At 64.9% G+C, this 55,576-nt stretch carries 57 protein-coding genes (2 of these 57 running past the window's edge); 26 read left to right on the plus strand and 31 right to left on the minus strand.

The annotated features are described in order from the left end of the window. The 3 genes in view from A3M7_RS0112265 to cysG are tightly spaced (at most 28 nt apart) and all read right to left on the minus strand, a layout consistent with a single transcriptional unit that may run on beyond the window. On the minus strand, window positions 1-103 hold the 5' portion of the coding sequence (locus tag A3M7_RS0112265) for a nitrite/sulfite reductase (RefSeq protein ID WP_027544219.1). Its footprint begins 1,553 nt before the window's first position; the window shows 103 of its 1,656 coding nt (coding positions 1-103); the start codon lies at window positions 101-103; its stop codon lies off the left edge, out of view. A 28-nt stretch (window positions 104-131) separates the two neighbouring features. After that, entirely contained in the window at window positions 132-440 is a 309-nt protein-coding gene (locus tag A3M7_RS0112270) for a DUF2849 domain-containing protein (RefSeq protein WP_027544220.1), read from the minus strand. Next, on the minus strand, window positions 437-1,861 hold the full coding sequence (gene cysG / locus A3M7_RS0112275) for a siroheme synthase CysG (RefSeq protein WP_027544221.1): 1,425 nt from the start codon (window positions 1,859-1,861) through the stop codon (window positions 437-439). Before cysG ends, A3M7_RS0112270 begins: the two co-directional genes overlap by 4 nt. A gap of 245 nt (window positions 1,862-2,106) precedes the next feature. Here cysG and cysD point away from each other — a divergent pair, with 245 nt between their 5' ends. From cysD to A3M7_RS0112295, 4 genes are all read left to right on the plus strand, one after another. After that, window positions 2,107-2,901 (plus strand): sulfate adenylyltransferase subunit CysD, encoded by a 795-nt coding sequence (gene cysD / locus A3M7_RS0112280; RefSeq protein WP_027544222.1) that lies wholly within the window; start codon window positions 2,107-2,109, stop codon window positions 2,899-2,901. 20 nt (window positions 2,902-2,921) lie between these two features. Further along, window positions 2,922-4,838: an adenylyl-sulfate kinase gene (gene cysC / locus A3M7_RS0112285; RefSeq protein ID WP_027544223.1), complete on the plus strand. Its 1,917-nt coding sequence runs from the start codon at window positions 2,922-2,924 to the stop codon at window positions 4,836-4,838. Window positions 4,839-5,234: 396 nt separating this feature from the next. Continuing rightward, on the plus strand, window positions 5,235-7,400 hold the full coding sequence (locus A3M7_RS0112290) for a malate synthase G (RefSeq protein WP_027544224.1): 2,166 nt from the start codon (window positions 5,235-5,237) through the stop codon (window positions 7,398-7,400). Window positions 7,401-7,530: 130 nt separating this feature from the next. Then, complete coding sequence (locus tag A3M7_RS0112295) at window positions 7,531-7,731, plus strand: CsbD family protein (protein ID WP_027544225.1); 201 nt, start codon at window positions 7,531-7,533, stop codon at window positions 7,729-7,731. A gap of 129 nt (window positions 7,732-7,860) precedes the next feature. Here A3M7_RS0112295 and A3M7_RS46410 read toward each other — a convergent pair whose 3' ends face one another. After that, the gene (locus A3M7_RS46410; RefSeq protein ID WP_042335954.1) at window positions 7,861-8,016 is read right to left on the minus strand and encodes a Thivi_2564 family membrane protein; all 156 of its coding nucleotides are present in this window, start codon (window positions 8,014-8,016) and stop codon (window positions 7,861-7,863) included. 272 nt (window positions 8,017-8,288) lie between these two features. Here A3M7_RS46410 and A3M7_RS0112305 point away from each other — a divergent pair, with 272 nt between their 5' ends. Continuing rightward, window positions 8,289-10,382: a methyl-accepting chemotaxis protein gene (locus tag A3M7_RS0112305; RefSeq protein WP_027544226.1), complete on the plus strand. Its 2,094-nt coding sequence runs from the start codon at window positions 8,289-8,291 to the stop codon at window positions 10,380-10,382. Window positions 10,383-10,590: 208 nt separating this feature from the next. On the opposite strand, the gene A3M7_RS0112310 is transcribed toward A3M7_RS0112305, so the two are convergent. Both A3M7_RS0112310 and A3M7_RS0112315 read right to left on the minus strand, forming a co-directional pair. Then, a complete protein-coding gene (locus A3M7_RS0112310; RefSeq protein ID WP_027544227.1) occupies window positions 10,591-11,244 on the minus strand; it encodes a DUF2865 domain-containing protein in 654 nt (217 codons plus the stop codon). A 17-nt stretch (window positions 11,245-11,261) separates the two neighbouring features. Further along, window positions 11,262-12,047, minus strand: a complete 786-nt coding sequence (locus tag A3M7_RS0112315) for a L,D-transpeptidase (RefSeq protein ID WP_027544228.1) — start codon at window positions 12,045-12,047, stop codon at window positions 11,262-11,264. A gap of 207 nt (window positions 12,048-12,254) precedes the next feature. Here A3M7_RS0112315 and A3M7_RS0112320 point away from each other — a divergent pair, with 207 nt between their 5' ends. From A3M7_RS0112320 to A3M7_RS0112345, 6 genes are all read left to right on the plus strand, one after another. After that, a complete protein-coding gene (locus A3M7_RS0112320) occupies window positions 12,255-13,367 on the plus strand; it encodes an AI-2E family transporter (RefSeq protein ID WP_027544229.1) in 1,113 nt (370 codons plus the stop codon). 77 nt (window positions 13,368-13,444) lie between these two features. Further along, window positions 13,445-13,816, plus strand: a complete 372-nt coding sequence (locus tag A3M7_RS0112325; protein ID WP_027544230.1) for a YqjD family protein — start codon at window positions 13,445-13,447, stop codon at window positions 13,814-13,816. Between the two features lie 77 nt (window positions 13,817-13,893). Further along, entirely contained in the window at window positions 13,894-14,349 is a 456-nt protein-coding gene (locus tag A3M7_RS0112330; protein ID WP_027544231.1) for a hypothetical protein, read from the plus strand. 324 nt (window positions 14,350-14,673) lie between these two features. After that, window positions 14,674-15,816 carry an OpgC domain-containing protein gene (locus A3M7_RS0112335; RefSeq protein WP_027544232.1) on the plus strand — a complete coding sequence of 381 codons (1,143 nt, stop codon included), beginning with the start codon at window positions 14,674-14,676 and terminating at the stop codon, window positions 15,814-15,816. Between the two features lie 84 nt (window positions 15,817-15,900). Next, a complete protein-coding gene (locus A3M7_RS0112340; protein WP_049823339.1) occupies window positions 15,901-16,509 on the plus strand; it encodes a TetR/AcrR family transcriptional regulator in 609 nt (202 codons plus the stop codon). A 109-nt stretch (window positions 16,510-16,618) separates the two neighbouring features. Further along, window positions 16,619-16,978: a RidA family protein gene (locus A3M7_RS0112345; RefSeq protein ID WP_049823340.1), complete on the plus strand. Its 360-nt coding sequence runs from the start codon at window positions 16,619-16,621 to the stop codon at window positions 16,976-16,978. A gap of 12 nt (window positions 16,979-16,990) precedes the next feature. On the opposite strand, the gene A3M7_RS0112350 is transcribed toward A3M7_RS0112345, so the two are convergent. The 16 genes from A3M7_RS0112350 to urtA form a co-directional block, all read right to left on the minus strand. Further along, window positions 16,991-18,649, minus strand: a complete 1,659-nt coding sequence (locus A3M7_RS0112350) for an HWE histidine kinase domain-containing protein (protein WP_027544235.1) — start codon at window positions 18,647-18,649, stop codon at window positions 16,991-16,993. Window positions 18,650-18,950: 301 nt separating this feature from the next. Next, window positions 18,951-19,574 (minus strand): urease accessory protein UreG, encoded by a 624-nt coding sequence (ureG, locus tag A3M7_RS0112355; protein ID WP_027544236.1) that lies wholly within the window; start codon window positions 19,572-19,574, stop codon window positions 18,951-18,953. 161 nt (window positions 19,575-19,735) lie between these two features. Beyond that, window positions 19,736-20,464, minus strand: a complete 729-nt coding sequence (locus tag A3M7_RS0112360; RefSeq protein ID WP_084302074.1) for an urease accessory protein UreF — start codon at window positions 20,462-20,464, stop codon at window positions 19,736-19,738. After that, on the minus strand, window positions 20,445-21,110 hold the full coding sequence (locus A3M7_RS0112365) for an urease accessory protein UreE (RefSeq protein WP_027544238.1): 666 nt from the start codon (window positions 21,108-21,110) through the stop codon (window positions 20,445-20,447). Before A3M7_RS0112365 ends, A3M7_RS0112360 begins: the two co-directional genes overlap by 20 nt. Before the next feature lie 14 nt (window positions 21,111-21,124). Continuing rightward, on the minus strand, window positions 21,125-21,424 hold the full coding sequence (locus A3M7_RS0112370) for a putative quinol monooxygenase (protein WP_027544239.1): 300 nt from the start codon (window positions 21,422-21,424) through the stop codon (window positions 21,125-21,127). A 121-nt stretch (window positions 21,425-21,545) separates the two neighbouring features. Then, complete coding sequence (gene ureC, locus A3M7_RS0112375; RefSeq protein WP_027544240.1) at window positions 21,546-23,261, minus strand: urease subunit alpha; 1,716 nt, start codon at window positions 23,259-23,261, stop codon at window positions 21,546-21,548. A gap of 37 nt (window positions 23,262-23,298) precedes the next feature. Next, window positions 23,299-23,838 carry an HD domain-containing protein gene (locus A3M7_RS0112380; RefSeq protein WP_027544241.1) on the minus strand — a complete coding sequence of 180 codons (540 nt, stop codon included), beginning with the start codon at window positions 23,836-23,838 and terminating at the stop codon, window positions 23,299-23,301. Window positions 23,839-23,840: 2 nt separating this feature from the next. Further along, window positions 23,841-24,356: an endonuclease domain-containing protein gene (locus A3M7_RS0112385; RefSeq protein ID WP_371090181.1), complete on the minus strand. Its 516-nt coding sequence runs from the start codon at window positions 24,354-24,356 to the stop codon at window positions 23,841-23,843. A gap of 39 nt (window positions 24,357-24,395) precedes the next feature. Further along, window positions 24,396-24,707 carry an urease subunit beta gene (locus A3M7_RS0112390; RefSeq protein WP_027544243.1) on the minus strand — a complete coding sequence of 104 codons (312 nt, stop codon included), beginning with the start codon at window positions 24,705-24,707 and terminating at the stop codon, window positions 24,396-24,398. Between the two features lie 112 nt (window positions 24,708-24,819). Next, complete coding sequence (locus A3M7_RS0112395; protein ID WP_007605424.1) at window positions 24,820-25,122, minus strand: urease subunit gamma; 303 nt, start codon at window positions 25,120-25,122, stop codon at window positions 24,820-24,822. 40 nt (window positions 25,123-25,162) lie between these two features. Then, window positions 25,163-25,993, minus strand: coding sequence for an urease accessory protein UreD (locus A3M7_RS0112400; RefSeq protein ID WP_027544244.1), 831 nt, complete (start codon window positions 25,991-25,993; stop codon window positions 25,163-25,165). 32 nt (window positions 25,994-26,025) lie between these two features. After that, window positions 26,026-26,721 (minus strand): urea ABC transporter ATP-binding subunit UrtE, encoded by a 696-nt coding sequence (urtE, locus tag A3M7_RS0112405; RefSeq protein ID WP_025576656.1) that lies wholly within the window; start codon window positions 26,719-26,721, stop codon window positions 26,026-26,028. 3 nt (window positions 26,722-26,724) lie between these two features. Next, a complete protein-coding gene (gene urtD, locus A3M7_RS0112410) occupies window positions 26,725-27,486 on the minus strand; it encodes an urea ABC transporter ATP-binding protein UrtD (protein WP_027544245.1) in 762 nt (253 codons plus the stop codon). Further along, window positions 27,483-28,661 (minus strand): urea ABC transporter permease subunit UrtC, encoded by a 1,179-nt coding sequence (gene urtC / locus A3M7_RS0112415; RefSeq protein WP_027544246.1) that lies wholly within the window; start codon window positions 28,659-28,661, stop codon window positions 27,483-27,485. Before urtC ends, urtD begins: the two co-directional genes overlap by 4 nt. Continuing rightward, complete coding sequence (gene urtB, locus A3M7_RS0112420) at window positions 28,658-30,265, minus strand: urea ABC transporter permease subunit UrtB (protein ID WP_027544247.1); 1,608 nt, start codon at window positions 30,263-30,265, stop codon at window positions 28,658-28,660. Before urtB ends, urtC begins: the two co-directional genes overlap by 4 nt. An 84-nt stretch (window positions 30,266-30,349) precedes the next feature. Continuing rightward, window positions 30,350-31,672, minus strand: a complete 1,323-nt coding sequence (urtA, locus tag A3M7_RS0112425; protein ID WP_027544248.1) for an urea ABC transporter substrate-binding protein — start codon at window positions 31,670-31,672, stop codon at window positions 30,350-30,352. Window positions 31,673-32,153: 481 nt separating this feature from the next. Between urtA and A3M7_RS0112430 the strand changes: the two genes are divergently transcribed. From A3M7_RS0112430 to A3M7_RS0112440, 3 genes are all read left to right on the plus strand, one after another. Beyond that, window positions 32,154-33,734 (plus strand): DEAD/DEAH box helicase, encoded by a 1,581-nt coding sequence (locus A3M7_RS0112430; RefSeq protein WP_049823341.1) that lies wholly within the window; start codon window positions 32,154-32,156, stop codon window positions 33,732-33,734. A 23-nt stretch (window positions 33,735-33,757) separates the two neighbouring features. Beyond that, window positions 33,758-34,048 carry a translation initiation factor IF-1 gene (gene infA / locus A3M7_RS0112435; RefSeq protein WP_027544250.1) on the plus strand — a complete coding sequence of 97 codons (291 nt, stop codon included), beginning with the start codon at window positions 33,758-33,760 and terminating at the stop codon, window positions 34,046-34,048. Between the two features lie 277 nt (window positions 34,049-34,325). Then, window positions 34,326-34,538 (plus strand): cold-shock protein, encoded by a 213-nt coding sequence (locus A3M7_RS0112440; protein ID WP_011084262.1) that lies wholly within the window; start codon window positions 34,326-34,328, stop codon window positions 34,536-34,538. Window positions 34,539-34,726: 188 nt separating this feature from the next. On the opposite strand, the gene A3M7_RS0112445 is transcribed toward A3M7_RS0112440, so the two are convergent. Continuing rightward, complete coding sequence (locus tag A3M7_RS0112445; protein ID WP_027544251.1) at window positions 34,727-35,218, minus strand: pilus assembly protein N-terminal domain-containing protein; 492 nt, start codon at window positions 35,216-35,218, stop codon at window positions 34,727-34,729. A 156-nt stretch (window positions 35,219-35,374) separates the two neighbouring features. Continuing rightward, complete coding sequence (locus A3M7_RS0112450) at window positions 35,375-36,202, minus strand: sterol desaturase family protein (protein WP_027544252.1); 828 nt, start codon at window positions 36,200-36,202, stop codon at window positions 35,375-35,377. A 268-nt stretch (window positions 36,203-36,470) separates the two neighbouring features. Here A3M7_RS0112450 and A3M7_RS0112455 point away from each other — a divergent pair, with 268 nt between their 5' ends. From A3M7_RS0112455 to A3M7_RS0112500, 10 genes are all read left to right on the plus strand, one after another. Next, entirely contained in the window at window positions 36,471-36,635 is a 165-nt protein-coding gene (locus A3M7_RS0112455; protein WP_027544253.1) for a Flp family type IVb pilin, read from the plus strand. Between the two features lie 76 nt (window positions 36,636-36,711). Next, complete coding sequence (locus A3M7_RS49610) at window positions 36,712-36,852, plus strand: hypothetical protein (protein WP_198033737.1); 141 nt, start codon at window positions 36,712-36,714, stop codon at window positions 36,850-36,852. Between the two features lie 117 nt (window positions 36,853-36,969). Then, window positions 36,970-37,494, plus strand: coding sequence for a prepilin peptidase (locus A3M7_RS0112465; protein ID WP_027544254.1), 525 nt, complete (start codon window positions 36,970-36,972; stop codon window positions 37,492-37,494). A 128-nt stretch (window positions 37,495-37,622) separates the two neighbouring features. Then, window positions 37,623-38,423 (plus strand): Flp pilus assembly protein CpaB, encoded by an 801-nt coding sequence (gene cpaB, locus A3M7_RS0112470; protein WP_027544255.1) that lies wholly within the window; start codon window positions 37,623-37,625, stop codon window positions 38,421-38,423. Between the two features lie 11 nt (window positions 38,424-38,434). Continuing rightward, entirely contained in the window at window positions 38,435-39,910 is a 1,476-nt protein-coding gene (locus A3M7_RS0112475; protein WP_027544256.1) for a type II and III secretion system protein family protein, read from the plus strand. Window positions 39,911-39,929: 19 nt separating this feature from the next. Then, window positions 39,930-40,664 (plus strand): CpaD family pilus assembly protein, encoded by a 735-nt coding sequence (locus A3M7_RS0112480; RefSeq protein ID WP_027544257.1) that lies wholly within the window; start codon window positions 39,930-39,932, stop codon window positions 40,662-40,664. Beyond that, window positions 40,661-41,929: an AAA family ATPase gene (locus A3M7_RS0112485; protein ID WP_027544258.1), complete on the plus strand. Its 1,269-nt coding sequence runs from the start codon at window positions 40,661-40,663 to the stop codon at window positions 41,927-41,929. The genes A3M7_RS0112480 and A3M7_RS0112485 overlap by 4 nt, the downstream gene beginning before the upstream one ends. Before the next feature lie 21 nt (window positions 41,930-41,950). After that, the gene (locus A3M7_RS0112490; RefSeq protein ID WP_027544259.1) at window positions 41,951-43,414 is read left to right on the plus strand and encodes a CpaF family protein; all 1,464 of its coding nucleotides are present in this window, start codon (window positions 41,951-41,953) and stop codon (window positions 43,412-43,414) included. Window positions 43,415-43,430: 16 nt separating this feature from the next. Beyond that, window positions 43,431-44,408, plus strand: coding sequence for a type II secretion system F family protein (locus A3M7_RS0112495; RefSeq protein WP_027544260.1), 978 nt, complete (start codon window positions 43,431-43,433; stop codon window positions 44,406-44,408). A gap of 9 nt (window positions 44,409-44,417) precedes the next feature. Further along, window positions 44,418-45,392 (plus strand): type II secretion system F family protein, encoded by a 975-nt coding sequence (locus tag A3M7_RS0112500; protein ID WP_027544261.1) that lies wholly within the window; start codon window positions 44,418-44,420, stop codon window positions 45,390-45,392. 61 nt (window positions 45,393-45,453) lie between these two features. Here A3M7_RS0112500 and A3M7_RS0112505 read toward each other — a convergent pair whose 3' ends face one another. The 3 genes from A3M7_RS0112505 to A3M7_RS0112515 all read right to left on the minus strand — a co-directional run bounded on the left by A3M7_RS0112505 (window position 45,454) and on the right by A3M7_RS0112515 (window position 48,353). Next, on the minus strand, window positions 45,454-46,266 hold the full coding sequence (locus A3M7_RS0112505) for a tetratricopeptide repeat protein (protein ID WP_027544262.1): 813 nt from the start codon (window positions 46,264-46,266) through the stop codon (window positions 45,454-45,456). Between the two features lie 90 nt (window positions 46,267-46,356). Then, window positions 46,357-47,853: a metallophosphoesterase gene (locus A3M7_RS0112510; protein ID WP_027544263.1), complete on the minus strand. Its 1,497-nt coding sequence runs from the start codon at window positions 47,851-47,853 to the stop codon at window positions 46,357-46,359. A gap of 296 nt (window positions 47,854-48,149) precedes the next feature. Continuing rightward, window positions 48,150-48,353, minus strand: coding sequence for a hypothetical protein (locus A3M7_RS0112515; protein ID WP_027544264.1), 204 nt, complete (start codon window positions 48,351-48,353; stop codon window positions 48,150-48,152). A gap of 204 nt (window positions 48,354-48,557) precedes the next feature. Here A3M7_RS0112515 and A3M7_RS0112520 point away from each other — a divergent pair, with 204 nt between their 5' ends. Both A3M7_RS0112520 and A3M7_RS0112525 read left to right on the plus strand, forming a co-directional pair. Continuing rightward, a complete protein-coding gene (locus A3M7_RS0112520) occupies window positions 48,558-49,931 on the plus strand; it encodes a M17 family metallopeptidase (protein ID WP_027544265.1) in 1,374 nt (457 codons plus the stop codon). After that, window positions 49,924-50,778 carry a C40 family peptidase gene (locus A3M7_RS0112525; protein WP_027544266.1) on the plus strand — a complete coding sequence of 285 codons (855 nt, stop codon included), beginning with the start codon at window positions 49,924-49,926 and terminating at the stop codon, window positions 50,776-50,778. Before A3M7_RS0112520 ends, A3M7_RS0112525 begins: the two co-directional genes overlap by 8 nt. Window positions 50,779-50,833: 55 nt before the next feature. On the opposite strand, the gene A3M7_RS0112530 is transcribed toward A3M7_RS0112525, so the two are convergent. The 4 genes in view from A3M7_RS0112530 to A3M7_RS0112545 are tightly spaced (at most 4 nt apart) and all read right to left on the minus strand, a layout consistent with a single transcriptional unit that may run on beyond the window. Next, window positions 50,834-52,471: an ABC transporter ATP-binding protein gene (locus A3M7_RS0112530; RefSeq protein WP_027544267.1), complete on the minus strand. Its 1,638-nt coding sequence runs from the start codon at window positions 52,469-52,471 to the stop codon at window positions 50,834-50,836. Window positions 52,472-52,475: 4 nt separating this feature from the next. Continuing rightward, window positions 52,476-53,654, minus strand: coding sequence for an ABC transporter permease (locus A3M7_RS0112535; protein ID WP_027544268.1), 1,179 nt, complete (start codon window positions 53,652-53,654; stop codon window positions 52,476-52,478). Beyond that, a complete protein-coding gene (locus A3M7_RS0112540) occupies window positions 53,654-54,763 on the minus strand; it encodes a microcin C ABC transporter permease YejB (protein ID WP_027544269.1) in 1,110 nt (369 codons plus the stop codon). The genes A3M7_RS0112535 and A3M7_RS0112540 overlap by 1 nt, the downstream gene beginning before the upstream one ends. A 2-nt stretch (window positions 54,764-54,765) precedes the next feature. Then, window positions 54,766-55,576, minus strand: the final stretch of a protein-coding gene (locus A3M7_RS0112545) for an extracellular solute-binding protein (RefSeq protein ID WP_027544270.1). The gene runs 1,076 nt beyond the window's last position; only the last 811 of its 1,887 coding nucleotides appear in the window; its start codon lies beyond the right edge, outside the window — the gene reads right to left on this strand; its stop codon occupies window positions 54,766-54,768.

The following is a 55,576-nucleotide window of genomic DNA, read 5'->3' on the forward strand; positions in this document are numbered from 1 at the left end:
CGTCCTCGGTGAGCTCGCCGGAGAGGCGCCGCTTCACCTGGTCGCGGAATTCCGAGACGCGCTCGTTGACCAGCGTGCGGTCGATTTCGTCGTAAGCGTACATGAAGAATGCCCTACAGCTCAGCCAACGTTCAGACGGGCAAGCCGATCGTCACGCCATCGCGGCGAATCTGCTCACGCAGATTACCCGGCAGGATCTTGCCGGCCTCGTCGACTTGCACCGGCGCGATATAGGGGCCGATCGCGCCGACGTCATCGGCCACGGCCTCGGCGAGCAACGCTTTCGCTTCGTCCGAGTTTCGCACGATCGCGGCATCCGTCAGTTCCACGGACCAGCCCTTGGCAGCCGTGCGATAGACGACGACGCCGTCCCAGGTCCGGTTGGCGGTCACGACGGAGGGACCCGTAATTTTCAGTTTTTGTTGCAGAGGAGAGGTCATTCGGCAGCATCCAATAGGTCGGAGATGATTTGCTTGGGTGTTTGGCGGCGAAGCGAGCCGGCATGCCGGACCACGTCACCGATGATGAGGATGGCGGGACCGCCATGGGTCCGCCGCACGAGCTCGGGCAGGTCGCGCAGCGTGCCGATCGCGCCTTGCGCATCCGGCCGCGTGACGCGGGCGAACACACCGACCGGCGTTTCCGGCGAGCGGCCGGCGGCGAACAGGCCGGCGCGGACGGCGGGCGCCGCGGTCATGCCCATGTAGACGACGACGGTCATTTTGGTGTCGGTCAGCGTCGACCAGTCCACGGCTTCCGCATCGCGCGCCTTGTGCGCGGTGAGGAAGGTGATGCGGGTCGCTTCATGACGATAGGTGAGCGGCACCTCGAAATCGGAGGCACCGCCGAGCCCGGCGGTGATGCCGGGAATGATCGAATAGGCAACGCCCGCCGTGCGCAGCGCTTCGACTTCTTCGCCGCCACGGCCGAACACGAAGGGATCGCCGCCCTTCAGCCGCACCACGCGCTGGCCGGATTGCGCGGCCTCGATCATGCGCTTGTTGATGGCGTCCTGGCCGATACCGGGCTTGCCGACGCGGCGGCCGACCGCGACGCGCGTGGTGTCGCGGCGGATGCGGTCGAGAATTTCAGGCGAGACCAGCTCATCATGGAAGACGATGTCGGCGTCCTGGAGCGCACGCAGCGCCTTGATGGTGAGAAGGTCGGGATCGCCGGGACCGGCGCCGACCAGCGCAACCGAGCCTTCCGGCTTGTCGGCACGCGCGAATTCGGAGGGATTTGAGATAGCCTTGAGCGCCGCATCCGCCTCGCCCTTGCGGCCGGCGAGCACGGAGGCGCCGATCGGGCCGTCGATGACGCGCTCCCAGAAGCGACGGCGCAGCGGAAACTCGGCAATGCGCTCGTTGATGGATTTGCGGAAACCGCCGATGAACTCGGCGAGTTCGCCGATGCGCGCCGGCAGCAGCGCCTCGATCTTCTCGCGTACGCGCCGCGCCACCACCGGGGACGTGCCGCCAGTGCCGACCGCGACCACGACATCGCCGCGATCGACAATGGCCGGGAAGATGAAGCTGGAATGCTCGAGATCGTCCATGACGTTGACGGGCAGGCCGAGCGCCTTCGCCCGCGCCGACATCGCAACGCCGACATCGCCCGCACCCGCGCAGACGATGGCGATGACGCCTGAGAGGTCGGCGGTGAGCGGATCGCCGGTCGCGATCTCAACGCGCGCAGCGTCCTCGGAGCTGAGGCTCAGATCCCGATTGCCATCGACCGCATGCACGCGGATGCGCGCGCCGGCCGCGGCGAGCACGCGCAGCTTGGCGCGCAAAAGCTCACCCGCGCCGATGAGAACCACCGGACCGGCCTTGAGATCGAGGAACACGGGCAAGAACCGCATACGATACTCGCTTCCCCCACATCTGGGGTTGACTGGAATTATTTTCTATATATGTGTCGTTTCGAGCGCGCAAAGAGAAAATTTTTTCTTCTCTTCTGCGCTGCAACTATAGAATTTTCGCCTCCAAACGCAAAGTGGCAGAGATGCATCTTCTCAAGGACGATTCCGCAGCTGTCGGAGTGAGCAGCCCCGCCCTCGTCGGACGCTCGGGCTCGCAAGAATTTTCTGCTGATGTTGCGCCCAGCATGGACCATCTGGACCAGCTCGAGGCGCAGAGCATCTACATTTTCCGCGAGGCCTTCGCCCGCCTGAAGAAGATTGCCCTGCTGTGGTCGCTCGGCAAGGACTCCAACGTCATGATCTGGCTGGCGCGCAAGGCGTTCTTCGGCCGCATGCCGTTCCCGGCCCTCCATGTCGACACCGGCAAGAAGTTTCCGGAGATGTATCGCTTCCGCGATCATTACGGCAAGGAGTGGGATCTCGACCTGCGCGTCGAGCCGTGCCCGCCCATCGATGCCGTCGACCCAACGCTGCCGCCGGCCGCCCGTTCCGCCGCGCGCAAGACCGAAGGCCTCAAGATGGCGCTCGGCAAATACGGTTTTGACGGCCTGATCGCCGGAATCCGCCGCGACGAGGAGGCCACCCGCGCCAAGGAGCGCGTGTTCTCGCCGCGCGGCCTCGAAGGCAATTGGGACGTGCGCGACCAGCCGCCAGAGTTCTGGGATCATTTCAACGCCTCGCCGCCGCAAGGCGCGCATTTGCGCATCCATCCGATCCTGCATTGGACCGAGGCCGACATCTGGGCCTACACCAAGCGCGAGAACATCCCGATCATCCCGCTCTATCTGTCGCAGAACGGCAAGCGCTACCGCTCGCTGGGCGATCAGGACATCACCAATCCGGTCGTTTCGACCGCGTCGACCATCGACGAGATCCTGGTCGAGCTCGAGCAGACCAAGGTGCCGGAGCGCGCGGGACGCGCGCTCGACCACGAGACCGAGGACGCCTTCGAGCGTCTGCGCGTCGCCGGCTATCTCTGACCTCAGGACGCAACGCGGCCATGAACATGATCGTCACCCCCGCTTCGCCCGCGACCCCGAACGGCACCACGCGCCCGCAGGTCCGCATCGTCATCGTCGGCCATGTCGACCACGGCAAGTCGACGCTGGTCGGCCGCCTGCTGCACGAGACCGGCAGCCTTCCCGATGGCAAGCTGGAGATGCTGAAAGCCGTCAGCGCGCGGCGCGGCATGCCGTTCGAATGGTCGTTCCTGCTCGACGCGCTCCAGACCGAGCGCGACCAGGGCATCACGATCGACACCACGCAGATCCGCTTCCGCACCAATTCGCGTGACATCGTGCTGATCGACGCGCCCGGCCATGCCGAATTCCTGCGCAACATGATCACCGGCGCCTCGCAGGCCGACGGCGCGGTCCTGATCATCGACGCGCTCGAAGGCGTGCGCGACCAGACAAGGCGGCACGGCTATCTCCTGCATCTGCTCGGCGTGAAGCAGGTCGCAATCGTCGTCAACAAGATGGACCGCGTCGACTTCTCTGCTGAACGTTTCAAGGAAATCAGCGACGAGATCTCGGCGCATCTGCAAAGCCTCGGCGTGAAGCCCACGGCCGTGATCCCGATTTCCGCACGCGACGGCGACGGCGTCGCGATGCGCACCGACCGCATCGGCTGGTACAAGGGACCGACCGTGGTCGAGGCGCTGGACCAGCTCGAGCCGGCGCGGCCGCTGGAAGCGCTGGCGCTGCGGCTGCCGGTGCAGGCGATCTACAAGTTCGATGACCGCCGCATCGTGGCGGGCCGAATCGAATCCGGCAGCCTGATTGCCGGCGACGAGGTCGTGATCATGCCGGCCGGCAAGATCGCCAGGATCAAGACGGTCGAGAGCTGGCCGGCAACGCCGATTGCCGGACGTCAGGGCGCGGGCCGCTCGGTCGGCATCACGCTCGACCGCGAATTGTTCATCGAGCGCGGCGACATCATCGCGCATACAGGCAGTGCCCCGCGCGAGACGCGCCGCCTGCGCGCGCGCATCTTCTGGCTGCACGACAAGCCGCTAGCCAAGGGCGACCAGCTCCTGGTCCGCTGCGGACCGAAGGAAAGCCGCGCCACGGTCGTCGCCATCGAGAAGGCGGTCGATCCCGGCGAATTGTCGAGCGTCGAGAACAAGGCGATCGGCCGCAACCATGTCGGCGAGATCGACATCTCTCTTTCGAATCCGATTGCCACCGATCCCTACACCGAGAATCCGCGCACCGGACGTCTCGTGATCGAGGTCTCCGGGCGCATCGCCGGCGGCGGCCTCGTGCTGTCGGTCGATGCCGGACAGCGCGCGGTGCCCGTGGACATCGTGCCGGTGGAATCGGCGCTCCGTCCCGACGAGCGCTCTGCGCGCTATCAGCACAACGGCGCCGTGGTCTGGCTCACCGGCCTGCCGGCCTCCGGCAAGTCGACGCTGGCGAAGGCGCTGGAACGGCGGCTGTTCACCAATGGCGGCTCGCCGATCCTGCTCGACGGCGACACGCTGCGCGCAGGCCTCAACGGCGATCTCGGCTTCTCCGCCTCCGATCGCAGCGAGAACATCCGCCGTCTCGCCGAGGTCGCCACGCATCTCGCCCGCAACGGCCACATCGCGATCGTCGCCGCCGTCTCGCCCGCCCGCGAGGACCGCGCCACCGCGCGCCGCATCGCCGACACCGCGTTCCGCGAGATCCATGTCGCGACACCGGCCGGCGTCTGCGAGGAGCGCGACCCCAAGGGCCACTACAAGAAGGCCCGCGCCGGCGCGCTGGCGTCGTTCACCGGCATCGGCAACGACTACGAGGCGCCGCAAGCGGCCGAGCTCGTGATCGACACCTCGACACGGACGGTCGCCGAGGCGGCAGACGAGATCGAACAGATGCTGAAGACATCAGGCGTGCTGTTCGACGAAGTCGTGGATCTCGCCGCGAATATTTGAGGCGCCGATTATCGCGCCACATCATCGGTGTCGTCCCGGCCTAGTGCGCAATTGCGCACGGGGGCCGGGACCCATACCGCGTGATCTTTCGGTGGGGATGAGGTGCGAGTCCCGGACTACTAATCTTCGCCAAATCTCTCCCTGTGGTTATGGGTCCCGGCCTTCGCCGGGACGACGCCGGGGAGAGATCGCGCCCATTGCTTTGGCATTTGACGCCAGGTGCCGCCCTCGCTGGCCTCCACCTCTTCTTGACATTTTGACAAACCCCTGGGGGTCTTCTCACCGCCCCGTTTTTGGGGCTAATAGGACCCCGAAAGCCGCTCCCTTGGAGCGCATTTTGCTGCTGTCGGGTCAAAAGCAGCCAAAAAACAGCCATTTCCAACAAGAAAGACCATCATGAAACGCGTCGACGCCCACGGATTGAAGATCGCTCCCGTCCTGTTTGACTTCATCGCCAAGGAAGCGGCCCCGAAAACTGGGATCGCGCCGGATGCGTTCTGGGCCGGGGTTGCCGCCATCATCAAGGACCTCGGGCCGAAGAACCGGGCGCTGCTCGCGGTGCGCGACACGCTGCAAGCCAAGATCGACGACTGGCACCGCGCGGGCAAGGGCAAGGCGTTCGACCTCAATGCCTATACCGCCTTCCTGAAGGAGATCGGCTATCTCGTCGAGGAGCCCGCGACGCAGAAGGTCGAGACCGCCAACGTGGACGAGGAGATCGGCAAGATCTGCGGCCCGCAGCTCGTCGTGCCCCTCACCAATGCGCGCTATGCGCTGAACGCGGCGAACGCGCGCTGGGGCTCGCTCTATGACGCCTTCTACGGCACCGACGCCATCCCGCACGATCCGTCCGAGAGCGGCAAGGGCTACAACAAGGCGCGCGGCGACAAGGTGATCGCGAAGGCCAAGTCCTTCCTCGACGCCGCCGTGCCGCTCGCGACCGGCAGCCACACCGACGTCACCGCCTACAGCGTCGTCGCGGGCCAGCTCGCGGTGAAGCTGAAGAGCGGCAATGCGACCGCGCTGAAGAACGCGGCGCAGTTCGCCGGCTTCCAGGGCGATGCGGCCGCGCCGAGCGCCGTGCTGCTCGTCAACAACGGCCTGCATGTCGAGGTGACGATCAACCGCAACAGCGCGATCGGCAAGGACGATCCCGCCGGCGTCGCCGACATGGTCATGGAGGCCGCGGTCTCGACCATTCTCGACATGGAGGACTCGGTCGCCGCGGTCGACGCCGAGGACAAGGTGCTGGTCTACCGCAACACGCTCGGCCTGATGAACGGCACGCTCTCGGCCGACTTCGAGAAGGGCGGCAAGACGCTGACGCGCTCGCTCAACGCCGACCGCAGCTACAAAACGCCGGACGGCAAAGGCGAGGTCAGGCTGCACGGCCGCAGCCTGCTGCTGATGCGCAATTGCGGTCACCACATGTTCACCGACGCGGTGCTGGACGAAAAGGGCGAGGAGGTCCCGGAGGGCCTGTTGGATGCCGCCGTCTCCGGCCTGCTCGCCATCCACGACCTCAAGGGCAACTCCAAGGTCAAGAACAGCCGCACCGGCTCGGCCTATATCGTCAAGCCGAAGATGCACGGCCCGGACGAGGTGTCCTTCACGTGCGAGATTTTCGATCGCGTCGAGAAGATGCTCGGCCTGCCGGAGAACACGCTGAAGGTCGGCATCATGGACGAGGAGCGGCGCACCACCGTCAACCTCAAGGCCTGCATCCAGCGCGCCTCCAAGCGCATAATGTTCATCAACACCGGCTTCCTCGACCGCACCGGCGACGAGATCCACACCTCGATGGAAGCGGGCCCCATGATCCGCAAGAACGAGATGAAGGCGCAGGCCTGGATCAAGGCCTACGAGGACTGGAACGTCGACATGGGCCTGATCGACGGGCTGCCCGGTCATGCCCAGATCGGCAAGGGCATGTGGGCCGCGCCCGACAAGATGGCCGACATGCTTCAACAGAAGCTCGCCCATCCGCAGGCCGGCGCCACCACTGCGTGGGTCCCCTCGCCGACCGCCGCGACGCTGCACGCGCTGCACTACCACCAGGTCAACGTCATCGCGCGCCAGGAGGAGCTGACCAAGGGCGGGCCGCGCGCGAAGCTGTCCGACATCCTCACCATTCCGGTGTCGAAGTCGAACTGGGCGCCCGACGACGTCAAGCAGGAGATCGACAACAACTGCCAGGGCATCCTCGGCTATGTCGTGCGCTGGATCGACCAGGGCGTCGGCTGCTCCAAGGTGCCCGACATCCACGATGTCGGCCTGATGGAAGACCGCGCCACCTTGCGCATCTCGAGCCAGCACCTCGCCAACTGGCTGCACCAGGGCGTCATCACCGAGGCGCAGGTGATGGAATCGCTGAAGCGCATGGCCGTCGTCGTCGACAAGCAGAACGCGGGCGATGCCATCTACAAGCCGATGGCGCCCGCCTTCGACGGCGTCGCCTTCAAGGCCGCCTGCGACCTCATCTTCAAGGGCCGCGAGCAGCCGAACGGCTACACGGAGTACATCCTCACCGCGCGCCGCCGCGAAGCGAAGGCGGCGGGGTAAGCCCGGATACGCAAACAGCAAAAGCCCCGGCTCACGCCGGGGCTTTTTTGTTGGGCGAAACGTCGCGGCGCGAGGAGGAACGGCTGCGCGCCGCTCGCGTTGTCGGGCCATCAACCAACGGGAGATGGTCATGGACTGGAATCGCATTGAAGGGAACTGGAAGCAGTTCAAGGGTTCGGCCAAGGAGAAGTGGGCCAAGCTCACCGACGACGACCTCAAACTGATCGAGGGACGCCGCGAACAGCTCGAGGGCCGGCTCCAGGAACGCTACGGCAAGGCCAAGGACCAGGTTCGTCAGGACGTCGACGACTGGCTCAAGACGCTGCACTAGACGCGGCAAAAAAAGCCCCGGCGTAAGCCGGGGCTTTTTTGTTGAAAGAGCCGTAGCCCGGATGAGCAAAGCGACATCCGGGACGGCGGGTCCCGCATATCGCTTCGCTCATGCGGGCTACAGGCCTCGCTAGAACACCGTGAGATATTTCAGCAGCGACACCACGCCGATGATGATCACGATCACGCGCGCGATCTGCTTGGCGCGGCCGTCCATCGGCAACATGTTGATGAGATAGAGCACGAGAATAACGACGAGAAAGGTGACGAGTACGCCGACCAGCATCGCGAGGCCCCCTTCAGGCAGATTGCTAACGATATCCTAACGTCTGTCTCACGCGCAGGTTCCATCCGGGCAACCCATTGCAACTTCTAGTAAATGCGTACTTCTACCGGCAGGCCAGCGGCCGAAAACTTTACCCTTTTCCTTTCAGATGCAGAAACCGTTTGAGCCCCTGAGGCGCAAACGGCGTGCGATTGCCGATCTGCCGCGCCCCCGTTTGCCGATGTTGCCGGGCGTCTTCACGAAATTTGCAATGGGAATTTGGGGGGACTTCGATGCTCAATCGTCTGACCGTATCCGCGCTGCTGAAGGCGGTGATCGCGATCACGTCGGTCTGTGTGGTGATCGTACTCTCGCTCACCGCCTATGAATCCTGGGATCGGCTGAAGACCGCCAACCGCATTTCGCAGATCGCGGACGCCTCCGCCGATCTGTTCAAGGCGATGCACAATCTGCGCACCGACCGCTCGACCACCAACCGGCTCCTCAACTCGACCGACCCGATGGACGGCGAGATCGAGAAGTATCTGCGTGCAATCCGCGACGCCCAGATGCCGGCGATGGCACGCGCGCTGGAGCTGCTGCCGACCATGGACTTTCCGCAGTCCGGCACGCTGGTGCCGGAGCTCGCGCGCCTCTACAAGTTGCTGAGCGAGGAGCAGAAGCAGTTCTGGGAGGACGTGGCCAAGCCCAAGGACCAGCGCCGCGCGGGCCTGCCGAAGGAATATATGGAGACGACACAGGGCCTGCTCGAGACGCTCGACAAGCTCTCGAGCGTCCTGGCCGCCACCGTCAACCACCAGGACGCCGTGATCGACCAGCTGCTGTCGATCAAGCAGAGCGCCTGGCTGCTGCGCAACACCGCGGGCGAAGCCTCGCTGATCGTCTCGACCGGACTCAACGCCGGCCGCATCGCGCCGGAGACCCGCCTCGCCTATACCCAATTTGTCGGCGGAACGAGCGCGATGTGGAAGGCGCTGGAATTGTCGACGTCGGGCATGCAGCTCCCGCCCGCATTGTCGTCCGCCGTGGCGGCGGCCAAGGCCGCCTATTTCGATCCGCAATATCTGGCCCTTCGCGACCGCCTGGCCAATATGCTTGCCAATGGCGAAAAGGCCGAGATGACCGCGAACCAGTGGACACCGGTTACGGTGGGCCGTCTGGCCAGCGCGGTTGCCGTCGCCGAGACGGCGCTCGACGCCGCCAAGAGCCATACGCTGGAACAGCGCTCCGCAGCTCAACGCGCGCTCATCATGCAGCTCGCACTTCTGGCGCTCGCCATCGCCCTCGCCGTGGGCGCAATCATGCTGGTCAACCGCCGCGTCATCCATCCGCTCAACACCATCCGCGACGCCATGCTGAAGGTCGCCGGCGGCGACCTTGCCGTGGACAGCGGCTATCTCGACCGCAAGGACGAGATCGGCGCGCTCGCCGGCGCGCTGGAAGCCTTCAAGCAGCAGGCGACCGACAAGCTCAAGATCGAGGAGCAGGAGCGCGCGCGCAATGCGGGCGCTTCGGCACGCCAGCGCGCGATCGAGGTCTATGTCGGCGAGTTCGAGGGTGCGGTGCGCAAGACGCTCGGCGAATTGAGCGAGGCCTCCGGCGCGATGCGCAAGACCTCGGGCGACCTCTCCGCGGTGTCACGCCAGACCAACGACCGCGTGCAGGTCGCCGGCAAGGCCTCCAATGACGCCTCCATGAGCGTCGACAGCGTGGCCGCCGCCGCCGAGGAGCTCTCTGCCTCGATCAACGACATCAGCCAGCAGGCCGCCCATGCCGCAGGTATCGCCGGCCGCGCCGTCACCCAGGCGCGCGAAACCGACGGCACCGTGCAGGGCCTGGCAAAATCCGCCGGACGCATCGGCGAGGTCGTCGGCCTCATCAACACCATTGCGGCGCAGACCAATCTGCTCGCGCTCAACGCCACGATCGAGGCGGCGCGCGCCGGCGAAGCCGGCCGCGGCTTTGCCGTGGTCGCCTCCGAGGTGAAGTCGCTGGCGAGCCAGACGGCCAAGGCCACCGAGGAAATCTCCGAGCAGATCGCCGACATCCAGCGGGTGGCCGGCGACGCCATCAACGCGATCCAGACCATCGGCGGCATCATCGGCGAGGTGAACGAGGTCGCGACCGCGATCGCGGCCGCCGTGCAGGAGCAGGGCGCGGCGACGCAGGAGATCACCCGCAGCACGCAATTTGCGGCGCAGGGTACCAAGAACGTCTCGGACAACATCACCGGCGTGAAGGCCGATGCGGACGCCGCCGCGGCGGCCGCGGACAACGTCAAGCACGCCTCCGAGATGCTGGAGAGCCAGAGCCGCCAGCTCGGCGAGGACGTCACCGGCTTCCTCGGCAAGATCCGCGCGGCGTAACACTGAGGCTTTAGCCCCGCTAGCAGCCAGGTACTCCGCTGTCGTCCCGGCGAAGGCCGGGACCCATACCCCCAGGGAGAGGTTGCGGCACGAGCCGGTAACCACGAGTCTTCGCCAAACCCGGCCCTGTGGTTATGGGTCCCGGCCTTCGCCGGGACGACAGTTGAGATTGAGGCACCCGCATCGCATCATCACACGCGATGCGACCCTATTCCTTCGCCACCACCGGCACCTGGCGGAACTTGGCGCGGACCGAGTCCGGCAGCGGGGAGAAGTTCATCGCGACGCCGCGGCGATCGCCAGCGTTGCGGCCGGCGACCACCAGGCCACCGGCGCCCGCGACGATGTCACCCTTGCGCAAGGTGGGGTCGTCCTCGACCTTGACCTGGGCGAGACCGACCGGATCCTTGCCATTGCAGGTGCAGCCCGACACGATCTCGTTGCGGTAGCGGAAGGCGTTCGGCAGGTCGGAATAGGACTTTCCGCTCTCGGTCGTGGCGTCCTCGATGTTGCTGCCATAGACCAACGAGGTTTCCGAGGTCGGGCAGAAGCTCTTGCAGGATTGTGCCTTGCTCTCGGCGTCATTTCCCTGCGCGGGGAAGTAACGGCCATCGCAACCGCGCACGCAATAGGCGGCGCCGCCGCCATAGTAAGCCCGCTGCCGCGGCGTGTCATAGCGCGGCATGTCGTCATTGGGGAACGGCATCCGGATCTCCGGTGGCGGGCGCATCCGGAAGCCGCCGAACAGCGCCGAGAAGAAATCCTCCGCATGCGCCGGCGGCACCAGCGCGAGGCCGAGGGAGGCGGCGGTGAAGATCGCCGCGGCGCCACCGGCCAGTCTGCTGATCGAACGTCTCTTCATGCGCTTTCACCCAGTTCTCAGTTCACGGCCGACGTCGGGATGTTCAGGGCCTGCCGGCCCGAGGGTAGCGTCGTCGCCGCAGGGCGCTTGCGCCAAGAATCACTCCCCTTGTCGCCGCCTCTCGCCATCAGCGGCACGTTCTTCGGCAGCACCACGACCCTGGCGCCGATATTGACGCGGCTGAACAGGTCGGTGACGTCTTCGTTGGTCATGCGGATGCAGCCCGAGGAGACGAACTTGCCGATGGTGGTGGGATCGTTGGTGCCGTGGATACGGTATTCGCTCGAGCCCAGATACATCGCACGCGCGCCGAGCGGATTGCCGGGTCCGCCGGCAACGAAGCGCGGCAGATAGGGCTGGCGCGCGATCATCTCGGCCGGCGGATGCCAGTCCGGCCATTCCGCCTTGCGGCTGACGCTCTGCACGCCCGACCAGGTGAAGCCCTCGCGGCCGACGCCGACGCCGTAGCGGATCGCCCGGCCGTTGCCGAGCACGTAATACAGGTAGGTATTGCCGGTATCGATCACGATCGTGCCGGCCGGCTCGCCGCGGTCGAAGCTGACGACCTGCTTGCGCAGCCGATCGGGCAATTGGGCATCCTCGTCGGCCGTTTGCGCCGGCTCGCTGATATAGCCCTGCGAATAGCTCGGGCCTTGTTGATACACTTGCGGTTGCATCGGCACATAGCCCAGCGTCTGCGCGCTTGCGCTAGCGAAGGGCACAGCGAGCAGAGCAGTTGCGAAGGCAAAAGTGGCGGCGGCGCGCGGCGAGAAGCTGCGACGGACTAAAGAGACCTTTGTCATGTGCTGCCCCATTGGATGCGTGCATCTCAGGTGATGCGGCTTCCCAACAAACGCAGCCGGGCCGACTCAAGTTCCGCCGCCATCTGCGGCGGCGACGTCACAGTCAAGCGAGCGCAACTTCACGAAGCTGCGATGGAACCGCGGCGCCCCTCCGGCGTTTCCCGATGACCAATGGGCGCCCGGACACCTCCGTGCGGGAGAGATATTGTGCGCGTCCTTCCCAGTGAACGTCTGATTTCCGGCAACGGCGAAGGCGCCCCACTCCCCGACAGCCATAGCGAGCTGCCGCCGATCATTCGCCGCACCGAGTTCGTCGCCTACGCACTCGCCGGCCTGCTTCTGATCGCCGTGATCGGGGTGCTGTATTTCGCCAAGGCGTTCTTCCTCCCGGTGGTGATGGCCGTCGTCGCCGGTACCATGCTCTCGCCGGCCGCAAGCTTTCTGGAACGGCGGGGCGTGCCGCGCGCGCTCGGCGCCGTGCTGCTCGTGACCGCGGTGACGACGGTGGTCGCCTTCGTCGTCGCGCTGATTGCCGTGCCCGCGATGGAATGGAGCTCGCGCCTGCCGGAACTGGGCGCGCAGTTGAAGGAGAAGCTGCACGTTTTCGACCGGCCGCTGGCGCTGTGGAAGGAGCTGCAAACCATGGTCGGCGGCTCGGAGGGTCTGCCAAGCCTGCCGCTGCCGAAGGCCGAATGGGTGCAGCCGACGCTGGAATTCCTGTCGCCCACCTTCGCCGAATTCCTGCTGTTCTTCGCCACCCTGATCCTGTTCATCGCAAGCTGGCGCGACCTGCGGCGGGCGCTGATCATGAACTTCGGCGACCGCGACGCGCGGCTGCGCACGCTGCGGATTCTCAACGAGATCGAGGTTCATCTCGGCAACTACCTGTTGACCGTCACCGTCATCAATATCGGCGTCGGGGTCGCGACCGGCATCATCTGCGCCATCACCGGCATGCCAAATCCGGCCGGGCTCGGCGCACTCGCGGCGGCGCTCAACTTCATCCCGATCATAGGACCGGTCGCCATGTTCGTGGTGCTGGCCCTGATTGGGCTGATTGCCCTCCCGACCATTGGCGGCGGCCTGATGGCGGCCCTCGCCTTCGGCGGCATCACCTTCCTGGAGGGACATTTCATCACGCCGACCATCATCGGCCGCAGGTTGTCGCTGAACGCACTCGCCGTCTTCATCGCGCTGGCCTTCTGGACCTGGCTGTGGGGACCAATGGGCGCGTTTCTGTCGTCGCCGCTCCTGATCGTGGGCCTCATCATGAAGGAGCATCTGTTGCCGGAAGATTCGCCGCAGCTCCCGCAGGCGTGACGGGCTCCCGCGAACGGAACTTCCGTCACGACGAAACGTTTTCCGCCCATCTCACCGCCAACAGTTCGGAGTTTGCGATGTCAATAGCCGACGGCGAAACCAGGATGAGAGACTGGATCGACAAAGCCACCGCAGAACGCCTCGAGAAGGATGTAGCAGCCGTGAAAAACGATATCGCCGCCCTTACCGACCAGATAACCGACGCGCTCAATACCTTTGCCAATTCGGCGGGAAAGCAGGCCCGGCGCGGCTACAAGCAAGCGCGCGAGAACGTGGATTCGACGCTCGACGACATGTCCGAGCGCGGCAGCGCCATGATGGGCGCGGCGCAGGATGCCTATGGCTCGATCGAGGAGACGCTGGAAGACGCCATCACCGCGCGGCCGCTCGCGACCGTCGGTATCGCGCTCGGCATCGGCTTCCTGATCGGCGTCGCCTGGCGCCGGTAAAGCGCGGGAAGGCCCCTGAGACCGCGGCGGCGCGGCCGCCGTCGCCTCAGGCTTGTGGGGGATTGAGGAGCAAGGGCATGTTTCAGCGTATTATCGACGGCATCAGCGCATCGACCGGGACGACGGTCCGTCTGACGTCGCTCGCCGCAGGCGCCGCACTCGCGCTCTTCATCACGACATGCTTCCTTTGCGCGGCCGCGTTCATCTCGGTGCTGGAAAAATACGGACCGGTGCAGGCCTGCCTCGCCGGCGCCGGCATCTTTTTCCTGCTGACGCTCACCGCGGCGGGTACCTATTGGGGCTACAAGCGCGAGGTGCAGAAGCGCGCCCAAATCGCGGCCGAGCGCGCCGCGAAGTCGGCGGCCTCGAGCATGCTCACCGATCCCGTGCTGCTCGCGACGGGACTCCAGATCGTTCGCGCCATCGGGGTCAAGCGGCTGTTGCCGATCCTGGCGATCGGCGGCGTCGCACTCGGAATCATGGCGAGCCGGGCCGGCGTATCCGACGAGGCATCGGCTGAACCTGCCGAGTAACGGTACGGGCACCACGCCCGATTTGAATTATCCCCGGCTGCCGGCAGGGCGTTCCCGGAGGGTCCGAGCGCACGGACTGTGAACCTCCCGCCGCCAAGGGGTTGCCGACCTCGGAGGCGCGGGCCGCGATCGCAGGGCAGATCCTCTTCCTTTGCAAAAATTGCGTCCCAGGCGGGCTAAGGGCGGACACGCGAACGCACCGGCGCGTCCTGCGTAATTTTTCGCCAATCGGGACAAACCTGACCTACTCACGCAATCGCTACTCGGATAGGTAGGCGGTTGCCGCTAAAAGATCGCCCCTGATTCCGAAAGTCATTTTCCGCGATGAAACCGTCCGTCAAGGCGAACCTCGCCGCATTCCATCCCGACGCCAGGCTGTATTTGACGCTCGGCATCGCCAACTGGTCGGTGTTCGTCGACCATATCCCGAACAACGTCGTCAACCTGCTGACGCTGCGCAATTTCGGCTTCAGCGGCGCCGCCGACCTGTTCGTGTTCGTGGTGGGCTATGGCGTCGCCATCATCCACGGCAGGATGGCGTTGGAGCGCGGCTACATCGTCGCGGCAACGCGCGTCTTTCGCCGCGTCTGGCGGCTCTACGCCGCCTATGTCGTGCTGTTCGTGATCTACATCGACGCCATCGCCTACGTCGCCTCGCAATCGATGGCGCCGGAGATCATTCACGAATACAACATCTCAGGGATTCTCGAGCACCCGCTGCGCATCCTGGTCCGTGGCCTGGTGCTCCAGGAAGAGCCGCTGAACCTCGACCTCCTGCAACTGATGATCCCGCTGATGGCGTTCTTTCCGCTCGTGCTGTGGGGGCTGCTGCGATGGCCGCACCTGACGCTGGCGGCATCGGTCGGGCTGTACGCCGCGGCGCGCTGGTTCGACTGGAATTTCCGGGTCTATCCGGACCAGGAGTGGACCTTCAATCCGCTGTGCTGGCAGATGCTGATGGTGCTGGGCGGCTGGTTCGCCGTGACAGGCGCCCCCGGCCGTGCGCTGCGTGGCATGTCCTGGCTGCGGAGCCTCGCAGGCGCCTATCTCGTCTTTGCGATGGCCGTCACCCTGATGCGCCATTCGCCGACGCTGTCCGCCCATTTGCCGGACCTCCTTCTCAACAGCATCGCGCCGACCGACAAGGAAAACCTCGCGCTCCATCGCGTGGTCCACTTCCTCGCGCTCGCGCTCATTGCGACCCATCTCATTCCGGCCGATCATCCCGGCCTGAAATGGCGGCCGCTTCAGGCGGTGATCATATGCGGCGAGGAATGGCTCGCGGTGTTCTGCGTCGCAGTGTTCCTCTCCTTCGCCGGCCATCTCCTCCTGATCACCGGGCCGAACCTGGTGGTGATGCAGGTCGCGGTGAGCATCGTTGGCTTCGCCGCGATGATCGCGGTCGCCTATTACATCATCTGGTCGAAGCGGCAGGACCTGCCTGCGGCCCTGCGGCAGCAGACCTGACAACATAATCGTGCGATTCTGCTAGGCCGAGACCTGTGGCTGCGCTATGCGGAGGGACTCTGCGTGAGGAGACCGGGCGTGGCGATGGCGAAAGGCGGGGGTGAAGAGGCTGACAGCGCGCCCAGGCGCGGCCGGCCGCGGTCGATCGAGACCTCCAACGCCATCCTCGAAAGCGCCTATGCGCTGATGGCCGCCACCGGCCTTGCCGCCACCACCATCGACGCGGTCGCGCGCCACTCCAGCGTCTCCAAGATGACGATCTACAAATGGTGGCCATCGCGCGAGGCGCTGCTGATCGACGCCTTTCTCCACCATGCCGCGCAGATGCTGCCGCTGCCCCCGGTGAGCTCCGGCACGCCCGCGGCACGCGCGCGCCGCCATGCGGCGGCCTATGCCGAGGCGCTCCAGGGCGAGTTCGGCAAGGTGCAGCTCGCCGTCATCTCCGAATGCATCTCCAAGACCGGCTCAGCCGAGCTGTTCTACGCACGCTACCTGCAATTCCGCCGCGACGCGCTGGTGGAGATGATCGCCGCGGGCCAGAAGGACGGCAGCGTCCTGGCCGAGGGGGCGCCTGAGGACCTCTATGACGCGATCTATGGCGGCCTGTTCTACCGCTACGTCTTCGGCATCGCGCCGATCACGCCGGCTTACGCACGCAGTCTGGTCGATCTCGTATTGCGACCGAAGGGCTAGATCAGGCGCTGAAAATGCCCGCCGTCCGTCCCCGACTCAAGTTCTACGCCTTGGTGATAAGAACGCGCGGACATCTCATGTCTTTTCCCACAGGAGCATCAGTCTCATCATGATCAAACGCATCTTGCCATACGAAGGATTGCTCCACGAAGTGGTCGAGCATGGAGGCGTGCTTTACATCGGCGGAATCGTCCCTGAGGACACGAGCCTGGACATGTCGGGTCAGGCAAACGATGTGCTTGGCCAGCTGTCGCGTCTCCTGGAGACTCTCGGATCTGACCTGGCCAACGTCTTGCAGGTGACTATTTTCATGACGAATCTGAGCGAGAAGGCTGCGTTCAATGCGGCCTGGAAGGCGCACTTCGCAGAAGCTCATCTGCCTGCGCGCGCCGCCGTCGGCGTGGCCGATCTCGGTTCAGGCGTCAAGCTCGAGATGACCGCAATCGCTGCTCGACCGACCTCGAGCTGAAGTGCGCGAGGTTTATCGCACAGGCCTCACCGGGGCCGAGAGCTTGTCCGTGCGGTCACGCTCGGACATATCGACGACCGTCTCCATCGGAGCGGTCAGCTCGTAGACATAGGAGACGTCGGTGAAGTAGCGCTTGGCGGTTCCGCCGAGCGCTTCGGGCGCGACGCGGTCGAGCAGGATCAGGCCGAAATCAGAATCCGGGCGGCGCGTCGCCTCGCTGGTGTTGAACTCCTCCCAGCGGAAATGGAAGACCTCATCGGTCCCCTCGCCCGTCACCGTCCAGTTGGCGGTGATGTGCGGATGCTTGCCGACCAGCGACAGGCCTTCGTCCGAATGCGAGGCGAGCTCGAAGAACAGAAGTGACAGGCTCTGCGCCGCGCGCGCGCTTACCGCGATGTCAGGACCGGTGACGGCGATGCGGTCCGCATGCGGAATGGCGCGCGCCTCGAACAGGCCCTTCAGCTTGACGCCCTGCCACTGGCTCTCGCTGAGCAGCGAGACCACGTTGGACATGGCGTGGATGCGGCCGATCAGCAGCTCGCGCGCGACGTCGATGTCCGAGCCGTGGCGCAGCGTGCGCGTCACGATCGACTGGATCACCGCCAGGATGTTCTTGACCCGGTGGTTGAGCTCGTCGATGACGGCGGTCAGGCGGCGCTCGAAGCCGATCCGCACCTGGATTTCCCGGCTGAGCCTCAAATTGTTGTAGGCGACATAGCCGAACAGGCCGCACACCATCGCGGTGATCGCAAAGCCGATCGCTGCCACGATGACCGCAGTCTGCTCGGCACGCCGCGCCGAATTGGTTTTGGCGTAATAGCCGAGCTGCCAGTCGCGGCCGCCGAAGCTCACGGTGCGCGTCGCCGATGGCGCCGGCCCGTCCACCGCCGTCATGCGCGTGGAGACAATGCCCTGGTCGTTGGCGACGAGCTCGCCGCCGTCCTTGCGTGGATCCTTGAGCGCGACCGCGAACAACGACATGTCGTCGTTGGTCAGCATCAGCGAGGCGAGCTCGTAGGAGAATGTGACGAACCCGGCCGGCTCCGTTGCCCCCTCGGGAATCACGGGAGCAGCCACGATGATGCCGATCGGACCATTCCCGCGCAGCAGCGGCACCGGGTCGGAGGCAACCGACCGCTTCTCGATCCGAGCCCGGGCGAGCATCGCGCTGCGCACCGGATCCTGGTCATAGCTGCGGCCGGGCAGCGCCTTGGTCTCGTCGCTGCGCGGCTCGAGATCCATCAGCACGTCGATCGGATGGGTGAGGCTCGCGGGGGCGATGGGCTTGTCGCTGTAGTCCCGGATCTGCGGCTTCGGGAAGCCGGCGGCCGCGATCGCGGCCTGCGCCGCAACGAGCTCGTTCGGCTGCAGCCGGGCGACCCAGCCGGCCACCACGAAATCGGTCTTGAAGGCGTAGATCGCCGAGCGCAGCGGCTCCAGCATGTTGGGCTTGAGCACCGACGGCGCGCGGAACAGGCCGGAGGCGACACGCGCGAGCAGCTCGCGCTCGGTCAGCCGGTCCTGCACCAGGCTCGCATGGACGTCGATCGCACGCGCGAGCGCGATCCGGTCCAGCGCCAGCTCCTGGTCGTGGACGCGATAGGCGGCAAGCCCGGAAAGCAAGGCTCCGAGCAGGGCAATGAAGCCGATGATGAAACCCAGCCGGACCACGCGACTACTCAGACGGAAGCAGGAGGTCGGCAATAAACACGGAGCATATGAACGCCGCTCGAACGGCCAAGTGCCGAAACAGGATGAACCCCGATGGCGGAGATAATGGAGGAGGAGGCATCAGTACGCAACTTGGGTCGCCTGATAAGCTTAATCCGCCCGGCCGGCCGGTCGTCCGTCCGGAATGGATTTGCCCCGGGTACCGGAGGTAATCAATCGCCGTGTCCCAAATTTGTTCCGCGGATACGGTCTGCCTCAGGCGTTAACGGCGGAAAAGGCCTGTGCCAAGTCGTCGCGTCCGTCAGCCCGCCCGTTTCAGGCCGCCTTTGGCCTCGATGAAGCCGACGATGCGGTCGAGCCCCTCGCTCTTCTTCAGGTTGGTCATGACGAAGGGGCGCGCGCCGCGCATCCGCTTGGCATCCGTCTCCATCTTCTCCAGGGAGGCGCCGACATGGGGCGCAAGATCGATCTTGTTGATGACCAGGAGGTCGGATCGGGTGATGCCGGGGCCGCCCTTGGACGGGATCTTGTCGCCGGCCGCCACGTCGATCACGTAGATGGTGAGGTCGGCAAGCTCCGGGGAAAAAGTGGCAGCGAGATTGTCACCGCCGGATTCGATCAGCACGAGGTCGAGGCCGGGGAATTTCGCGCGCATGTCCGCGACCGCTGCGAGGTTCATCGAGGCATCTTCGCGGATCGCGGTGTGCGGGCAGCCGCCGGTCTCGACGCCGGCGATGCGATCCGGCGTCAGCGAGCCCGAACGCACCAGAAATTCGGCATCCCATTTGGTATAGATGTCGTTGGTGATTGCCGCGATGTCGTAGTGTTCGCGCATGGTCTTGCAGAGCAGATCCATCAGCGCGGTCTTGCCCGATCCGACCGGACCGCCGACGCCGACACGCAAGGGGCCGTGAGATTTCGACATGTAGCTCGCTCTCTCCTAGTGTCGTCCCGGCGAAGGCCGGGACCCATAGCCACCGAATTCAATTGATGCGGTAGGCTGTGGCTGCAGTTGTGTATCGCCACAAAGACTTGTGGTTATGTGTCCCGGCCTTCGCCGGGACGACGGAATACGGCGCGACCCGCTCACGACCTGAACAGCCGCGTATACTGCGTCTCGTGCCGCAGGCTGGCGAGGTCGGCGCGAAACGTCGCGCTGCCGAGATCGTCCAGCGTCGCACTCAGCGCACGATTGGCGGTCGCGGCAACCGCTGCTTCCAGCCGCACCAGCACGCGCTGGCTGTCGGTCTGGCCGAGCGGAATGAGGCGACTGGCCGCGGAAATCCAGTTCGAGACCACAGCGTGCAGGAAGGCGTGCAGCGTCGGCGCCAGCGGCACGCCGTGCATCGCGGCGACCACGCCGACCGCGACGGGGTAGACCAATGGCGTGCTGCATGCCGCAACCATGGCATCCAGTCCCTCCGCGTCCCACGCGGCGCGGGCGATGTCGATGAAGGCGCGGCCCTGCGAGCTCGTTTCGAGCTGCCGCTCGCGCGACGGCACGAAGGCGCTCGCGAGCTCAGCGATGTCGCGCAAGGCGGTCTCCTCGCCCGCTTCAGTGGCGCGATAGGCCTGGACCAGGAACGTCGCATCGCAGAAGCCCGAACCGTCGCCGAGCATCGCATCGAGCCAGTCGGCGAGCGTCGCCGTGTCGGTGATGTCACCCGCCTCGACCGCCCATTCGATCCCGCTGGAATAGGAGAAGCCGCCGACGGGAAACGCCGGCGACAGCCAGGTCATCAGCCGGTACAGCGCCGCCGCCTCGCACGCGGCGAGGTCACCGGCATTGACCGGCTCATTTGTGGTCATGAGCATGCTTGTGGCCGTGGTGGTGGTCGGGATGGTCGCAATGCTCGTCGTGATGATGGTGATCGTGCCCATGGTCATGCGCGGCATGATCATGGGCATGGTGATCGTGGGCATGATGATCATGGCCGTGGTCATGACCGTGGTGATCATGATGATGGTCGCCATGATCGTGATGGCCGTGATCATGATGCGCATGGTCATCGTGCCCGTGCGCATGACCGGCATCGGCGTAGGCACCGCCTTCGGGATCGAACGGCGCCTCGATCTCGACGACACGCGCGCCAAGACCCTTCACCATGGCCTCGATGACGTGGTCGCGGCGGATGCGCAAGGCTTTGGCCATGATCTGCGTCGGCAAATGACGGTTGCCGAGGTGCCAGCCGACGCGGATGAGGTGGTGGGGATCACGGCCGCGGATCTCGAGCAGCGGCTCGGGCGCCGCAACCACTTCGACCAGCCGGCCGTCCTCCAGCACCAGCGCATCGCCGCCGCGCAGTGCAACGGCGTTCTCCAGGTCGAGCAGGAATTCGAGCCCCCGCGTCCCCGTCATCGCCATGCGGCGGCGGTGCCGATCGTCGAAATCGAGCACGACCGTGTCCGCTGGTGCCTCCGTGAAGCGGTGCTGTCCCCTAACCTGCGTCGCCCGGATCATTCGCTTCTACCCTGTTACCGTGTCTCGACCTTCTCGGGCGTGATCACTTCGACCTTCGGCGGCGCCGTGAAGCACTTCACCGCAATGCGGCCGAACGTCTTCATGTGCTCCATGCCACGGTGCGGCACCAGCGCCTCGGCATTCTCCCACTGCTCCACGAACACCATCTTGGTCGGATCGGTGACGCTTTCATGCATATCATAGGCGATATTGCCGGGCTCTTTCCGCGTCTCCTTGATGCAGGCGGTGGCGGCTGCAATGAACTCGGCGCGAGTCTCGGGCTTGATGGTCAAGGTGGCAACGACGTAGATCACGAGAAATCCTCCCGGCTTTTCTTCTGGGTTCAAGATACCGGGCGGGACATTAGACCAGGCGGGATCGAACGCAACACCGTAAAACCGTCCCCGGACAGGCTCCGGGGACCGGGGCGCTATTTCAGTACATGAAATATCGCTGCGCCATCGGCAGCACTTCGGCGGGCGCGCAGGTCAGGAGCTCGCCGTCGGCGCGGACCTCATAGGTCTCCGGATCAACCTCGATATTGGGCGTGGCGTCGTTGTGGATCATGCTCTTCTTGGAGATTTTTCCGCGGGTGTTCTGGACGGCATAGAGCTTCTTCTCGATGCCGAGCTTGCGCGCCAGCCCGCCGGTGATCGCGGCCTTGGAGGTGAACACCACGGAAGACGCCGTGCGCGCCTTGCCGAAGGCGCCGAACATCGGCTGGTAGTGCACCGGCTGCGGCGTCGGGATCGAGGCGTTGGGATCGCCCATGGGCGCGGCAACGATCGTGCCGCCCTTGACGATGCAGTCCGGCTTGACGCCGAAGAAGGCCGGCGACCACAGCACGAGATCGGCGAGCTTGCCCTTCTCCACCGATCCGATCAGCTTCGAGACGCCATGGGCGATCGCAGGGTTGATCGTGTATTTGGCGATGTAGCGCTTGACGCGGAAATTGTCGTTGTCCTTGCCCTTGTCCTGCGGCAGCGACCCGCGCTGCTTCTTCATCTTGTCGGCGGTCTGCCAGGTCCGGATGATGACCTCGCCGAGGCGTCCCATGGCCTGGGAATCCGAGGACATCATCGAGAGCGCGCCGAGATCGTGCAGGATGTCCTCGGCCGCGATGGTCTCTTTCCGGATGCGGCTTTCGGCGAACGCCAGATCTTCCGCGATCGAGGGATCGAGGTGGTGGCACACCATCAGCATGTCGAGATGCTCATCGATGGTGTTGCGGGTGAACGGCCGCGTCGGATTGGTGGAGGACGGCAGCACGTTCTTCAGCCCGGCGACCTTGATGATATCAGGGGCGTGACCGCCGCCGGCGCCCTCGGTGTGGAAGGCGTGGATGGTCCGCCCCTTGAACGCCTTGATCGTATCCTCGACGAAGCCGGATTCGTTCAGCGTGTCGGTGTGGATCATGACCTGGATGTCGTAATCGTCGGCCACCGACAGGCAATTGTCGATCGCGGCCGGCGTGGTGCCCCAGTCCTCGTGCAGCTTCAGCGCGCAGGCGCCGCCCTTGATCATCTCGACCAGCGGCGCGGGGCGCGAGGCGTTGCCCTTGCCGGAAATGCCGAGATTGACCGGGAACGCATCGAACGACTGGATCATCCGCCCCATGTGCCACGGGCCCGGCGTGCAGGTCGTCGCAAAGGTGCCGTGCGAGGGACCGGTGCCGCCGCCCAGCATCGAGGTGACGCCGCTCATCAGCGCATGCTCGATCTGCTGCGGGCAGATGAAATGGATGTGGCTGTCGAAGCCGCCGGCGGTGAGGATCTTGCCTTCGCCCGCGATCACGTCGGTGCCGGGGCCGATGATGATGGTGACACCCGGCTGGATGTCGGGATTGCCGGCCTTGCCGATCGCGGAGATCATGCCGTCCTTGATGGCGACGTCGGCCTTCACGATGCCCCAGTGGTCGACGATCAGCGCATTGGTGATGACGGTGTCGGCCGCGCCCTGCTTGTTGGTCACCTGCGACTGCCCCATGCCGTCGCGGATCACCTTGCCGCCGCCGAACTTCACCTCCTCGCCATAGACGGTGAAATCCTTCTCCACCTCGATGATGAGATCGGTGTCGGCGAGCCGCACCTTGTCGCCGGTGGTCGGGCCGAACATGTCGGCATAGACGGAACGCTTTATTTTGACGGACATCACAAGCCCCGTTTGCGTTTGAATGTTGTGTGAGTGCTCACAGCGAGGCCCTCGCTCGTCGCACCATGTTGTCGAATGTTGTGTCGAGCCACGAATTGCCGCCGCGACAACCGGCAACGACCTGCTCGGCCCAGCCGGTGTAATCGACGAGATCGTCGCGCTCTTCAGTAGTTGGATCGAGCTGGATCCGCGCGCCGATATTGCTGATCTTGTCGGCGATCTTGATCAATTTTGCGCCCGCAGATTTCTTCGGCGCATCGACCACCTGTCGCTGCCGGCGCTCGGCCTTGGGCAAGCTCATGTCGTCCGTGCATTCAACAACGAGAGAAGCCACGCGGTCCGAGAATTTTTGCGCAAGCTCCTCGCGCGTCGTCTCAGTGTCCTCGATCGCATCGTGAAGCCAGCCGGCGGCGACAAGTTCGGCATCCCCACCATCGGTCGCGGTCGCAAGCAAGTTCGCGACTTCGGCGAGATGATTGATATACGGCTCCTGGCCCCGCCCCTTGCGCGCCATGCCATTGTGCCGGCGCGCGGCTAGCTCAGCAGCTTCGGAGACGAGGCGGACGGCGGGCAGCATGCTTATGCCTCCTCGTCACCGTTGGACGCACCGCTCTCTCCGTTAGTTAGGGGCGCATCGCTGGAAGGGTTCCCTCCCCCCTTGCGGGGGAGGGTTAGGGAGAGGGGTGCCACTTGCTCCGCAGCCTCGACAATGGAAAGTACAACACCCTCGAGATTGTTCATCACGTCGTCGTTGGTGAAACGCAGCACGCGATATCCGCGAGATGCGAACCATTGGTCGCGCCGCTCATCGTGCCAGATACGTTCTTCGAAGTTGTGGCTCTCGCCATCGAGTTCAACGATAAGCTTGCAGGAATGGGCGACGAAGTCCGCGATGTAGTGACCCATGGGCGTCTGACGGCGGAAGGCAAGGCCCGCAAGACGGTCGGCTTTCAGGTAGCGCCACAGCAACGTCTCCGCACGAGTCATCTCGCACCTCAATCGTTTGGCGTGACGGCGCTGAATCCCGCTGACCTCGTCGTGTGGCATACCCCTCACCCCAACCCTCCCCCGCAAGGGGGGAGGGAGCCTGACCATTGTGCTCGCCTCACTGTGGATCACGCCGCGCGCCTCAGTTTACACTCGCAGCTTCCCCATCACGTCGCCGCGGAAACCGTAGATGGTCTTCTTGCCGGCGAGCGCGACGAGCTGGACGTCGCGGGTCTGGCCGGGCTCGAAGCGGACGGCGGTGCCGGCGGCGATGTCGAGACGCATGCCGCGGGCCTTCTTGCGATCGAACTTCAGTGCCGGGTTGGTCTCGAAGAAATGGTAGTGCGAGCCGACCTGGATCGGGCGGTCGCCGGTGTTGGCGACCGTGAGCGTCACGGTCTTGCGGCCGGCATTGAGCTCGATCTCGCCGTCCTGGATGAAGAGTTCGCCGGGGATCATGTCTGTCTTCCTCCGTCATTCCGGGGCTCGCGGAGCGAGAACCCGGAATCTCGATCAACAATCTCTGGATTCCGGGTTCGCCCTGCGGGCGCCCCGGAATGACGAATCTAGATCACCTGATCGGCTCGTGCACGGTGACGAGCTTGGTGCCATCAGGGAACGTCGCCTCGACCTGGATGTCGTGGATCATCTCGGGAATTCCAGGCATCACCTGGTCGCGGGTCAGCACCTGCGCGCCGGATTGCATCAGCTCGGCCACGGTGCGGCCGTCGCGGGCGCCTTCGAGGATGAAATCGGAAATGATCGCGATCGCCTCGGGATGGTTGAGCTTGACGCCGCGGTCCAGCCTGCGGCGCGCCACGATGGCCGCCATCGAGATCAGAAGCTTGTCCTTTTCGCGGGGAGACAGGTTCATGCGAAATCTCTTCCGTTCAACACGTCAATTCAACCAGTCGTCAGTTCAGCCAGAGCCGCGGCAACGCCGCACCAGTGCGCGCCAGCACCGCCATCATGTCGGCGCGCAAGCGCGCCGCATCTTGGGCACAGAACCGCGCCATTGCAAAGCCATTCCAGGCCGATATCCCGACCTCGCCGGCGAAGGATTCCGAGGCCTCCCGAATGCGCTCGATGAGCGCCTCATCGCCGGGCACGATCAAGGCCGTGCCGATCGCCGCGCCCCCCTTGGCGACGGCCGAACGCGCGAGCTTGGCGCCGATATTGCCGTCGAGCCTGACGGCCTCGGCAAAGACGAGGCGGCCGCCGCGGGAGAGCCGCCAGCGGTCGACGAACTCGCCCTGCTCCATCCGCTCACCCATGGCAGTGCGGCCGAACACTACGATCTCGCAGAGCAGGAGCGAGGCCGCCTCGTCGAGCGCGATGTCGAAGCGACGATGGACACGGGCACGATCAAACAGGATGGTCTCCTGCGGCAGCCAGGACAGATGCGCGCCGGCGCCGACCTTCAGGGCGATACTGAGCTCTGCCGCCGGGCCCTGCGCGCGATAGACCTTCTCCGCGGCCGCCGTGGTCAGCGTCAGCCGCGTAGCATCGGCCGCTGATATCTCGACATCGAAGCGATCGCCGCCGGCAACGCCACCGGCCGTGTTGACGAACACGCCGGTGAGCCCCTCATCCTCCGGCGAAGGAAAGCGCACACGCAGCGAGCCGGATTCATGCAACGCACCGCGCCGCGTCACGCCGTCGCGCGCGTGCACGTCGAACCTGACCGCGCCGCGGGCGCGGTTGGCTTCGAATATGGTGGACGTGACTGATAGTTCGCTGCGCATCCGCCTCCCCAGCCGGTCGCGGCACAAATGGCTTACAGAGCCATCTGACGGCTGATCTCGCTCGCGTCGAGATTGGTGCGGTCGCAGGTGAACTTCACCGCGCCGCGATCCATCACGGCGAAACTGTCGCCGAGTTCGCAGGCAAAGTCGAGATATTGTTCGACCAGCACGATGGCGATGTTGCCGAGATTGCGCAAGTAGGAGATGGCGCGGCCGATGTCCTTGATGATCGAGGGCTGGATGCCCTCGGTCGGCTCGTCGAGCAGCAGCAGCTTCGGCCGCATCACCAGCGCACGCCCGATCGCGAGCTGCTGTTGCTGGCCGCCGGAGAGGTCGCCGCCGCGCCGGCCGAGCATGGATTGCAGCACCGGAAACAGCGAGAACACGTCGTCCGGGATGTGCTTGTCCTCGCGCTTGAGCGGACCGAAGCCGGTCTTGAGATTCTCCTCGACCGTCAGCAGCGGAAAGATCTCGCGGCCCTGCGGCACGAAGCCGATGCCCTTGCGCGCCCGCTCGTAAGGCTTGAGGCCCGTGATGTCGCTGCCGTCGAACACGATCGCGCCCGAGGAGATCGGATATTGCCCAACCATGGCACGCAGCAGCGAGGTTTTGCCGACGCCGTTGCGCCCGAGCACGCAAGTCACCTTGCCGGGCTCGGCCGCGATCGAGACGCCGCGCAGCGCCTGCGCCGCACCGTAGAACAGGTTGATGTCTTTGACTTCGAGCATCGGTCAGCGCCCCAGATAGACTTCGATGACCCGCTCGTTGGACGAGACCTGGTCGATGGTTCCTTCCGCGAGCACCGTGCCTTCGTGCAGGCAGGTCACCTTGACGCCGAGCTCGCGCACGAACGTCATGTCGTGCTCGACCACCATGACGGTGTGGGTCTTGTTGATCTCCTTCAGCAGCTCCGCCGTGAGATGCGTCTCGACGTCGGTCATGCCGGCGACGGGCTCGTCGACCAGCAGGAGCTTCGGATCCTGCGCCAGCAGCATGCCGATCTCGAGCCATTGCTTCTGGCCGTGGCTGAGGCTGCCGGCGAGGCGGTTGCGCGACTCGGTGAGGCGAATCGTCTCCAGCACCTTGTCGATGCGCTCGGACTCGGCCTTGCTGCCGCGCCAGAACAGCGTGCCCTTGACGCTGTGGTCGACATTGAGCGCCAGCAGCAGATTGTCCTGCACGGTCTGGCTCTCGAACACGGTGGGCTTCTGGAATTTGCGGCCGATGCCGAGCTCGGCGATGCGGGTCTCGTCCAGCCGCGTCAGGTCGGTGACACCGTCGAACAGCACGGTGCCCTCGTCAGGCTTGGTCTTGCCGGTGATGATGTCCATCATCGTGGTCTTGCCGGCGCCGTTCGGGCCTATGATGGCGCGCATCTCGCCGGGTGCGAGCGTCAGAGAGAGGTTGTTGATGGCGTGGAAGCCGTCGAAGGAGACGTGCACGCCGTCGAGATAGAGCATCGCGGAGGTTGCGCGGGTGTCCATGACGTTCATTGCGCTTCCTCCGCCATCTTGGGTTCGCTGACGCCGTCCTCGGCCGCGGCGCTCACAGTCGTCTCGGCCGGGCGCCTTTCCTGCGACGAAGCCCACCAGGCATTGAAGGTGCCGACGATGCCCTTGGGCAGCAGCAGCGTCACCAGGATGAACAGCGCGCCGAGCATGAACAGCCAGTACGGCGCCAGCATGCCCGAGGTGAAGAACGTCTTTGCGTAATTGACGACGACGGCGCCGAGCGCCGCGCCCACCAGCGTGCCGCGGCCACCGACCGCAACCCAGATCACCGCCTCGATCGAATTGCCCGGCGCGAACTCGCTCGGATTGATGATGCCGACCTGCGGCACGTAGAGCGCGCCGGCGACGCCGGCCATGCAGGCCGACACCGTGAACACGAATAGCTTGTAGGATTCGACACGATAGCCGAGGAAGCGGGTACGCGATTCCGCGTCACGGACCGCGATCAGCACCTTGCCGAGCTTGGACGAGACGATGGCGCGGCAGATCAGGAAGCCCAGGATCAGCGCCAGGCAGCTCAGCGCAAACAGCGCGGCACGGGTGCCTTCGGCCTGCACGTTGAAGCCGAGGATGTCCTTGAAGTCGGTCAGGCCGTTGTTGCCGCCGAAGCCGAAATCGTTGCGGAAGAAGGCCAGCAGCAGCGCATAGGTCATCGCCTGCGTGATGATCGACAGATACACACCGGTGACGCGGGAGCGGAAGGCGAGCCAGCCGAAGCAGAAGGCGAGCAGCCCGGGCACGACCAGCACCATCAGCGCGGCGAACCAGAACATGTCGAAGCCGTACCAGTACCAGGGCAGCTTCGAATAGTTCAGGAACACCATGAAGTCGGGCAGGATCGGGTTGCCGTAGACGCCGCGGGTGCCGATCTGCCGCATCAGGTACATGCCCATCGCGTAGCCGCCGAGCGCAAAGAAAGCGCCGTGACCGAGCGAGAGGATACCGCAATAGCCCCAGATCAGGTCGATCGCGAGCGCCAGGATGGCGTAGCAGACATATTTGCCCCAGAGCGCGACCAGGTAGGTCGGCACTTGCAGGAACGAGCCCGCGGGCAGCAGCAGGTTTGACAACGGGATCAGCACGCCCAGCGCGGCGACAACCAGCAGGAAGATCGTCGCGCCGCGGTCCAGCGATCGCGTCAGCATGTGAGGGGTCATGCTTCCACCGCACGGCCCTTGAGCGCGAACAGGCCGCGCGGCCGCTTTTGAATGAACAGGATGATGAGAACCAGGATGGCGATCTTGCCGAGCACGGCGCCTGCGACCGGCTCCAGGAACTTGTTGGCGATGCCGAGCGTGAAGGCGCCGACCAGCGTGCCCCAGAGATTGCCGACCCCGCCGAACACCACGACCATGAAGCTGTCGATGATATAGCTCTGGCCGAGATTGGGGCTGACATTGTCGATCTGCGACAGCGCCACGCCGGCGATGCCGGCAATGCCCGAACCGAGGCCGAAGGTCAGCGCGTCGACGCGCGAAGTGGCGATGCCCATCGAGGCCGCCATACGGCGGTTCTGCGTCACCGCGCGCATCTCGAGGCCCAGCGCGGTGTAGCGCAGCATCGCCAGCAGGATCGCGAACACGGCGAGCGTGAAGCAGAGGATCCACAGCCGGTTATAGGTGATGGTGATCTGGCCGAGCTCGAAGGCGCCGCTCATCCAGGAGGGATTGCCGACCTCGCGGTTGGTCGGGCCGAACATGGTGCGGACGGCCTGCTGGAGCACCAGCGACAGGCCCCAGGTCGCCAGCAGCGTCTCCAGCGGACGGCCGTAGAGGAAGCGGATGATGCTGCGCTCGATCAGAACGCCGATCGCGCCGGCAACGAGAAAGGCGAGCGGCACGGCGATCAGCAACGAATAGTCGAACAGGCCGGGATAACGGGTGCGGATCACCTCCTGCACCACGAAGGTGGTGTAGGCCCCGATCATCACCATCTCGCCATGGGCCATGTTGATGACGCCCATCACGCCGAAGGTGATGGCGAGCCCGATCGCCGCGAGCAGCAGCACCGAGCCGAGCGAGAGGCCGTACCAGGCATTCTGCACCGTGGACCAGACCGCGAGCGAGCTCTGGATCGAGCCGATCGCGCTCGCGGCGGCCTTGGTCACCGAGGCCGGCTGGTCGCCCATGCCGGTGAGCAGCGCCATCGCCTCCTGGTCGCCGCGCGCCTTGAGGGTGGCGACGGCCTCGAGCTTCTCGACCTCGGTGGCGTCGGACTTGAACAGCAGGATCGCCGCGCGGGCGTCGCCGAGCACAGCCTTGACGGATTTGTTGGTTTCCTTGGCGAGCGCGGCATTGACGGCTTCGAACGCGGTCTCCTCATGCGACTTGAAGACGGACTGCGCGGCCTGGAGGCGCGTTCCGACATCCGGCGACTGAAGCGTCAGGCTGCCGACCGCGGCATCGACGCTGCGGCGCAGACGGTTGTTGAGGCGGACCGCGCTCGCACTGTCGGGAACGCTGGCGACGGACTGGCCGGTCGCGGCATCGATCGACTTGCCGTCGGCGCCGGTGACGTAGACCTTCTTGCTGTCCGGATCGGCCATGAGGCGGCCGTCCTGGAGCGCGCTGATGATGGGAAAGGCCAGCGGATTGCCGCTGCTCGCGACCACGCCGATCGCTTCTTCCGTGTCGGAATAATCATCGTTGGCGAATTTGGCGACCGCATCCTCGAACGGACCGGCGAAGGCCGGCAGTGCGAACGCGATCAGGAATAACGAGAGCAGGAGCGAACAGAGGCGGGCGGACAAATTGGCTAGCACTGTGAATGACCCCGGCAGAAATGGGTGGAGAAGGCGGCAGGATCGCCGCCTTCTCCAATCGTGTAGTGGAGCGTCAGATCCGGATCAGGAGCCCGAACCGAGGCACTTGTTGGTCTTGGTGTTGAAGTTGCCGCACTTCTTGCCGACCCAGTCGCCGATCAGGTCCTTGGAGCCGTCGAGCTCCTTCGACCAGGCATCGCCGGCAACGAGACCGGGCGTCTTCCAGACCACGTCGAACTGACCGTTCGCCTTGATCTCGCCGATGAACACCGGCTTGGTGATGTGGTGGTTCGGAAGCATCTTGGAGGTGCCGCCGGTCAGGTTCTTGGCTTCGATGCCCGGGAGAGCGTCGATGACCTTGTCGGGATCGGTCGACTTCACCTTCTCGACCGCCTTGACCCACATGTCGAAGCCGATCACGTGCGCTTCCATCGGATCGTTGGTCACGCGCTTCGGATTCTTGGTGTAGGTCTGCCACGCCTTGATGAACTTCTCGTTCTCCGGCGACTTGATCGACTGGAAGTAGTTCCAGGCGGCGAGATGGCCGAGCAGCGGCTTGGTGTCGATGCCGGCGAGCTCTTCCTCACCCACCGAGAACGCGACCACCGGGATGTCCTTCGCCTTGATGCCCTGGTTGCCGAGCTCCTTGTAGAAGGGAACGTTGGCGTCGCCGTTGATGGTCGAGACCACCGCGGTCTTCTTGCCGGCCGAGCCGAACTTCTTGATGTCGGCCACGATCGTCTGCCAGTCGGAGTGACCGAACGGCGTGTAGTTGATCATGATGTCTTCCTGGGCGACACCTTTCGACTTCAGATAGGCTTCCAGGATCTTGTTGGTGGTGCGCGGATAGACGTAGTCGGTGCCCGCGAGCACCCAGCGCTTCACCTTCTCGTCCTTCATCAGGTAGTCGACGGCGGGGATCGCCTGCTGGTTCGGCGCAGCACCCGTGTAGAACACGTTGCGCTCGCTCTCCTCGCCCTCGTACTGCACGGGGTAGAACAGGATGTTGTTCAGCTCCTTGAACACCGGGAGTACCGACTTGCGCGACACCGAGGTCCAGCAACCGAACACGACCGAGACCTTGTCCTTGGTGATCAGCTCGCGGGCCTTTTCGGCGAACAGCGGCCAGTTCGAAGCGGGATCGACGACGACGGCTTCGAGCTTCTTGCCGAGCACGCCGCCCTTCTTGTTCTGCTCATCGATCAGGAAGAGGATGGTGTCCTTCAGCGTGGTTTCGCTGATGGCCATGGTGCCGGACAGAGAGTGAAGCACACCGACCTTGATGGTGTCGTCCGCGGCCTTCGCGCCGGAAATGGAGGCCAGACCGAGCATCAGTCCGGCGGTCGCGGCGAGCACGCCGCGGCGGCTAAATGACGCCGCTATATCGTGAGTGGATTTGGTAAGCATTTGTGTATCATCTCCCTGACGCAGACGTGAAAACGCTGCGAAACGGCCCCACGGCCGCCTAGCGGTTAACGGAATCGCAAGAACCATGCCATGGGCTGGACACACACCAAGCCATTGGTTTTATTCGCAAAATCTGCAAAAATCAAAATTTAGCCGCAGTCTGATTGCTCAAGACTTGAGCAAATAAATTGTATGCTAATGTGGCAGACAGTTCATTTTTTGAGCAAAACGATGCCTCTGTCTAAATTTCCGGCATAACTATTTTTGCACCGCAAACGCCGTTTCGGGCCAGCCTGCCTTGAAAGCGCCCGCTCAATGTTCCATATGGGCGGTCGAGACCTCTTGCGAATCAAGGGGTCGTTGCGAGCCGCGTGTTCTTAAGCCCTCTACGGGCGTCTGGCTTGCCCCATATCTCCCAAGCCATCCGACACCCCAAACACGCAGGTGTCTTCTCGACACCCGTTTGCGCGCGCCGCGCTGAATGCGCCGGGCGCCCGCCTTTGACATGGAAAGAACCCATCTTTTGACTTCGTTTCAGGACTTCGGCCTCGCCGAACCGATCGCGCGTGCTCTCTCCGAAGAGAACTACGTCACCCCCACCCCCATCCAGGCCCAGACCATTCCCACGGCGCTCACCGGCCGCGACGTCGTCGGCATCGCCCAGACCGGCACCGGCAAGACCGCGTCCTTCGCGCTGCCGATCCTGCACCGCCTGCTCGAGCACCGCATCAAGCCGCAGCCGAAGACCACCCGCGTCCTGGTTCTGTCGCCCACCCGTGAGCTGTCCGGCCAGATCCTCGACAGCTTCAACGCCTATGGCCGCCACATCCGCCTGTCCTCGACGCTCGCCATCGGCGGCGTGCCGATGGGCCGTCAGGTCCGCTCGCTGATGCAGGGCGTCGAAGTGCTGGTCGCCACCCCCGGCCGCCTGCTCGACCTCGTGCAGAGCAACGGGCTGAAGCTTGGCAGCGTCGAATTCCTCGTGCTCGACGAGGCCGACCGCATGCTCGACATGGGCTTCATCAACGACATCCGGAAGATCGTCGCCAAGCTGCCGATCAAGCGGCAGACGCTGTTCTTCTCGGCCACCATGCCCAAGGACATCGCCGAGCTCGCCGACTCCATGCTACGTGATCCCGCCCGCGTCGCGGTGACCCCGGTCTCCTCGACCGCCGAGCGGATCAACCAGCGTATCCTCCAGGTCGACTTCTCGGCCAAGCCCGCCTTCCTGACCAAGCTCCTGAAGGACGAGCCGATCAACCGCGCGCTGGTCTTCACCCGCACCAAGCACGGTGCCGACAAGGTGGTGAAGACGCTCGAGAAGGCCGGCATTGCCGCCAGCGCCATCCACGGCAACAAGTCGCAGAACCATCGCGAGCGCACGCTCGCCCAGTTCCGCTCCGGCGACATCCGCACGCTGGTCGCCACCGACATCGCCGCTCGTGGCATCGACGTCGACGGCATCACCCACGTCATCAATTTCGACCTGCCCAACGTACCCGAGACCTACGTCCATCGCATCGGCCGCACCGCGCGCGCCGGCGCAGAGGGCACCGCGATCTCGCTGGTCGCAGGCGGCGAGGAGCTCAGCTACCTCCGCGACATCGAGCGGCTGATCAAGGTGGCGCTGCCGCGCGAAGACCTCCGCACCGATGCCGGTCGCCGCGATGCAGGTCCTCCCCCGCCGCAGCAACGACAGGGCCGGCCGGGCCGCCCGGGCCAGCGTCCGCAAGGCGCACGGCACGGTGACGGACGGCGTGCCGACGAAAGGCATGCCGACGGACGCCACCATAGCGCCGGCAAGCAGGGTGATGGACGGCCCGGTGAAGGCCGGCATGGCGACGGAAGGCATGTTGAAGGAAGGCCTGGCAGCGGCCCGAAGGCCTCCAAGGGGTCTCGTCGCCGCCGCTCCGGCGGTAAGATGCATTCTTCGCCGACCGACCGTCCGGAACAGCGTTCCGCGCATAGCGCTGGGACGTCTGATGGGATACAAGGCGTTGCCTTTTTGCGCCGCGAGAGTCGGCCGAACGGCCAATCGACCCGCAAACCCTACTCGCACTAGCCGTCCACGACCTGGAGATATTCATGGCTAAGGAAGAGCTGATCCAGTTCGAAGGACTGGTCACCGAAATCCTCCCCGACGCCCGCTACCGCGTGCAGCTCGATGCCGGACACGAGATCGTTGCCTACACCGCCGGCAAGATGAAGAAGAACCGCATCAAGACGCTCGCGGGCGACCGCGTGACGGTGGAGATGTCGCCCTACGATCTCGAGAAGGGCCGGCTGATTTTCCGCCACAAGGACGAACGTCCCGCATCATCCGGCGGACCGCCGCGGGGTGGTGCGCAGCGCGGTGGCCAGTTCCGTCGCCGCTAAGCGGCGAACGACCATTCCGCGCGCAAGCGCGGAGTTAAAATGCTGACCTGTATGCTGATCTGCCGCGCTCGTCGCGGCGGATCAAAAAATCGTGCGCGTCAGGATTGTTTTGAAGCCTCATTTCCAATAAAATGAATTAATCGATTTTCGGCCGGACGACATTGGCATCCACCGGTACAGCCGGTTCAGACACGCTGACGACCCTTCCAGAAATTCGATCTAACCTGCCTGCGCGAGCGGGCTCTTACATTGTGTTATCTGAGAAGGAACTACCCCCGTGAGCATGGGAACCGTGAAGTGGTTTAACGCGACCAAGGGCTTTGGCTTCATCCAGCCCGACGACGGCGGCAAGGACGTGTTCGTGCACATCAGCGCCGTCGAGCGCGCCGGCCTCGGCACGCTGCGCGAAGGCCAGAAGATCTCCTACGAGATCGTGGCCGATCGCCGGTCCGGCAAGTCGGCCGCCGACAATCTTCGCTCCGCCGGCTAAGCCAACGGACCTTCGGTCCGGATCGGCTCGAGCGAGCAAACCAAAACAACAGAAAAGGCCGTGCGCGACGCACGGCCTTTTTTCATGTTCGACGAACCGGGAGAATTCTTCCTCGCCGGAGCGAGAGGCCGGACCGGACCGCACGATCCTGCCCGGCAATCCCGCCTATCGGTCGTTCGTTGGTCTTGCTAGTTGGGCTTGGCGCCGGCGTTGCCGCTGGCATTGTTGCTCAGCGTACCGGCCTGGCTCATCGTGGTGTTGAAGAAATTGTCGCTGTCGCCCAGCGTCACGCGACGCTGGCAAATCGGCATGCAGCTATAGGACTCGCGCTCGACCCCGCGATAGACAGTGACGAGCCGGTCGCTCGGACCTTCGACCTGGATCTGGCGGTCGACCAGGATCTCGCCGCCCCTGTCGAGCGCGATGAAATTGGTGGCGCCGTAGCCCTTGCCGGTCACGACGATCATGCCACCGGGCTGGAGCGTGACGTCGGCGATCAGGGGATTGCCGACCACGATGGTCGCCACCTTGCCGGGCAGCCGGACCAGCTTGGCCTGATCGACATTGACGGCGATGGTGTCGGCGGTGGATTCGGCAAGACCGGCAGCCGGCGATGCCAGCACCGCGGCCGCAACCAGAAGACACACGCGCGCATGGCGGCGCAGCAGTTCTTTACGCATACTCTTACTCCCGGGACGTCACAAACCGGCAGAAGCGATCAGATAACAGCGGAGCCGGTGCCCGACCGCGCTAACCTGCCCTCAATTCGTGAACGTTCCGCAAACTCGCCGACTATTGTTTGAACGGACTGGCGCTTTGCGGCCTTCGCGGTCGTGCTAGCGGCGGAACGGATAGGCGAGCTGGCCCGCGATCTCCTTGGGCATGGTCGCTTCGTCCTTGCCGTAATCCTGCGGCAGTTGCCCTTCCGGCATGCGGAAGGTGCCGAACAGCACGTCCCAGAGCGGGAAGGTCCCGGCGAAATTGGTGTCGCCGCCCTCCTCGAGCGAGGTGTGGTGCCAGCGGTGGAACACCGGCGTCGCCAGCACGTATTTGAACGGCCCGAAGGTCCAGTTCAGGTTGGCGTGCACGAAGGCCGAGTGGAAGGTCGTGAACGGGGCAAGCCAGACCATGACGTTCGGAGAGATGCCGGCCATCAGCAGCACGACGTCGACCCCGATCGAGCCGAGCATGAGATTGACGGGATGGAAGCGCGCCGCCGAAATCCAGCTTATCTCCTCCGAGGAGTGATGGATCGCGTGATACTTCCAGAACTCGCCGCCGTGGAACAACCGGTGCAGCCAGTACAGCATGAAATCCGACAGGACCAGGAATAGAGCAGCCTGGACCCAGAGCGGCAACAGCGCCAGCGGGCCGTGGCCATTGTCGTAGAAGGCGATGAGATCGTCGGCATCGTGGATGTTGAAGAGGAGGCTCGCGCCGACGATCAAGAGCCCGATCCGCATGGTGCGGGCGAACACCGGAACGAAGAACCAGTAGCAGATGTCGGTGACGATCTCGCGTTTGCGCCACCAAGGAGTGCCGGGATTGCAGGCCCAGAAATGCTCGAGCACGGTGAAGACGGCCGCGAGCGCGAGGGTGATGGGGACCACCTTCGCGATGGTCTCGCCGAGCATCAGGGCGACTTGCATGGGCAGGCTCGACATCGTCGCCTCTCTTCCGAATTGCTGGTCCTCCTACGCCTACTCCGCGAAATTTAAGGGAGGGTGAAGCCGGCGACGCACTTGCGCCACGTTCGGAACCGGAGCGAATTCCGGCCAGCGTCTTAAGGTGAAATTCACTCTGGGCAAAAGCATCGCGCAGAAAGCGGGTTTGCACGATCGAATTAACCCCGCCGAAAGAGCTCGGCTTTCATGGTTATCGCGTCAAAGACAGCGCCGAACGAGGCGATCCAACCCCAGATGGAGTTTGTTCATGAAGAACCTGATTGCGCGTTTCGCCAAGGATGAATCCGGCGCCACCGCCATCGAATACGGCCTGATCGCCGCCGGCATCGCGCTGGCCATCATCACCGTCGTCAACAACCTCGGCACCACGCTGAACACCAAGTTCACCTCGATCAGCACGTCGCTGAAGTAAGCGACCGACAAGCGACGGCAAACGCCCCGGATCTCCGGGGCCTTTGTTTTTCCGAGTACGGCGAGTTCCAGTGGCGTTGCGCAAGTACAGAACCGATGCCGCGGTTGCGGCGAGCGAGGCGGAGGCGGCGCAGACCGGCTCACCGACCTACTGGGTCTGCCTTGCACTGCTGCTTGCGACGCTCGCACTCGCCGCGCGCATTGCCAGCCTCTGGTGAGCCCGCCTCTCGCGGGCCCGCCTGCCGCGGCCGCCGTTGTCGGTTTGTTTAGCACTGCCGGCTAGCATCGGGCGACGCCAGATCTCGCGACGAACCTCCGGCCTCAAGACGCAGCCCATGATCCTCGACCTTGCGCGCCTTCTGCTCTTCCCGGCCTTGATGGCGTTCGCCGCCGCGAGCGATCTCTTCACGATGACCATCTCGAACCGCGTCTCGCTGGTGCTGGTCGCGGGCTTCTTCGCGCTCGCCCTCGCCGGTGGCATGGCACCTTACGAGGTGCTCGGTCATGTCGGCGCCGGCGCGCTTGTCCTGGTCGGCGCCTTCACCTGCTTTGCGATGGGCTGGGTCGGCGGCGGCGACGCCAAGGTCGCGGCCTCCGTCGCGCTCTGGTTCGGCTTCGCACAGCTGATGAACTTCCTGCTCTACGCTTCGCTGTTCGGCGGCGCGCTGACGCTGCTCCTGCTCCAGTTCCGGCAATGGCCGCTGCCCTACGGCCTCGCGGGCCAGGCCTGGCTTGCGCGACTGCACGCCAAGGAGAGCGGCATTCCCTACGGCATCGCGCTCGCACTGAGCGCGCTGATGGTCTACCCGGAGACCGAATGGGTGAAGGCGATCGACCTCGCTCATCTCGCACTGCGCTGAACGCTCCGAGTAAACCCGGCGTTAAGCCGATTTAGATACGCCTCATTAACCATGCTTTGACGAATAGCTGGTCAACTGCCGATTACGGCGGCGGCTGCGTCGCGGCGTTAGTTTGGAAAGTGAAGCGTATGAATAGGGCACGCATTGTCGTCCTGACGGTCGCCATCTGCGCCGGCGGTGTCGCCGCGTACCTGGCGAGCGGCTCGGACAATTCTGCGCCGCCTCCGGCGGCCCCGGTCGCGCAGCTTCCAACCGTCGACGTGCTGGTGGCCAAGAACGACATCGGCCTCGGCCAGACCGTGAAGCCGGAAGACGTGCAATGGCAGACCTGGCCGGCCGCGACCGCCAGTGCCACCTTCATCCGCCGCAACGAGCGCCCCGAGGGCGTGACCCAGGTGACCGGTTCGATCGCGCGCGCCCCCTTCATCCAGGGTGAGCCGATCCGCGACCAGAAACTGGTCAAGTCCGAAGGCTCCGGCTTCATGGCGGCAATCCTGCCCACCGGCATGCGCGCGATCTCGACCGAGATATCGCCCGAGACCGGCGCAGGCGGCTTCATCCTGCCCAACGACCGCGTCGACGTGCTTCTGACGCGCCGCCTCAAGAACCCGGACCCGAACAGCGGCGCCCCTGATATCGTCACGTCCGAGATCATCCTGGCCAACATCCGCGTCCTGGCCATCGACCAGGCGCCGAAGGAGAAGGACGGCCAGAATACGGTGGTCGGCAAGACCGTCACCCTCGAGCTCAATCCCGCGCAGACGGCGACGCTTTCCGCCGCCCGCCAGAGCGGCACGCTGTCGCTGGCGCTGCGCAGCATCGTCGACGTCAAGATGAGCGAGATCACGCTCGATGATTCCGCACAGAAGCGCGATGGCGTTTCGATCATTCGCTACGGTATCCCAAGCTCGACGGCGAAGGCACGATGAGGGCAGTCGATATGAAATGCAGGGCAGATTTGACGACGATGCGAACCTCAATGGTCCGCGCCCTGTCGTTTTCGGCCGCTCTCGCGCTGGTGCTCAACCCGGCGCTGACCCCCGTGGTCGCCGCCGACTACCGCCCCGTGGCGCCGGTCGCGGCCGACGGCCAGATGAACGCGCGCTTCCTCTCCCTCGGCGTCGGCAAGTCCATCGTGATCGACCTTCCGCGCGACATCAAGGATGTGCTGGTCGCCGATCCCAAGATCGCCAACGCGGTGGTCCGCTCGTCGCAGCGCGCCTACATCATCGGCGCCACGGTCGGCCAGACCAACATCGTGTTCTTCGATTCCGCCGGTCAGCAGATCGCGGCCTATGACATCGCGGTCAAGCGCGACCTCAACGGCGTGCGGGCGGCGCTGAAGCAAATCCTGCCCAATTCCGATATCCAGATCGACGGCCTCGGCGAAGGCGTCGTGCTGACCGGCACGGCGGCGAACCCGATGGAAGCGCAGCAGGCCAACGATCTCGCCGCGCGCCTCGCCGGCGGCGCCGACAAGGTCGTGAACTCGATCGTGGTCCGCGGCCGCGACCAGGTCATGCTCAAGGTGACGGTCGCCGAAGTCGCGCGCAACATCGTCAAGCAGCTCGGCATCGACCTCACCGCCAACCTGAACTACGGCACGTCCGTGGTGAGCTTCACCAACTCCAACCCGTTCACCGCTCTTGGCAAGAATCTGGTGGACGGCAACAGCCTGACCACGAAGTTCGGCGCGACGCCGTCGGTGCAGGCCACCCTGCGCGCGATGGAGACCGCCGGCGTGATCCGGACGCTGGCCGAGCCGAACCTGACCGCGATCTCCGGCGAGTCGGCGACCTTCATCGCCGGCGGCGAATTCCCGGTACCGGCGGGCTACGCGTGCGATCCCACGACGCATGTCTGTACCACCCAGATCAGCTTCAAGAAGTTCGGCATCTCGCTCAACTTCACGCCCGTGGTGCTGACCGAGGGCAAGATCAGCCTGCGGGTGATGACCGAGGTTTCGGAACTGTCGAACGAGAATGCGATCACGCTGTCGCAGGCCGTGACCTTGTCGACGGTGAACTCGCTCACCGTGCCTTCGATCAAGACCCGCCGGGCGGAGACGTCGCTGGAGATTCCCTCGGGCGGTGCGATGGCGATGGCCGGCCTGATCCAGCAGCAGACCAAGCAGGCGGTCAGCGGGCTGCCGGGCATGATGCAGCTGCCGATCCTCGGCGCGCTGTTCCGCAGCCGCGACTTCGTCAACAACGCGACCGAGCTGGTCGTGATCGTGACGCCTTATATCGTTCGCGCCGTGGCGCAGAAGGACCTGTCGCGGCCAGATGACGGCTTCTCCGCGCCTGCCGATCCGCAGGTCGAGCTGCTCGGCAACATCAACCGCATCTACGGCGTGCCTGGCCGGACCGAACCGGCCCGGAACTACCGTGGCACCTACGGCTTCATCACCGACTAAGCGAAACGGGGACTTCGTTATGACCACAAGACCACCCCAGATTCGCAGAGGCGCCATCGGCTTCGGTGGCGCGCTCGTCGGCATTGCGCTTGCGCTCGGCGGCTGCCAGCACGACGAAGCGGTCACCGCCTCCATTCCCGATAGCTACAAGCAGCGTCATCCGATCGCGATCGAGGAGCAGAACCGTTCGATCGTCGTCTTCGTCGGCCACGCCCGCGGCGGGTTGACCGCGGCCCAGCGCGCCGACGTGATGGGTCTGGCATCGGCCTGGCTGCATGAAGGCACCGGCGCCATCCATATCGACGTGCCGTCCGGGACGCCCAACGCGCGTCCGGTCGCCGAGTCGATGCGTGAGATCCAGGCGATGCTGGCGGCGGCGGGCGTTCCGCCACGCGGCATCATCGCCCGCCCCTACCAGCCGGAAGACAAGCGCTTCCTGCCGCCGATCCGGCTGACCTATTCCAAGATCGCCGCGGTCGCGGGCCCCTGCGGGCTGTGGCCGGAGGACATCGGCCCCTCGATCAAGAACAAGAGCTGGTTCGAGAACAAGGAATACTACAATTACGGTTGCGCCTATCAGCGCAACCTCGCAGCCATGGTCGACAATCCGTCGGACCTCGAGCAGCCGCGGCCGGAGACTCCCTCCTATACGATACGGCGCACCGCTGCGTTCGAGAAGTATCGCAAGGGAGTACCGACGGCGGTCGCCTATCCTGAGGCCGACAAGGCCAAACTCAGCGACACCGGCAGATGATCAGCTACGCCAGGCAACCACACGAAGAGCAGCCGGAAGCAGCTTCGCCACCGGTCGAGGAGCATATTGCGCCTGCGCCGCGCGTCTCGGTCCAGGCTTTCTGCGAGACCGTGGAAACTGCTGCCGCGGTACAGTCGGCCGGCGAGGATCGCCGTCTCGGCAAGGCCCACCTGAAGATCCAGATGGGCGGCATGGCGGCTGCGGTCGAAGCCTACCGCTCGGCGCCCACGCCGAACGTGATCGTGCTCGAGAGCGACGGCCGCAACGACCTCCTGGGCGGGCTCGACCAGCTCGCCACCGTCTGCGACGCCGGCACCCGTGTGGTCGTGATCGGCCGCATCAACGACGTCATGCTCTATCGCGAGCTGGTGCGCCGCGGCGTCAGCGACTACGTGCTCGCGCCGGTTGGCGCGATCGACGTCGTGCGCTCGATCTGCAACCTGTTCTCCGCGCCGGAAGCAAAGGCGGTCGGCCGCATCATCGCCGTGGTCGGCGCCAAGGGCGGCGTCGGCGCGTCCACCATCTCCCATAACGTCGCCTGGGCGATCGCGCGCGACCTCGCGATGGACGCGGTCGTCGCCGATCTCGACCTCGCCTTCGGCACCGCCGGGCTCGACTATAACCAGGACCCGCCGCAGGGCATTGCGGACGCCGTGTTCTCGCCCGATCGCGTCGATACCGCCTTCATCGACCGCCTGCTGTCGAAATGCACCGACCACCTCAGCCTGCTGGCGGCGCCGGCGACGCTCGACCGGGTCTATGATTTCGGCACCGATGCCTTCGATGCCGTATTCGACACGCTGCGCTCCACCATGCCCTGCATCGTGCTCGACATCCCGCACCAATGGTCGGGCTGGACCAAGCGCGCTCTGATCGGGGCCGATGACATCCTGATCGTGGCGGCGCCCGACCTTGCCAATCTGCGCAATGCCAAGAACCTGTTCGACCTGTTGAAAGCCGCGCGCCCCAACGACCGGCCGCCGCTCTACTGCCTGAACCAGGTCGGAGTGCCGAAACGTCCCGAAATCGCCGCTGCCGAGTTCGCCAAGGCGATCGAGAGCCAGCCGGTCGTCTCGATCCCGTTCGAGCCGCAGATCTTCGGCTCGGCAGCCAACAACGGCCAGATGATCGCGGAGATCTCCGCCAACCACAAGTCGATCGAGATGTTCCTCCAGATCGCCCAGCGCCTGACCGGCCGCAGCGAAACGAAGAAACAAAAATCGTCCCTGCTTTCACCCCTGATTGAGAAGTTGCGGGGAAAATAAGCCGCCGCATGGAGTCGTTAAGTGTTTGGTAAGCGTAGCGGAACAGACACCGACCTTCGGGCCCCAAAGCCCGGCGCCGTGTCGCCAGAGCCTGCCCCGGCTCCGGCGCCGACGGTGTCGCGCGCGCCGCCCCCGCCGGTCGTCGCCTCGCCGCCGCTTGCCCCGGCGAGGCCTGCGCCGGCCATGGAAACCCGCCGCTCGGACAATTACTACGAGGTCAAGGCGACCATCTTCGGCGCGCTCATCGAGGCCATCGACCTCGCCCAGCTCGCCAAGCTCGACTCGGAGTCGGCCCGCGAGGAAATCCGCGACATCGTCAACGAGATCATCGCGATCAAGAACATCGTGATGTCGATCGCCGAGCAGGAAGAGCTGCTCGACGACATCTGCAACGACGTTCTGGGCTACGGTCCGCTCGAGCCGCTGCTGTCGCGCGACGACATCGCGGATATCATGGTCAACGGCGCCAACACCGTCTACATCGAAGTCGCCGGCAAGATCCAGCGCACGGGCATCCGCTTCCGCGACAACCAGCAGCTCCTCAACATCTGTCAGCGCATCGTCAGCCAGGTCGGCCGGCGTGTCGACGAATCCTCGCCGATCTGCGACGCGCGTCTCGCCGACGGCTCCCGCGTCAACGCCATCGTGCCGCCGCTGTCGATCGACGGGCCCACACTCACCATCCGCAAATTCAAGAAGGACAAGCTGACGCTGGATCAGCTCGTCAAGTTCGGCGCAATCTCGCCGGAGGGTGCGGAAATCCTCCAGATCATCGGCCGCGTCCGCTGCAACGTGCTGATCTCCGGCGGTACCGGCTCGGGCAAGACCACTCTGCTCAACTGCCTGACCAATTATATCGAGCACGACGAGCGCGTAATCACGTGCGAGGACGCGGCCGAGCTCCAGCTCCAGCAGCCCCATGTGGTGCGGCTGGAAACCCGTCCGCCCAACATCGAGGGCGAAGGCCAGGTCACCATGCGCGAGCTGGTGCGCAACTGCCTGCGTATGCGCCCCGAACGCATCATCGTCGGCGAAGTCCGTGGCCCCGAAGCATTCGACCTGCTTCAGGCCATGAACACCGGCCATGACGGCTCGATGGGCACGCTGCACGCCAACAACCCGCGCGAGGCGCTGTCGCGCTGCGAATCCATGATCACGATGGGCGGCTTCTCGCTGCCGTCGCGGACCATCCGCGAGATGATCTGCGCCTCGATCGACGTCATCGTCCAGGCCGCGCGCCTGCGCGACGGTTCGCGCCGCATCACCCACATCACCGAGGTGATGGGCATGGAAGGCGACACCATCATCACCCAGGACATCTTCCTCTACGACATGGTCGGCGAGGACGCCAACGGCAAGATCATCGGGCGGCATCGCTCGACCGGCATCGGCCGTCCGAAGTTCTGGGAACGCGCTCGCTATTACGGCGAGGAGAAGCGCCTTGGCGCCGCGCTCGACGCGGCCGAAGTGGCGCAGCAGACGTGAGCAGGTCAGCGCCGCCATGAACATGCAGGTCCTCGCCCTCGCCTTCCTCGCCACCGCCGCTGTCGGCGGCATCGCCTGGGTCTTCCTCTATCCGTTGATATCCGGGGAGCGGAAGGCGGAAAGCCGCCGCGCCTCGATCGCGCGCGCCGACGCGCCCATGGCCAAGCAGACCGAGAAGAGCCAGCGCTCGCGCCGTGAACAGGTCGAGACTTCGCTGAAGGATCTCGAGGCCCGACGTCAGCAGGAGAAGAGCGTTCCGCTCAGCGTCCGCCTGTCGCAGGCGGGGCTGGACTGGACGCCGCAGAAATTCTGGATCGCGTCCGCCGTCGTGGCGGGCGTGCTGTTCGCGGTTGCCATGTTCGTCGGTGGCGGCCTGCTCGGCGCCGCCGGCCTCGCCTTCGCCGGCGGCTTCGGCCTGCCGCGCTGGGCACTCAGCTTCCTGAAGAAGCGCCGCGAAAACAAATTCCTGGCGGCGCTGCCCGACGCCGTCGACGTGATCGTCCGCGGCATCAAGGCGGGCCTGCCACTGTTCGAATCGATCAAGGTGGTCGCCGCCGATTCGCCCGAGCCGCTGCGCAGCGAGTTCCTGGCCATCATCGAGACACAGGCGATCGGCATGCCGCTCGGCGAAGCCTGCTCGCGCCTCTACGATCGCATGCCGCTGCCGGAAGCGAATTTCTTCGGCATCGTGATCTCGATCCAGCAGAAGTCGGGCGGCAACCTCTCCGAAGCGCTGGGCAACCTCTCCAAGGTGCTGCGCGACCGCAAGAAGATGAGGGAAAAGATCCAGGCGATGTCGATGGAGGCCAAGGCCTCGGCCGGCATCATCGGCTCGCTGCCGCCGATCGTGATGTTCCTCGTCTATCTCACGACACCGCACTACATCTCCCTGCTGTGGACCCATCCTACCGGCCAGCTCATGCTGGTCGCCTGCGTCGTCTGGATGTCGATCGGCATCATGGTGATGAAGAAGATGATCAACTTCGATTTCTGACGGTGGCGTATGGTCGAATTTCTCGTTTCGAAACTGCATGACGTCCGCTTCATGACCATGCTGCTGGCGGCCATCGCCGCCAGCGCCACCGTCTATACGCTGGTGATGCCCCTGTTCGCAGGCGAGGGCCTCTCCAAGCGCATGAAGGCGGTGGCGAGCGAGCGCGAACGGATCCGGCAGCGCGAGCGCGAGCGCCTCAACAAGAGCGAGAAGGTCTCGCTGCGCCAGACGCCGAAGCAGCTCGTCTCCAAGGTCGTCGAGGATTTCAACCTCACCAAATGGCTCGCGCAGGAGGCGGCCCGCGACAAGCTCATCATGGCCGGCTACCGCGGTCAGGCGCCGTACATCACCTTCCTGTTTGCGCGCATGGTCGCTCCGCTCACCCTGTTCGTGGGCTCGGTCCTGTACGTGTTCCTGATCGCGCATATGGACAAACCGACGCCGGTCAAGATCGGCATCTGCGTCGGCGCCGCCTATCTCGGGCTTCAGGCCCCGATGCTGTTCCTCAGGAACGCGATCTCCAAGCGCCAGCTCTCGATCAAGCGCGCCTTTCCCGACGCGCTCGACCTGTTGCTGATCTGCATCGAATCCGGCATGTCGGTCGAAATGGCGTTCCGGAAAGTCGCCACCGAGATCGTCGGCCAGTCGATCGCGCTGTCGGAAGAGTTCACGCTGACCACCGCCGAGCTGTCCTATTTGCAGGACCGCAAGGTCGCCTATGAGAACCTGGCGCGACGCACCGGGCTCGAGGGCGTCAAGTCGGTGTGTCTGGCGCTTCAGCAGGCGGAACGTTACGGCACTCCGCTCGGACATTCCCTGCGCGTCATGGCGCAGGAAAACCGCGACATGCGCATGAACGAGGCCGAGAAGAAGGCCGCCGCGCTGCCGCCGAAGCTGACGGTGCCGATGATCCTGTTCTTCCTGCCGGTGCTGTTCGTCGTCATTCTCGGGCCGACCGGCATCAAGATCTCCGAGATGCAATAACGCAAGACGTGGCCGCACGCGGTTCGCGCGAGCGGCTTCAGGATGAGACGATCAGGTCGGATCAGTCGGGCCGGGTGAGCGCGGCGACCGGAGTCCGCTTCGGCGTACCGCGCGGGGCGTCGTTGCGGCTCAGCATTTCCTTCAGATAGGCGACATTGGCCGCGGCCTGTTCCGGCGGCAGGTCCGCCTTCACGATGGTTTCGGCTTCGGCAAAGCGGCCCTGGAGACCGACGACCAGGCCAAGATTCTGCCGCACCCGCGCGCTCGCGCGCGGCGAGGCGTGGGCCTGCCGCAACGCCTCCTCGGCCTTCGGCAGGTCCTTCGACAACATGTAGGACAGGCCGACATTGGAGAGCACGCCGGGATCGCCCGGCGCGATCTTCAGCGCACTCGCATAGTAGGAGCGCGCCTCCTCGTGACGGCCCATCTGATCGAGCGCCGTGCCCTGCACCGAGAGCAGGCGCCAGTCCGGATTGTCGGGAGAATGCGCCTTCGACAGCACGTCGAAGGCCTGCTGGAAATTGCCGTTGTCGGCGAGTGCACGGCCGTACTGGGCGAGCAGCGGCTTGTTGCCGGGATTGGCGATGGTCGCCTGCTCGAGGACGGCGGCGGCCTGGGCGCGCTGGCCGTTGGCGCGCAAGGCCTGGCCATAGCCGAGCGCGGCCTCGGCATCCTTGGGATTGGCACGATAACGCTCGCCATAGACTTCGGCGGCGCGCGCGGGATCGCTGGGAGGGGCCTCCGCGCGCGACCCGATCGAGCCGGTGACGTCGGAGAGCTTTGACATTGCCGTGCAGCCGCCGAGGCTCATGGCCACCACCGCGACGAGCGAGGCAGATGCGAGAAGCCGGGCAGGACTGAACTGTTGACGCATGACGCTTTGACTCTCGCGCGGATGGATCGAGCCGAACGCGCCAGCAATAGACTGTTAACCCTAATGGCCGGTTAACGCCGGGGTGCCTCCTCACGGGGGCGTCTGCGGCGGCACCTCTCCGCCGAGACCTAGGTCGAGGCCGAGCGCCTTCACCTGCTCGTTCAGGTCCCGCAGCAATTGCAGCCTTTCCTGCGCCTCGACGTCGACGTCCGTGCGCGGCATCCCGGGCCATTCGCGCCGGAGGTCGTCGCGATTGACCAGACGCTTCGCCCGGAGCTCGTCAAGCCGAAGCGGATCGATGCCGAGCACGCCGGCGGATTGCCCGATCAGCCGGCACAGCAGCACGGTCACCGCGGCAACCGCATCGGCCTCATGCTTGCGCGCGAACCTCGAGAACTTGCCGTCGAGATCGGCCCAGACATGGGAGGTGACGAGATAGGCGTGGAGCGCATTCGCCCAGTCCGGCTCGCCGCATGCATAGAATGCGCGGCGTATCAGGAGGCGGCGAGCCAATGCGGCGACCTGATCCCGCTTCAGCGTCGCGATTGAAGCGATCTCGATTGCCGACTGGACGGCCGGGTCGCGGGAATAATCCCGCCGTGCCGGCAACCAGATGATGCCGCCCGGCAGATTCGAGTCGAGCAGGCGGAAGCCGCCATCGTTGCGCGGCCGCGAATAGCGCGCGATCGCAAATCCATGTTCGGAGTTGCCTGCATCGGACATTGGACCGAAATGGACGATGTTGAAGCCGGCATCGTCGCCGCCCTGCCCGGTCGAGGACGGACAGGACAGTACGTAGATCGTGCGCCAGAACGCTTCATCGCCCCTGCTCCGCGTCGCACGCGGATCCGGAATCGAGTAGCGGGTCAGCCCCTCGACATGCCGGTGACCGTGCAGGACCAGATCGACGTTAAGCGAGGTGGCCGCTTCGAGGAAGGTCGCGGGCGCGGCGAGATACATCAGCGGTTCATCGGGGGTGCCGAGAAAGCGCTTGCCTTCGCCGGTCGCCTGCGGCAGCGGGTGATGGTGCAGCGCCAGCACCCGCACGAGGTTGTCCGCCGGCTCGGCGTAATCGGCGCGTCCAGCCGATCCAAGGCTGCCCGCAAGCTCGACGCTCAGCCGGGCGGAATCCGCAACCATGGCGTGGTAGATGCCTTGGTCGATATTGCCGCTCGCAAGCGTCGTGAGGCTGGCGCGGTTGGAATCCAGCAGCACCAGATCGAGGCCGGCGTGGCGGTAATAGACGCTCTTCGAGGTCCGCGGCAGATGCAGGTAGTCATAGACGTCGTGGCGGCCCGCGCGCTGGCTCGGACGCTTGGCGTCGTGATTGCCGGCAATCGCCTGGATGTCGGTGAACACACGGCTCCGCCGGAAGGACGCGATGACGGCGAGCGCTTCGTCGAGCGCGCGCGGCGTCGGGTCGTCCACGAGATCGCCTGTGATCAGCAGGATGCGATCGGGAACGTCCGCGAAGGCCGCCATCCTCTCGCGCAGAGCGGCACTCAGTGTCTCGATCGTCGCAAGCAGCCGCCCTGACCCGTCCAGATGCAGGTCGGAAATCTGCGCAATAACGAACGATCTATCCATCTTGCGCCGCTCGTTGCGGATGCTGCGCCGCCCAATACGATGAGAGAAATTCCTGCGACGAACGGGTTCAGGCCGGTCTCGGCCCGGGCGAGGACAAACCCCGGGGCAAGTATCAACCGCGTGCCACTGCGTTCCTGCACTCGATGCGTTCAGAGTCGAGCGGCGCAATCTGAAATATTCTCCGATAATGCCACAACCACAGCGCTAGTAAAGCCCTGCGGCCGTGCGCGCGTGAACGGCAGTTCTCTGCACGGATGGATACGAGATCTGCCCGTCGCCGGTTTCGTTTCACCGGATCAATATTCGATGGCAAGCCGCTTGCGGATTTCGTCGACGCGCTTGTCGAGCGCATCGAAGCGCGCGTGTACGGAGCGGTCGTGGAGATAGAAGACGTAGCCGCCGGCAAGAAACGCGAAGATCCAATGATGATGCTCGACATAGCTGAAGATCGCCTCGACGGCCTGGCCGATGAATGTGACCATGCTCCACACGACGTCCATTGCATTTCCTCCCGGCAGGCTTCGCCTTCGGCCGCCGGCGATCCGTTTGCATCTGGCGGCCGTTGCCGGAACCTAGCATGGGCCCCGTGCTGCGAGTAGCGGCTCGCTCAACGGTGACGGCAAAGCCGATTGCGGCCACGGCAAAACTCTGCGAAGTCTCCTTCATCCGCATAACCAGCCTGATCTGACGACCCGGACCCGCCAATGCCTTCTGTCTTCGAGACGTCGCCGACCGCCATCCCGATCACCTTCGTCACCAAGTCGAGCTGGGATCAGGTCGCCGAGACGCTGCCGCCGGCGCAACGCCAGTTCGCAACGGCGAGCGCCTTCACCGCCAAGCCGGGCGGCTATCTCGCCCTGCCCGCCCCCGACGGTGCGATCGCGCAGGTGCTGTTCGGCCTCGAGGACGAGGGCGCAAGATCCCGCGACCCGTTCCGGCCGGGCGCCCTGCCCGGCCTGCTGCCGCCGGGCACCTATCGCTTTGCCAATGCACCGCACGATGCGCGGCTCGCCGCACTCGCCTTCGCGCTCGGCTGCTACCGCTTCGCCCGCTACCGCAAGGCGGATAGACCCGATGTCCGCCTGGTGCCGCCTGACGGCGTCGACACCGTCGAGATCGACCGCATGGCGGATGCCGCGATGCTGGCGCGCGACCTCATCAACACGCCGTCCAACGACATGGGGCCGGAGGAGCTCGCTGCAGCCGCGCAGGAGCTCGCCAGCGAATTCGGCGCGACCTTTGCCTGCACCATCGGCGAGGATCTGAGGACAGATTTTCCCCTGATCCACGCCGTCGGCATGGCCTCGGACCGCGCGCCGCGGCTGATCGACATCGGCTGGGGCGATCCCGCCCATCCCAAGGTGACGCTGGTCGGCAAGGGCGTGTGCTTCGACACCGGCGGGCTCGACCTGAAGCCCTCGAGCGGCATGCTGATCATGAAGAAGGACATGGGTGGCGCGGCCAACGTTCTGGCGCTCGCGCGCATGGTGATGGACGCGAAGCTGAAGGTCCGGCTGCGCGTGCTGATTCCGGCGGTCGAGAATGCGGTCGCTGGCAATGCCTTCCGCCCGCTCGACATTTTTACATCGCGCAAGGGCATCACGGTCGAGATCGGCAACACGGACGCCGAAGGCCGGCTCGTGCTCGCCGATGCGCTGGCGCTCGCCGACGAGGAGAAGCCCGACCTGCTGATCGATCTCGGCACGCTGACGGGAGCTGCACGCGTCGCGCTGGGGCCGGATTTACCGCCCTTTTACACCAATGATGAGACGCTTGCCGCAGACGTCGCGCGCTGCGCCGTCAAGGAGAACGATCCGTTGTGGCGCATGCCGCTGTGGCCGCCCTACGATGCGTGGCTGGACTCCAAGACCGCCACCATCACCAACGCCCCGTCGGGCGGCTTTGCCGGCTCGATTACCTGTGCGCTGTTCCTGCAACGCTTCGTCGAGCAGGCCAAGAGCTGGCTGCATGTCGACATCTATGGCTGGACGCCGTCGGCGAAGCCGGCGCGCCCCGAAGGCGGCGAGTGCCAGGCCGCGCGCGCCATCTACACATTGCTGAGCGAGCGCTATGCATGATCCAGGACACGATCCAAGGCTGACACCGGCGCGGGCCGACCTCGCCGCCAAATATCTCGAAGGCAAGGTGCAGGCGGAGCGCTTCGTCACCGGCGAGGAATTCGAGGTGACGGAGGCGATTGCAGCGGTGCGCGAGCAGCCGTCCCCGGGCGCGATGCTGATGACGGAGGCGCTGCGCGGCGAGCGCGTCACGGTCTACGATCGCAATGGCGAGGGCTGGGCCTGGGGCCAGCTTGGCGGTGACGGTTATGTCGGCTGGCTTCCCGATGCGGCGCTGATGAAGCCGACGGCCGCCCCGACGCACAGGGTCAGCGCGCTCAGGACGTTTGCGTTCCCCGGCCCCTCGATCAAGCTGCCACCAGCCGGCACGCTCGTGATGGGATCGAAGCTGGCGGTGGCCCGCGAGGACGGCAGCTTCGCGGTGACGCGTGACGGATCCTATCTGCCGAAGGCGCATCTCGCCCCACTCGATCATCGCGAGCCGGACTTCGTCGCAGTGGCCGAACGCTTCGTCGGCACGCCCTATCTCTGGGGCGGCAAGAGCAGCCTCGGCATCGACTGCTCGGGTCTCGTGCAGGTCTCGCTGACGGCGGCCGGCACCGGCTGCCCGCGCGACAGCGACATGCAGCAGGCCGGCCTTGGCCGCGCCCTGGAGGCGCATGAACAAAGCAAGCTGCAACGCGGCGATCTGATCTTCTGGAAGGGCCATGTCGCCATCGTGCGCGACGGCGGCACCATGGTTCACGCCAACGCGCATCATATGGCGACGGTGATCGAGCCGATCGAACCGGCGATTGCGCGGATCAAGCAGGCCGGCAGCGAGGTCGTCGCGATCAAGCGGCTCTGATTATTCCAGTCATTCCGGGGCACGCGCCACGCGCGCCCCGGAATGACAGCAGTTCCTACGTCGCCACCGATCCATTCCCAGCCGTCTCCAGCCGGAACGCCGCCGCGAACAGTGCGCGCGTGTAGTCGCTCTTCGGGTTCTTGAACAGCTCGGCCGCCTGCCCCTCCTCGACCACCTTGCCGCCGCGCATCACGATGAGATGGCTGGCAAGCGAGGCGACGACGCGCAAATCGTGAGAGATGAACATGTAGGTGAGATCGCGCTTGCGCTGCAGCTCGCGCAACAGATCGACCATCTGCGCCTGGAACAGCATGTCGAGCGCGCTGGTCGGCTCGTCCAGCACGACGAAATCCGGTTCCAGCACCACCGCGCGCGCGATGCTGATGCGCTGGCGCTGGCCGCCGGAGAACTCATGCGGGTAGCGGTAGCGGGTGTCGGGCTTCAGCCCGACGTCCTCGAGCGCCTTGACGACGCGCGCCTCTCGCTCCTCGCGCGACAGTTTCGGCTGATGCACGGAGAGGCCTTCGGCGATGATGTCGGCGACCGACATGCGCGGGCTGAGCGAGCCGAACGGATCCTGGAACACGATCTGCATGTCGCGCCGGAACGGCCGCATCTCCTTGAAGCGCAGGCCCTGGATGTCTTTCCCCAGGAACACGATGCGCCCGTTCGAGGAGATCAGCCGCAGCAGCGCCAGCCCCAGCGTGGTCTTGCCCGAGCCGGATTCGCCGACGACGCCGAGCGTCTCGCCCTTGCGGACGGCGAGGCTGACGCCGTCGACCGCCTTGATGTGGCCGACCGTCTTGCGCATCAAGCCACGTTTGATCGGAAACCACACTTTCAGGTCGTCGGCCGACATCACCACCGGCGCACCCGGCTGCGGCGGCGCGGGATCGGGCTTCGGCTCGGCCGCGAGCAGGTCGCGCGTATAGGGGTGCTTCGGCGTCTTGAACACCTGCTCGACCGGTCCCTGCTCGACGATCTCGCCGCTCTTCATGACGCAGACGTGGTCGGCGATGCGGCGCACGATGCCGAGATCATGGGTGATGAAGAGCAGGCTCATGCCGAGCCGCGCGCGGATCTCGGCAAGCAGCGCCAGGATCTGCGCCTGCACGGTGACGTCGAGCGCCGTGGTCGGCTCGTCCGCGATCAGCAGGTCGGGCTCGTTGGCGAGCGCCATCGCGATCATCACGCGCTGACGCTGGCCTCCGGAGAGCTGGTGCGGATAGCTGTTGAGGCGCGTCTCCGGATCGGGGATGCCGACCTGGGTCAGCAGCTCCAGCGTCCGCTTGCGCGCCAGTGCGTTGCTGGTCGGATTGTGCAACTGGATGATTTCGCCGATCTGCGCCTCGATCGTGTGCAGCGGGTTGAGCGAGGTCATCGGCTCCTGGAAGATGATGGAGATGTCGCTGCCGCGGACCTCCCGCATCTGCTGCTCGGACTGGTCGATCAGCTCCTGTCCCTTGAAGCGGATGCTTCCCGAGGGGTGCGAGGCGTTCGGATAGGGCAGCAGCTTCAGGATCGAGAGCGCGCTGACGGACTTGCCGGAGCCGGATTCGCCGACCAGCGCCAGGCATTCGCCGCGCTTGATCTGGAACGAGACCTTGTCGACCGCGAGTGTCGTGGCACCACCCTGGTGGAAGGCCACCGAAAGGTCGCGTACGGCAAGCAGGGGCTGGTTGATCGCGTCCATTGACCTACCTGAACGTCTTGCGCGGATCGAAGGCGTCGCGCACGGCTTCGCCGATGAAGATCAACAGCGACAGCATGATGGCGACTGAGAAGAAGCCGGAGAAACCGAGCCACGGCGCCTGCACATTGGACTTGGCCTGCGACAGCAGCTCGCCGAGCGAGGGTGAGCCGGGCGGCAGGCCGAAGCCAAGGAAGTCGAGTGCCGTCAACGTCATCACCGACGAGGAGACGATGAACGGCAGGAACGTCATGGTCGCGACCATCGCGTTCGGCAGCAGGTGGCGGAACATGATGACCGGGTTGGAGACGCCGAGCGCCCGCGCGGCCTGGATGTATTCGAAGTTGCGCCCGCGCAGGAACTCGGCCCGCACGAGGCCGACCAGCGAGACCCAGGAGAACAGCAGCAGGATGCCGAGCAGCACGAAGAAGCCGGGCACGAGGACCGAGGACAGGATCAAGAGAAGGTAGAGCGACGGAATTGCCGTCCATATCTCGATGAAGCGCTGGAAGATGAGATCGACCCGGCCGCCGAAATAGCCCTGCACCGCCCCCGCTGCGATGCCGATGACGGATGAGATGATCGTGAGGCAGAGGCCGAACAGCACCGAGATGCGGAAGCCATAGATCAGCCGCGCCACCACGTCGCGCCCCTGATCGTCCGTACCCAGCCAGTTGTATTCGAGGTCGCGGCAGCTCTTCAGCCCCTTCTTCTCGACGACAAGCTTGCACTGCGCTTCCGTCAGCATCCAGGTCGGCGGCGATGGCGCCGGCGTCGGCAAGTCGAGATTGTGGGTGTCGTAGGAATAGCGGATCAGGGGCCAGACGATGGCGCCGCCCTTGTCCTTGATGAGCTTCTGCAAGTAGGGGTCGCGGTAGTCGGCCGCCGTCTCGAAATCGCCGCCGAAGGTGGTTTCCGAATAGGTCACGAAGGCAGGCCAATAGAGACGGCCGTCGAATTTGACCAGGAAAGGCCGATCGTTGGCGATCAGCTCGGCGAACAGCGAGACCACGAACAGGGCGATGAATATCCAGAACGACCAGTAGCCGCGGCGATTGGCCTTGAAATTCTGCCATCGCCGCCTGTTCAGCGGCGAAGGGGCGAACGGCTTGCCCGTGATCGGAACGACCTCGCCCAGCGGAGACTGGGTCGTGGTTTCGATCGGCGTCGGCGCGATAACCGTCATCAGACCTCCCGCGCCTCGAAATCGATCCGGGGGTCGATCCACATATAGGTCAGGTCGGAGACCAGGTTGATCACGAGGCCGACCAACGAAAAGATGTAGAGCGTGCCGAACACCACGGGATAGTCGCGGTTGAGCACGCTCTCGAAGCTGAGCAGCCCGAGCCCGTCCAGCGAGAAGATGGTCTCGATCAGAAGCGAGCCTGAAAAGAAGGCGTGGATGAAGGTCCCGGGGAACCCGGCGATCACGATCAGCATCGCATTGCGGAAGACGTGGCCGTAAAGCACCCGCCCCTCGCTGCAGCCCTTGGCGCGCGCGGTCATGACGTATTGCTTGCGAATCTCGTCCAGGAACGAATTCTTGGTCAGGAACGTCATGGTGGTGAACGCGCCGAGCCCCATGGCGATCAGCGGCAACGTCAGATGCCAGAAATAATCGAGGATCTTCCAGTACCAGGGAAACTGCGACCAGCCGTCCGAGGTCAATCCGCGCAGCGGGAACCAGTTGAAGAACGAGCCGCCGGCAAACAGGATGATGAGGAGGATTGCGAACAGAAAGCCGGGAATGGCATAGCCCAGCACGAGAATGGTCGACGTCCAGGTATCAAACCGCGTGCCGTCCTTGACGGCCTTACGGATGCCGAGCGGGATCGAAATCAGATAGGTGATCAGCGTCAGCCAGATGCCGAGCGAGATCGAGACCGGCAGCTTCTCCTTGATCAGCTGTATCACGCTGACGTCGCGAAAATAGCTCTTGCCGAAATCGAAGCGGGCGAAATTCCACACCATCAGCGCGAAGCGTTCCGGTGCCGGCTTGTCGAAGCCGAATTGCGCCTCCAGCTTCTTGATGAAATCAGGATCGAGCCCCTGCGCGCCGCGATATTTCGAGTTGATGGCATCGCCGCCGGCGCCGACCTGCCCGGGCGCACGCTGCGCGAAGTCGCTACCGCCCGAAATGCGCGAAGTGCCGCCGGTATCGGCGCCGGAGAGCTGCGCAATCACGCGCTCGACCGGACCGCCAGGCGCAAACTGCACGACGACGAAGGAGACGAACAGGATCCCGAGCAATGTCGGGATCATCAGGAGGATGCGGCGGGCGATATACGCGCTCATGACTATTTCGCCTGCTCGAGCTTGGCCGCCTTGGCGGGTTCATGCCACCAAATGTCGGGCGCGCCGACGCCGTTGGCATAACGCGGCAGCTTCTGCGGATGACCGAACTGATCCCAATAAGCGAGCCGGTGCGTCTTGTTGTACCATTGCGGCACCCAATAGCGGCCGGCGCGGAACAGGCGGTCGAAGGCGCGGCAGGCGATCGTCAGGTCCTCGCGGTTGTCGGCCGCCATGATCTTCTCGATCATGGCGTCGATGGCCGGGCTGGCAACGCCCGCGAGATTGTACGACCCCTTGGTCGCGGCGACCTGCGAAGAAAAGAATGCGCGCATGGCATCGCCCGGCGTCGCCGACATGCTGAAACGCTGGATCGTCATGTCGAAGTCGAAATCTTCCTGGCGCGCCTTGTGCTGCACGGCATCGACGAGGCGCACACTCGCTTCGATGCCGAGCGTGCCCAGGTTCTTGATGTAGGGCGCATGGTGCGGCTGGAAGGAGGGCTCGTCCAGCAGGAACTCGATCCTGAAGACCTCGCCGTTCGGCAGCACCCGTTTGCCGTCCTTGATCGGCACGCCGGCCTCGCTCAGCAGCTGCTGCGCCTTGCGCAACAGGCTTCGATCCTGCCCGGAGCCGTCGGAGACCGGCGGCGTGAACGGTGCGGCGAACACCTCCTCGGGAACCTGACCGCGGAACGGCTCCAGCAGCTTCAGCTCTCCCGGCGAAGGCGCGCTGTCGCCCGCCATGAGATCGGAGTTCTGGAACGGCGACACCGTACGGGCATAGGCGCCGTACATGATGGTCTTGTTGGTCCAC

Origin of the sequence: Bradyrhizobium sp. WSM2254 (assembly GCF_000472645.1) — a bacterium.
Classification (GTDB): domain Bacteria; phylum Pseudomonadota; class Alphaproteobacteria; order Rhizobiales; family Xanthobacteraceae; genus Bradyrhizobium; species Bradyrhizobium niftali.

What these genes read in the sequence shown, in the direction of transcription:
- A3M7_RS0112340 (WP_049823339.1), top strand. Translation starts at nt 15,901, where the DNA reads ATGGCGAAAGGCGGGGGTGAAGAGGCTGACAGCGCGCCCAGGCGCGGC.
- A3M7_RS0112290 (WP_027544224.1), top strand. Translation starts at nt 5,235, where the DNA reads ATGAAACGCGTCGACGCCCACGGATTGAAGATCGCTCCCGTCCTGTTT.
- A3M7_RS0112485 (WP_027544258.1), top strand. Translation starts at nt 40,661, where the DNA reads ATGATCAGCTACGCCAGGCAACCACACGAAGAGCAGCCGGAAGCAGCT.
- A3M7_RS0112345 (WP_049823340.1), top strand. Translation starts at nt 16,619, where the DNA reads ATGATCAAACGCATCTTGCCATACGAAGGATTGCTCCACGAAGTGGTC.
- A3M7_RS46410 (WP_042335954.1), bottom strand. Translation starts at nt 8,016, where the DNA reads ATGCTGGTCGGCGTACTCGTCACCTTTCTCGTCGTTATTCTCGTGCTC.
- A3M7_RS0112445 (WP_027544251.1), bottom strand. Translation starts at nt 35,218, where the DNA reads ATGCGTAAAGAACTGCTGCGCCGCCATGCGCGCGTGTGTCTTCTGGTT.
- infA (WP_027544250.1), top strand. Translation starts at nt 33,758, where the DNA reads ATGGCTAAGGAAGAGCTGATCCAGTTCGAAGGACTGGTCACCGAAATC.
- A3M7_RS0112400 (WP_027544244.1), bottom strand. Translation starts at nt 25,993, where the DNA reads ATGCGCAGCGAACTATCAGTCACGTCCACCATATTCGAAGCCAACCGC.
- A3M7_RS0112385 (WP_371090181.1), bottom strand. Translation starts at nt 24,356, where the DNA reads ATGGTCAGGCTCCCTCCCCCCTTGCGGGGGAGGGTTGGGGTGAGGGGT.
- urtC (WP_027544246.1), bottom strand. Translation starts at nt 28,661, where the DNA reads ATGACCCCTCACATGCTGACGCGATCGCTGGACCGCGGCGCGACGATC.
- A3M7_RS0112535 (WP_027544268.1), bottom strand. Translation starts at nt 53,654, where the DNA reads ATGACGGTTATCGCGCCGACGCCGATCGAAACCACGACCCAGTCTCCG.
- A3M7_RS0112500 (WP_027544261.1), top strand. Translation starts at nt 44,418, where the DNA reads ATGGTCGAATTTCTCGTTTCGAAACTGCATGACGTCCGCTTCATGACC.
- A3M7_RS0112365 (WP_027544238.1), bottom strand. Translation starts at nt 21,110, where the DNA reads ATGATCCGGGCGACGCAGGTTAGGGGACAGCACCGCTTCACGGAGGCA.
- cysG (WP_027544221.1), bottom strand. Translation starts at nt 1,861, where the DNA reads ATGCGGTTCTTGCCCGTGTTCCTCGATCTCAAGGCCGGTCCGGTGGTT.
- A3M7_RS0112335 (WP_027544232.1), top strand. Translation starts at nt 14,674, where the DNA reads ATGAAACCGTCCGTCAAGGCGAACCTCGCCGCATTCCATCCCGACGCC.
- A3M7_RS0112515 (WP_027544264.1), bottom strand. Translation starts at nt 48,353, where the DNA reads ATGGACGTCGTGTGGAGCATGGTCACATTCATCGGCCAGGCCGTCGAG.
- A3M7_RS0112510 (WP_027544263.1), bottom strand. Translation starts at nt 47,853, where the DNA reads ATGGATAGATCGTTCGTTATTGCGCAGATTTCCGACCTGCATCTGGAC.
- ureC (WP_027544240.1), bottom strand. Translation starts at nt 23,261, where the DNA reads ATGTCCGTCAAAATAAAGCGTTCCGTCTATGCCGACATGTTCGGCCCG.
- cpaB (WP_027544255.1), top strand. Translation starts at nt 37,623, where the DNA reads ATGAATAGGGCACGCATTGTCGTCCTGACGGTCGCCATCTGCGCCGGC.
- A3M7_RS0112525 (WP_027544266.1), top strand. Translation starts at nt 49,924, where the DNA reads ATGCATGATCCAGGACACGATCCAAGGCTGACACCGGCGCGGGCCGAC.
- urtE (WP_025576656.1), bottom strand. Translation starts at nt 26,721, where the DNA reads ATGCTCGAAGTCAAAGACATCAACCTGTTCTACGGTGCGGCGCAGGCG.
- A3M7_RS0112520 (WP_027544265.1), top strand. Translation starts at nt 48,558, where the DNA reads ATGCCTTCTGTCTTCGAGACGTCGCCGACCGCCATCCCGATCACCTTC.
- A3M7_RS0112450 (WP_027544252.1), bottom strand. Translation starts at nt 36,202, where the DNA reads ATGTCGAGCCTGCCCATGCAAGTCGCCCTGATGCTCGGCGAGACCATC.
- A3M7_RS0112395 (WP_007605424.1), bottom strand. Translation starts at nt 25,122, where the DNA reads ATGAACCTGTCTCCCCGCGAAAAGGACAAGCTTCTGATCTCGATGGCG.
- A3M7_RS0112540 (WP_027544269.1), bottom strand. Translation starts at nt 54,763, where the DNA reads ATGAGCGCGTATATCGCCCGCCGCATCCTCCTGATGATCCCGACATTG.
- A3M7_RS0112315 (WP_027544228.1), bottom strand. Translation starts at nt 12,047, where the DNA reads ATGACAAAGGTCTCTTTAGTCCGTCGCAGCTTCTCGCCGCGCGCCGCC.
- A3M7_RS0112495 (WP_027544260.1), top strand. Translation starts at nt 43,431, where the DNA reads ATGAACATGCAGGTCCTCGCCCTCGCCTTCCTCGCCACCGCCGCTGTC.
- A3M7_RS0112270 (WP_027544220.1), bottom strand. Translation starts at nt 440, where the DNA reads ATGACCTCTCCTCTGCAACAAAAACTGAAAATTACGGGTCCCTCCGTC.
- A3M7_RS0112310 (WP_027544227.1), bottom strand. Translation starts at nt 11,244, where the DNA reads ATGAAGAGACGTTCGATCAGCAGACTGGCCGGTGGCGCCGCGGCGATC.
- urtD (WP_027544245.1), bottom strand. Translation starts at nt 27,486, where the DNA reads ATGAACGTCATGGACACCCGCGCAACCTCCGCGATGCTCTATCTCGAC.
- A3M7_RS0112325 (WP_027544230.1), top strand. Translation starts at nt 13,445, where the DNA reads ATGTCAATAGCCGACGGCGAAACCAGGATGAGAGACTGGATCGACAAA.
- A3M7_RS0112475 (WP_027544256.1), top strand. Translation starts at nt 38,435, where the DNA reads ATGAAATGCAGGGCAGATTTGACGACGATGCGAACCTCAATGGTCCGC.
- A3M7_RS0112305 (WP_027544226.1), top strand. Translation starts at nt 8,289, where the DNA reads ATGCTCAATCGTCTGACCGTATCCGCGCTGCTGAAGGCGGTGATCGCG.
- A3M7_RS0112330 (WP_027544231.1), top strand. Translation starts at nt 13,894, where the DNA reads ATGTTTCAGCGTATTATCGACGGCATCAGCGCATCGACCGGGACGACG.
- A3M7_RS0112430 (WP_049823341.1), top strand. Translation starts at nt 32,154, where the DNA reads ATGCGCCGGGCGCCCGCCTTTGACATGGAAAGAACCCATCTTTTGACT.
- A3M7_RS0112480 (WP_027544257.1), top strand. Translation starts at nt 39,930, where the DNA reads ATGACCACAAGACCACCCCAGATTCGCAGAGGCGCCATCGGCTTCGGT.
- cysC (WP_027544223.1), top strand. Translation starts at nt 2,922, where the DNA reads ATGAACATGATCGTCACCCCCGCTTCGCCCGCGACCCCGAACGGCACC.
- A3M7_RS0112390 (WP_027544243.1), bottom strand. Translation starts at nt 24,707, where the DNA reads ATGATCCCCGGCGAACTCTTCATCCAGGACGGCGAGATCGAGCTCAAT.
- A3M7_RS0112455 (WP_027544253.1), top strand. Translation starts at nt 36,471, where the DNA reads ATGAAGAACCTGATTGCGCGTTTCGCCAAGGATGAATCCGGCGCCACC.
- urtA (WP_027544248.1), bottom strand. Translation starts at nt 31,672, where the DNA reads ATGCTTACCAAATCCACTCACGATATAGCGGCGTCATTTAGCCGCCGC.
- cysD (WP_027544222.1), top strand. Translation starts at nt 2,107, where the DNA reads ATGGACCATCTGGACCAGCTCGAGGCGCAGAGCATCTACATTTTCCGC.
- A3M7_RS0112465 (WP_027544254.1), top strand. Translation starts at nt 36,970, where the DNA reads ATGATCCTCGACCTTGCGCGCCTTCTGCTCTTCCCGGCCTTGATGGCG.
- A3M7_RS0112530 (WP_027544267.1), bottom strand. Translation starts at nt 52,471, where the DNA reads ATGGACGCGATCAACCAGCCCCTGCTTGCCGTACGCGACCTTTCGGTG.
- ureG (WP_027544236.1), bottom strand. Translation starts at nt 19,574, where the DNA reads ATGTCGAAATCTCACGGCCCCTTGCGTGTCGGCGTCGGCGGTCCGGTC.
- A3M7_RS0112380 (WP_027544241.1), bottom strand. Translation starts at nt 23,838, where the DNA reads ATGCTGCCCGCCGTCCGCCTCGTCTCCGAAGCTGCTGAGCTAGCCGCG.
- A3M7_RS0112505 (WP_027544262.1), bottom strand. Translation starts at nt 46,266, where the DNA reads ATGCGTCAACAGTTCAGTCCTGCCCGGCTTCTCGCATCTGCCTCGCTC.
- A3M7_RS0112360 (WP_084302074.1), bottom strand. Translation starts at nt 20,464, where the DNA reads ATGCTCATGACCACAAATGAGCCGGTCAATGCCGGTGACCTCGCCGCG.
- A3M7_RS0112295 (WP_027544225.1), top strand. Translation starts at nt 7,531, where the DNA reads ATGGACTGGAATCGCATTGAAGGGAACTGGAAGCAGTTCAAGGGTTCG.